This is a genomic window from Amniculibacterium aquaticum (genome assembly GCF_003852705.1).
In the GTDB taxonomy this organism is placed as follows: Bacteria; Bacteroidota; Bacteroidia; order Flavobacteriales; family Weeksellaceae; genus Amniculibacterium; species Amniculibacterium aquaticum.
Window position 1 is genome coordinate 1 of record NZ_REFA01000014.1, and the last position, 57,411, is coordinate 57,411.

A 57,411-nucleotide genomic window follows, 5' to 3' on the forward strand; every position below is an offset into this window, starting at 1 on the left:
GAATGAACGCTTGGATAGATAGCTTTAAAGCGCTATTAATACGATATGAAACTAAAGAAAAACATTGGAGGGATTTTCATCTGCTCGCATTCTGTTGTATTTTGATTAGGAAACATTAAACAAGTTCGATGTTAAAATTAAATTAAAACAAAAATACAATCTGTAATTTTGATGAAAATTTTGTGTGATGGCAGAACGGTTTCGCTGTCCTTGGTGCGAAAAGGACGATTTGTATAGAAGATATCACGATGAAGAATGGGGAAATCCCGTCTTTGATGATAAAATATTTTTTGAATTTATGATCCTTGAAGCCTTTCAAGCGGGACTCAACTGGCATACGATCCTGAAAAAAAGAGACGGGTTTCGAAATGCTTTTGATGGTTTTGATGTGGTAAAAGTGTCTCGGTATAATGAAGATAGGGTGGAAGAATTGATGTCGAATTCTGATGTAATTAGAAATAGATTGAAAATTTTAGCGGCCATAAACAATGCAAAGCGGTTTATAGAGATTCAGGAAGAATACGGATCGTTTTCTAATTTTATATGGTCGTTTGTTGAAGGTGAGCCTGTTGTGAATTTTCCTAAAAGCAGTTCTGATGTTCCTGCAACAACAGAGTTATCGGATACTATTGCTGGGTTTTTAAAAAAGAGAGGTTTCAAATTTATGGGTTCGACGGTGGTGTACGCTTTTTTACAAGCCACGGGTTTGGTCAACGATCACTTGAAAACTTGTTGGCGAAGTCACTAAAAAAATAATCCCTCACAACTTTCGTTATGAGGGATTCCCGTGTACCCAGGACCGGAATCGAACCGGTACTCCTAAGAACTGGTGTTTGAGACCAGCGCGTCTACCAATTCCGCCACCTGGGCCGCTATTGTTTTACGGTTGCAAATATAGGGGTATTTTTTAAAACTCCAAGAGTTTTTTTATTTTTTTTTGAAATTTATAGTTCAATTTCTAATCCATCAAATGCAAGTTTAACATTGTCAGGGAGTTGGTGGTTTTCTTCATGTTTGCCAAAATGGTGGCTAAGATGGGTGATGTATAAAGTTTTTGGTTTCAATTCGGCGTTAAGCTTCAGAATATCGTCTAAAATAAAGTGTGCAGGATGGGGATTTTCTTTTCGAATGCAGTTTAAAATTAAAAAATCAAGATTTTTCAACTTCAATTTTTCATCTTCAGGGATGAGGGATGCGTCCGTAATGTATGCTGTTTTGTTGAATTTGAATCCTAAGATCGGAAGCTGATGGTGCAACAGATGGATGGTTTCTATTTCAACATCAAATAAATGTAAGGTTTCTTGCATTTCGAAAATATCAAACGATGGCGCTCCCGGGTATTTGTTTTCGGAAAAAGCATACGGAAAGCGAAGTTTTATTTCGTTGCCGACTCTTTGGTTGCAGTAGATGGGCATGGAGCTTTTCCCCCTGAACAGTATGGGTCTTACATCGTCCAAACCAATGACATGGTCGTTGTGTTCGTGTGTTATCAGGATGGCATCTATGTTTTTTTCTTTCTGGTTTAACATTTGAGTTCTGAAGTCGGGACCACAATCGATCAGGATTTTGTGCAGATGGTCGGTGGTGATGAGTGCCGAGGTTCTTAGTCGCTGGTCTTTAGGATTTGTAGAGGTGCAAACCTTGCATTCGCAACCGATTACGGGAATTCCTTGTGAAGTTCCTGTGCCTAAAAATTTTAACTTCATATTTTCAAGGTTGGGTTAATTTTGGTAAATTTACAAAAATTTTGAAATGTCCCTGTTAGAACATAAACTTACCCCAAAACAAAAAGCACTTACCATCAATTTAGACTCCTCCGTGTACGGGACTTTTGCCGAAATTGGCGCCGGTCAGGAAACGGTTAGGCAGTTTTTCCGTGTTGGTGGTGCTTCTAACACCATTGCAAAAGCCATGTCGGCTTATGATAAAGATTTTTCCGATGCCATCTACGGTAAGGAACCTAAAAACCGATATGTTACCCAAAATCGTTTGAGAAAAATGCTTCGCTATGAAGTGTCTTTGATTGAAGAACGACTCAATAGAGAGAATTTTCCGGACAGAAGGTTTTTTTCCTATGCCAATACGGTAACCACCATTAACTTTGACAAAACCAACCAAGGTCACGGTTGGGTAGGAATTTGTTTTCAATCCAAATGCGATGAAGGGTACAACGAAATCGTACTTCATGTAAAATTTCACGATAACGATGCCGCTCTGCAACAAGAGACTCTTGGTTTTCTTGGGGTAAATTTGATCTACGGTGCTTTTTACTATTCGGATAATCCCAGAAGATTGATCGAATCTTTGTATGAAGATATCGCTAAGGACAAGTTGGAAATTGATATGATCGATTTCTCCGGTCCTTCTTTCGAATATGTGGACAACCGATTGATGAGTCTGCAGTTGGTCAGAATGGGGATGACCGATGCTGTTATTTTCAATCCTGATGGGCACAACATGTTGCCAGCAGATTTGCTGTACAAAAAAAATATTTTTGCAGTTCGTGGAAGTTTCAGACCCGTAACCCGAGTGAATATCGATATGTTCGACAACGGTTTGGAAATGTTCATGAAAGACAACAATTGCCATAATGATAATTTGGAAGTTTTGTTTGAAATTACCATCTCCAATCTTAGAGCATCCGGAGCCATAGACGAAAGAGATTTCTTGGATAGGGTAGATGTTTTGGGGAAATTGGGTTACAATGTTATCATTTCCAATTTTTCGGAATACTATAAATTGGTTGACTATTTCGCAGGATACACCAAAGAGAATGTTGGAGTTGCGATGGGCGTGAACAACTTGTTGATGGTATTCGAAGAAAAATACTACAACCACTTGTCAGGTGGGATTTTGGAGGCTTTCGGTAAGGTGTTCAAGAAAAATGTAAGAATTTATCTTTACCCGTATTACGATATGGATAATAAAATTTTGCTGAACTCTGACAATCTAAGGGTAGATGAAAATCTGAAAGAATTGTACAAATACTTCAAACACAACAGGAGAATTGTAGATATCGAAAATTACAACATGAAGTATTTGGAAATTTATTCCAGAGAAATTCTTGAAAAAATAGCCCGCAACGAAAAAGGTTGGGAAAGCCAATTGCCAGCCGGAGTTCCGGAAATGATCAAATACCGAGGTATGTTTGGGTATAAAAACGAAATGTTAGCAGACGATACGCATGAATAATACAGAACTTAAAAAAAGACTGTCGATAATAATTGAAAGTCCAAGTACCAATATCAACGACAAATTGTTGAAGATTTGTCAATTTTTAAATCAGGAAATTTCCTATTTTAATTGGACGGGATTTTACTTTAAAAACGGTAACAAAGACGAGTTGATTCTTGGCCCTTATGTAGGAGCATCCACCGATCATACGGTAATTCCGTATGGGAAAGGAATTTGTGGACAGGTTGCCGTATCCAACCAAACTTTTGTGGTTCCGGATGTTATGGCGCAAGACAATTACCTGAGCTGTTCTGTAGAAACCAAAGCCGAAATCGTTGTTCCCATCATGAAAAATGGAGAAAACTTAGGACAAATTGATATCGACTCGCATACCTTAAATCCTTTTACCGATGAAGATAGAGCGTTGTTGGAATGGATTTGCGAAAAAGTTGCCGGATTACTTTAAAACTTCAATTTGCAGGATCAAATCTTGGTAATACCGTTTGCATCTTGCCAAATGGGTTCCGTACCACGAAAAAGCTTCACCATCAACAATGATGATTTTTTTATTGGGTAGTTGCTCCAGAAGCTCAACTTTGTGTTTTTCTTGAAAAGGATACGGTTCTGTTGAAAGCAGTATAAAATCCGAATTTTCCATATCCGAAATTTCTATCATCGGATATCTGGACTGATGAATGTGTGTGTTTTTTAGCCCAAGTCTTTCTAAAATATGATGGATAAAGGTGTCGTGCCCGATCGTCATGTACGGTTTTTTCCAGATGAGATAGCTGTAGGAAAGGTCTTTATTCAAAATTTTTTGGGGAAATGCATCCTTAACTTTTTCAATCCATTTATTGGCAATCTCCGATTTATCAAGTCTTTTACCCAGCTCTTTTAGGAATTGAGTATTGTCTTCTAAAGTATCTATTTCTGTAAGCCAAACCGGGAAATAGGGCATCAATTCCTCTACCTGATCTTTTACATTTTCTTCCTTGTTGGCGATAATAAGATCCGGATTGATCGCTTTTATTTTTTCGACATCAATGTTTTTTGTGCCTCCGATTTGTGCGACTTTTTCTACCTTATTTTTTGGATGAATGCAGAATTTTGTTCGACCAACAATTTCAATGTTCGTTAATCCAAAATCAAACAAAGTTTCGGTAATGGACGGGACTAGTGAGATGATTCTCATAATAATTTTAGGTTAAAGCAGCTTTCCTGAAAGGAAAAGTCCGGCAACGGTGAAGTAGATGATCAGACCGGTTACATCCACCAAAGTGGCCACAAACGGAGCAGATGAGGTTGCAGGATCCAGTTTGAATTTTTTCAATACAAAAGGAATCATGGATCCACTTAGTGTTCCCCAAAGAACGATGGCTACCAAGGACAATGAAACGCTTAATCCAACAAAAACCCAATATTCGCCATAGTCGTAAAGTCCCATTTCCTGCCAAAGCATGATTCTTAAAAATCCGATAGCACCGAGGATTCCGCCTAAAAATAAACCAGAGGTAATTTCTTTTTTTAGGACATACCACCAATCTTTAAGCGTGATTTCTTGCAAAGCCATAGCCCGGATGATGAGTGTGGCGGCTTGTGATCCTGAATTACCACCAGAAGAAATGATCAGTGGGACGAATAGAGCAAGTACCACAGCTTTTTCAATTTCATGGTCAAAGAATCCCATTGCCGAAGCCGTGAGCATTTCGGAAACGAATAAAATGATCAGCCAAGTGGCTCTTTTTCGGATCATTTCCATCCATGAAGTTTGGGTGTAAGGAAGGTCTAATGCCTCCAAACCCCCGAATTTTTGGATGTCTTCCGTGTTTTGTTGTTCAATCTGATCCAAAATGTCATCAATGGTCACGATGCCTACCAAGACTCCGGCTTCTGTGACAATTGGAAGTACGGTTCTGTCGTATTTTTCAAAATAAGAAACGGCATCTTCTTTGGTGGTGGTGGTACTGATGGCAACAAAATGGTTGTCGGTAATGTCAGAAACCAAATCCTCTTCTTCGGCCAACAATAAGGATCCGATGGTTAAATCGTCGATGAGTCTGTTTTTTTCATCAACCACATAGAGGTGGTTCATGGTTTCCACTTTTTTGCCTACTTTTTTTATTTGTTGAAGGCATTTTTTTACGGTCCATTCCTTTCGGATTTGGATGTAGTAGGGGGTCATCAACCTGGCAATGGAATTGGGTTTGTAGCCCAAAAGTTTCAGAGCAATCCTTCTTTCCTGAGGATTAAGGTGGTTGATGGAATATTTGATCAGTTCGTCCGGGAAATCTTCGAACAAAGCGGTTCTGTCATCCGGAGTCATGCCGTTCAAGATTTCAGAAACCTCTTCGCTACCAATGCTTCGGATGGTTTCTTCTTGGAAATCCGGATCTAAGTGGGCAAAAACCTCTGCTTTATATTCTTTTGGAATCCTAAGGAATGCCAGAAGTCTTTCATCTGCGTGCAGTTCACTCAGATTTTCTGCAATATCTGCCGGGTTAAAAATCAATTTCTTAGTATCCATTTTAATCTAAATATTTTGACCGGTTATTAAATTAAAAATTGCATTGAACTCCATGAAGATGTGGGACTGATCAAAAATTCAAAGCGCACAAAAGTACCTTAAATTTTATAAAAAATAAGAGTTTATTTATTTCTTTTTAATTTTTTTAAGTCGAAGAATTTGTTTTTTGTAATTTTAGGCATCTGAGGACTTCTTTCAAAGCTCCTTTTGTTCCCAGTTTTACAAAATTTTCTGCAGAACCCAAAAGCCGTTTATTTTTTTTATAAGTATCGTATTGTGTTTCTGTTAGGAGATCGCCATGCGCATTGTAGAGTTTCATGCCAACGATTACCTGGCTGGAAAATACATATTTGCCTAAACCTACCTTGAAATATTTAATTTTCGAAACCACAGCATAGTCGGCTTGGTTGTTTAGGCAATATTCTTTTATGGTGTCCGGATTAACTTCGTCAAAAGGAATCAATTGATCGGCTCTTAATAGGATGTTTTGATTGTTTTCGCTTAATTTATCCGAAGCAGCTGAGAAAAAAGTAGAGTTACTGGGCTCTTTGATCTCTTCCAAATCGGGTTGGATGTCCGGATTGAAATAGAGGATTTTTTTACTTTTTAATTGTTTAATTTCGTTATTTTGTATTTTATTTTGCACAAGTTGTTGTGCTTTTAGGTAAGCTAAGCCTCCTAAAAGTACGGTAACTGTGGTGTAAATAAGAATTTTATTCCTCTTCATAATTCATACAAAAGTAGTTTTATTTCTAGGGAAATCAAAAGTTTATTCAATAGATTGTTGTATTTTTCACCTATACAGTTGAATAGATTTTTTAAATAATGGTTGGCGATTCAAAAAAAAGTTATACTTTTGCAGCTCGTTACATAATAATCATTAAACAATATTTGCATGTACTTAACATCAGAAAAGAAAGCAGAAATCTTCGCAAAACACGGAAAATCTGCACAAGACACAGGAAGCGCTGAAGGACAAGTTGCGCTTTTTACTTACAGAATTAACCACCTTTCAGGTCACTTGAAAGCGAATCACAAAGATTATAACACAGAAAGATCTTTGGTGAAATTGGTAGGTAAAAGAAAAGCTTTGTTGGATTATCTTAAGAAAACGGATATCGCAAGATATAGAGCAATTATTGCTGAATTAGGATTAAGAAAATAATCTATTCTTTACAAAGAATTCTAAAGCAACTCAAATTTATGAGTTGCTTTTTTTTATTTTTCTCCTTTAAAATCATTAATTTTTAGGAAATTAAGAATTGATAATGACGGCTAGCTGAGTAAAAAATACTACCTTTGCCCAGAAATTTTTTTAAAGATTAATATTAACTGCACTCAATACGGAGTGCCTAAGACGAACAAATTTATGAATGCTCCACAAGCAATTATTGAAAAAATTCAATTAAAAGATGGTAGAGAAATTACCATCGAAACGGGCAAACTAGCCAAACAAGCCAACGGATCTGTTGTTGTAAAATGCGGCGGAACCATGTTGTTAGCCACCGTTGTTGCCAATAAAGACGCTAATCCAGGGGTAGATTTCCTACCATTAACCGTTGATTATAGAGAAAAATTCTATGCCGGTGGTAAAATACCGGGTAACTTTTTCCGTAGAGAGACCAAACCTTCTGATGAAGAAGTCCTAACCATGCGTTTGGTGGACAGAGTTCTGCGTCCGCTTTTCCCAGAAGATTTCCACGCAGAAGTACAGGTGATGATTTCCCTGATTTCTTATGATAAAGAAGTTATGCCAGAATCGTTGGCAGGACTTGCTGCCTCTGCAGCGATTGCCATTACCGACATCCCTTTCAATGGACCTATGTCTGAGGTAAGAGTGGTAAGAATAGACGGTCAATTGTCCATCAATCCAAGCCTTGAAAATTTGGCTAAAGCCGATTTGGATATCATGGTAGGGGCCACCAAAGATTCCATCGTAATGGTGGAAGGTGAGATGAAAGAAATCTCCGAAGCAGAGATGATCGAAGCCATCCAATTTGCACATGAAGAAATTAAAGTACAAATAGAAGCTCAAGAAAGATTGGCTTCAAAAATTGCTTCATCACAAACAAAAAGAGAATATTGCCATGAAGTGCATAACGAAGAAATCCGTGAGAAAGTATGGAAAGAATGTTATGACAAAGTATATCAAGTAGCCAGAGTTCCTTCGGCAAAAGAAGAAAGAGGAGAAAAATTCAAAGCGGTTTTGGAAGAGTTCTTGTCTCAATATTCTGAAGAAGAAAGAGCAGAAGTGGAGTCTTTCGTGAAAGTATATTACCACGATGTTGAAAAAGAAGCCATGAGACAAATGATCCTGAACGAAGGAATCCGTTTGGACGGTAGAAATTCAACAACCATTCGTCCTATTTGGTCGGAAGTAGATTATCTTCCTGGTGCACACGGTTCTGCAATCTTTACAAGAGGTGAGACCCAATCTCTAACAGCGGTAACTTTAGGATCTGTAAAAGATGCCAACATGGTCGATACGGTTGCTATTAACTACGATCAAAGATTTTTCTTGCATTATAATTTCCCACCATTCTCTACCGGCGAAGCCAGACCACTAAGAGGAACTTCCAGAAGAGAGGTAGGACACGGAAACTTGGCTCAAAGAGCTTTAGCAAACATCATTCCTGCTGAAAATCCATACACCATCCGTGTGGTTTCTGATGTTTTAGAATCCAACGGATCGTCTTCAATGGCAACGGTTTGTGCCGGGACATTGGCTCTTATGGATGCAGGGGTACAAATTACAAAACCGGTTTCCGGTATTGCAATGGGATTGATTACCGATCCTAAAACGGGAAAATTTACGGTACTTTCTGACATCTTAGGAGATGAAGACCACTTGGGTGATATGGACTTTAAAGTAACAGGAACTGCAGACGGAATTACAGCTTGCCAAATGGATATTAAAATCCAAGGTTTGTCTATGGATATTATGAAAACAGCCCTGAACCAAGCTAGAGATGGTCGTTTGCATATTTTGGGCGAAATCCTAAAAACCATTGATGCTCCAAGAACCGATGTTAAACCACATGCTCCAAAAATGGAAGTTTTGGAAATATCTAAAGATTTTATCGGTGCAGTTATCGGACCTGGTGGAAAAATCATTCAACAAATGCAAAAAGATTTTGAAACGGTTATTTCTATTGAAGAAATTGGAGAAATCGGTAGAATCGAAATTTCAGGCGTTTCTAGAGAAAATATCAACGCAACCATTGCAGCCATCAACGAGATAACATTCGTACCGGTTGTAGGCGAAGTGTACAAAGGTAAAGTTGTGAAGGTGATGGATTTCGGAGCTTTTGTTGCCATCGCAAAAGGAACTGAAGGTTTGCTTCATATCTCAGAAATCGAATGGAAGAGATTGGACAAAGTTCCGTATGCTGAAGGCGATGAGGTTGAAGTGAAATTTATGGGGTACGACGATAGAAAGAAAATGAAACTTTCTAGAAAAGTGTTGTTGCCAAGACCTCCTAAACCAGAAGCAAAACCAAAAACAGAAAAATCTGAAGAACCACAAGCACCACAAGCTTAATGTTTTTTTAAATAATGGAAAGCCACTTGAAAAAGGTGGCTTTCTTTTTTTTTGAAAAGTTTTCCCAAAAAAAATCCAAGGAAACGGGTTCCTTGGAAAAACAAAAAAAATCAAATTTGAAATTGATCGTATTTTTTTGGGTACTAAAGCTGCTCAAATCGTGCTTGGAAAAAACGAAGATATTTCGGCTCGTAGATCATTTTAAGTCCTTTTATTTCATTTCTTCTCTCATAAACTCTGGCAGTAGATTCGGCAATTACATCCATATGAGCTTGGGTATAGACCCTTCTTGGAATGGTAAAACGAACCAACTCCAGTTTAGGATAATAATTTTCACCATTGGCTTTTCTTCCTGCCGATACGATGCCTCTTTCCATGGTGCGGATGCCGGCATCCAGATAGATTTCTGCAGCCAAAGTCTGCGCTGGGAATTGGTCTTGAGTAAGGTGAGGCAAAAATTGTTTAGCATCAACAAAAATTCCATGTCCACCTACCGGAGTTACAATAGGGATCCCGAATTCTTTCATTTTATCGCCCAGGTATAAAACCTGTCCCACTCTGGCTTTCATATGGGCATCTTGCACCGATTCTCGTATGCCGATGGCAAGTGCTTCCATGTCTCTTCCTGCCAATCCTCCGTAGGTGTGCAATCCTTCGTACACAACCACCATGTTTCGGGCTTCTTCAAATGTCTCCCAATCGTTTAGGGCAAGGAATCCACCGATGTTCACCAAACCATCTTTTTTTCCGCTAAAGGTGGCTCCATCGGTATAACTGCAAATTTCTTTTACAATTTCGGCAATGGTCTTCAGTCGGTATCCTTCTTCTCTTTGTTGGATAAAGTAGGCATTTTCGGCAATTCTGGTCATGTCCAACATAATTTTAATGCCTTTACTTTGGGTATAGGCTCTCAGTTCTTTCAGGTTGGCCATGCTTACCGGTTGTCCACCAGCCATATTAACGGTAGTGGCTACACAGATGTACGGTATTTTGTCGGCTCCATGTTCTTGTACCAATTTTTCCAATTTATTCAAGTCGATATTTCCTTTAAATGGAAATTCATTTTCAGAATCGTGGGCTTCATCAATGATGATGTCATGAAATATACCTCCAGCTAATTCTTGGTGCAGTCGGGTGGTGGTGAAGTACATGTTGCCAGGGACGATGTCTCCTGGTTTGATCATGATTTGGGATAGGATATTTTCAGCACCTCTACCTTGGTGGGTAGGTACCAAATATTGGTAACCGTAAACTTCTTTTACAGTGTCTTCTAGGGTATAGAAATTTTTACTGCCGGCATAGGCTTCATCACCACGCATCATTCCGGCCCATTGTTCGTCGCTCATGGCATTGGTTCCGCTGTCGGTGAGTAGGTCTATATAAACATCTTCAGATTTTAATAAAAAAGTATTAAATCCAGCTTCGTTTAGTGCTTGTTTTCTTTGCTCTGGAGTGGTCATCTTCAAGAGTTCCACCATTTTTATTTTATAAGGCTCGGCCCAGCTGTTTTTTTTAGGGATCATCGTATATTTTTTTTTGTATGATTATTTTTTCGTTTTTCATATTTATTTTTGAGTAGAATACGATGGTCAAGTGGGTTTTCTCAGAAATTTTGAATAGATCAATAGGCTAAACAAATCCAGTAATTTTGATGAAGTGGAATGTGATGTCATACTATTTTGTGATGATTTTTAATCAGGACAAATATATCTTATTTTTGAACATAAACAACGAATCCGATAAATAATGATTTATTTTTTTTTATTTTTTTTATTATGCTGATAAATTCGTAATTTTATTGGTCAATTCGTGCTGTTGATTATGAAGAACTTTGCCAAACTATCATTTTAAACAAGTCTTAATAAAAAGGAGAATTATGAAACATCTATTGACCCTACGATTTCAATTCTATAAAAACCTTGGCGAAAAAGCCATGGAACCCCTGATGGAAGATGAATTGCATTGGCAATACAATGAGGAAAGCAACAGTATCGCAGTTTTGGTAAATCACATTTCTGGAAACATGCAGTCCAGATTTACAAATTTCCTCACCGAAGACGGCGAAAAACCGTGGCGTAATCGCGATGCTGAATTCGAAAATAGTTACCAATCCAAAGAAGAACTCTTGAATATTTGGGAAAAAGGTTGGGATTGTCTTTTTCAGGCTTTGGAACAACTCGATGAAGAAAACCTAAAGAACACCGTAACGATTCGTGGTGAGGCAATGTTGGTGGCAGATGCATTGTTCAGGCAACTTTCTCATTACGCCTATCATGTTGGACAAATGGTATATATCGCAAAAATGATTAAAAACAGTGATTGGAAATCTCTTTCCATACCTAAAAATAAATCCAAAGAATTTAATGCTAAAATGTTGAATAAGAATGAAGATTTGGAACAAGAAAATGCCTCTCCTGTGTGCTTTGCAAAAAGCAACGAAATAAGAGACGAGTACAAATAGAGATCTCTGTATTGGTGATAATAAAAGAGGCATTACTCTTACTTAACATAAAATTCGTACTTTTGCAGTCGATTTTATCATACCACTATGACTCAAAAAAAAGCAGCATATCATACTCTAGGATGCAAATTAAACTTTGCAGAAACCTCTACCATTGCTAGACAATTAACGGCAAATGGTTATGAGAAAGTAAGTTTCGAAGATCCTGCAGATGTATATGTCATCAACACTTGCTCGGTTACCGAAACAGCAGATAAAGAATGCAAACTCCATGTGAAAAGAGCCCTGAAAGCCAATCCCAACGGATTGGTGGTCATCATCGGATGTTATGCCCAACTAAAACCTGAAGAGATTTCTAAAATTGAAGGGGTAGATTTGGTTTTGGGAGCCAAAGAAAAATTTAATATTCCTAGATATCTTAACGAACTCAAAAAATCCGAAAACCAAGGTATCGTACATTCTTGCGAAGTAGAAGAAGCCGATTTTTTCATTGGAAGTTATTCCATTGGAGACAGAACCCGTGCCTTCCTCAAAGTACAAGACGGGTGCGACTATAAATGTACCTATTGTACCATCCCTATGGCGAGAGGAATTTCCAGATCCGACACCATCGAAAATGTGGTGAAAAACGCTAAAGATATTGCAGCCAAAGACATTAAAGAAATTGTACTGACCGGTGTTAATATTGGTGATTACGGTAAAGGCGAATTTGGAAATAAAAAACACGAACATACTTTCTTGGATCTCATTACGGAACTGAATAAAGTTGAAGGTATCGAAAGGATCCGTATTTCTTCCATTGAACCAAATTTGTTGAAAGACGAAAGTATAGAATTGGTGGCCAAGTCTCAACGATTTGTACCGCATTTTCATATTCCCTTGCAAAGCGGTAGCGACGAGTTGTTGAAGAAAATGAAACGCCGATATCTGACCAAATTATATTCGGACAGGATATCAAAAATCCGAGAAATAATGCCGGATTGTGCCGTTGGTGTCGATGTTATTGTTGGTTTCCCAGGAGAAACGGATGAAGAGTTTTTCAAAACTTATAATTACCTGAATGAACTTCCGATTTCTTACCTTCATGTTTTTACCTATTCCGAAAGAGAAAATACAGAAGCCGTTGATATGGACGGCGTAGTTCCTGTGGCAGAGAGAAAGAAAAGAAATAAAATGCTGAGGATACTTTCCGAGAAAAAGAAAGTAGCCTTCTACCAATCTCAATTGGGAAAAACCCATCCCGTTTTGTGGGAGCACGAAAACAAAGACGGCATGATGTTCGGGTTTACCGAAAATTATGTGAGGGTACAAAAACCTTTTGATGCCTCTTCTGTTAATCAAATTGAAGTATTAACCCTGAACCAAATAGAAGCTGACGGGACCGTTTCTGTACTCCCTGTCGAAGTGGAAGCGAACTAATCTTGGGGTTTTAAATAAATTAAAAACGGTCAAATTTCTGGAGAATTTGGCCGTTTTTTATGAAGATTGAAAAGTTTGTAAAAATTATCACAGGCTCTTAGTTGGGCGAATTGATGGCACTCGTAATACTATAGAATGCTCCCCAAGCCAATATACTCAGAATGAGTACCCAAACCCATACCGGAATGGTTCTTGGGTTTTCGCTTCCTTTGATAATAAAATTTTGGTTTTTACCCGTGTCATAAGCATTGAGCATGAGAGGTACTGTCCCGTTGATGGTATCGTTGTTGGAAAGGCCATCAACATGGATTACAGGGCCGTTTTGCACCGTAAAGGGAATAATTTTTATCCCCTCTTTATTTTCAAATTTACTAATGATTTTTAGTTGATGGTCTCCGTCGGTTAGCTTGGTGGTATCCAACTGAAAGACAATGGGCGGATCTAGATTGGCAATGGGGTTGGGTTCGTCATCGATATAGATCAAAACGGTAGTTTTTGGAGTATTCATATTCAAGATGGTTTAAAAATTAAGAATACTATTTTTAATGTGTTGGTCTTTCTTACTTTCTGGTTTTACAATATATTTTACAAAATAAAATACGGTAAGAAAAGAAATCACCACAATAATTCCTACGGCAATCCAGTCCCAAAAACTTTGTGGTCCTGCTCCATGCGTTAGTCCTCTGGTAATTTTGGGTTGTTTTAGATCGCAAGCCTCACACGCTTTATAAAAGGTATGTAAGAAAAGTAGAATTGCAATTAGATATGTTTTTGTTTTCATTTTATTTTATCCATTATGGTTTTAACATCGTCGGCGGTAACGGTTTTTCCGCTGTTGCCCCAACTGGTTCTTTCGTGATTGATGATGGCTGCTACTTCTTCAGGTTTTAAATTGGCTGTTGTACCCACAGGAGGCATAACGCCATAGGCTGGAGCAAGTCCGTTGTAACCTTTCATGATGATGGTGATGTACAATTCCAGATCTTCACCGGTAACGACTTTGTCCCCTTTTAGCGGTGGGAAAGCTCCAGGAACTCCTTCGCCAGAACTTTGGTGGCAAGAAGCACAATGGGTGTTGAAGAGGTTTTCGCCATCCGGAAGGGTAGAGGCACCGCTAGAAGCACTTACTTTCACTTCTTTTTTGTATAAAAATTCTTTCGGAGGCATGGATTGTGGCAGTTCCGTTTGTTTTAAAGATAGCAGATAGGCTACCAGATCTTTTGCATCTTGAGAAGCTACAATTTTTCCAGTGATTCCTGCTCGAAATTTTTCAGGTACTTTTACTTCAACATCGTGTACGCCCAGTTCTGGTTTTACGATAAATAACCATTTGTAAGAGGGCATTACCGATTCTGGGACTACTGCTCTGGGATTGTAAAGGTGGGTGTATTGCCAATCGGTGCTTGCTTGTCGGTTTCCGACATTGGTAAGGTCGGGCCCTGTTCTTTCGGATCCCAAAAGATTGGCGGTATTTTGCCAAACATTCATTCTTTTGTTTCGGGCATAATCGGCTGCAATACTGGGTCTGTTCCCAAAAACCTGATCCATATCTACATTTCTTACCTGTTGGGTATGACAGGCAATACAACCTTCAGAAATATAGATTTCTTTACCTCTTTGTTCGGATTCGGTCAAGGGTTTAGAGTTGGGCAAAGGTTGGTAGTCCCTCATGCTTTGCAAAGAAGGGAAAATGCATATAATAAGTGCTAAGCCTAAAAATAAAGCAAGAGCAGTGGTGAATAATTTTTTTTGATTGTTAAAAAAGTCCATTTCCTTTATATTTGTTTAGCATGAACGATATTTAGAATTTCTTCTGGAGTATCGGGGATTTTTATTTCTTTTTTAGGAACAACCATTCTGTAAAAATTGTAAGCAAATACAAAATGCGAAATCCACATCAAAGTACCTCCAACAGCCCTAAAGACCCAATACGGAACGGATTGTACCACTCCTTTTATAAAAGGCTCTTTGTCCATCCACATCAATCCTTTTTCTGTAGAACCAATCATTAACGAGAATATGTAAATCATTAACCCAACCAAAGCGAGCCAAAAGTGCAAACCTACGGTTAAACTGGGCGGTTCTAACGAAGTGATCCTTGGCACCAAGGTATAGGTAAATGAGAACAGCATGAATGTGATAATTCCGTACATGGTCATGTGAGAGTGAGCCACGGTAAAATCGGTGAAATGCCATACCAAATTGGCCCATCTAAAAGCTTCGGCAGTACCTTGCAGAGATCCTGAAAAATAAAAAATTACAGAAACTACATAAAAAGGCATGATGTAACTCCATCTCAGCCTGTGCCATTTTCCTTTCATGGTCATCATAAAGTTGAAACTGCCCGCAACAACAGGGACTACCATATCCACACTGGCAATTATGGCTACGGTTTGTAACCACCAAGGAATGGGACTGAAAATAAAATGATGGGTACCTATTAAGGTATAAAATAATATTTGAGTCCAAAATGCGAGTACACTCAGGCTGTAGGAATATACCGGTGTATCCAATTCTTGGGGTAGGAAGTAGTACATTAATCCTAGATTGAGAAACATAAACCACATCCCAACCGCTTGGTGCATATAGAAACCTTGAACGATGGTTTCGCCCAATCCGTCTTGCCAAAACGGTAAATAACCCACCAAGACAATAACGGCTATAAACATCATGGCTGCAACAATATACCAGTTCGATACATAGATGTCTTCGGTCTTTCTGGTCTGTATGGTTTTTATGAAATTGTACAAACTAAGTCCAATGCCCATGGCAAATAGTCCCATAACAGGCCAAATATATTCCCTGTATTCGCCACCACTGTTGTTGATGCCTAACATAAGACAGATACTGCCGATCAGTACAGCACTTGCCATTAAAACTAAACTGTAATATCCCAGCTTGATGCTGTGCAATTTGGTATTTCCGACTCTTGGTACTACAAAATAGGATAGACCAACCATTGCGGTGGAAGCCCAACCCCAAAATACCATATTGGTATGCACCGGTCTTAGTCTTCCGAAACTGAGCCAAGAAATGTGATCCGAATCTGGGGCGACAAATTTTATACCCAAATATTCTCCCACACTGGTCCCGATGATGAGCCAAAGAATGCTAATGCCTAGAAACCAAAGGATTAGTTTTTTTTCTTCATCAGGGATGGTTAGCCTTGCTTTTCTTTGCCTTTTGGAAGCCAAGAACCGAATATCATGGATCTCCTTGGATTCTGTAATCAATCCTCTTGGATCCTCTACCGGATTTGGGTTGGCCAATTCGTTTCCGCCGAGTTGAAATTCCAATTCTTTTTGTCTTTTTTCTAAAGCTTGGATTTCATCTTCAGGTAAGGATTCGATTTTTTGAAGGATTTGTTTTAATTCTCTTTTCTTTAGGGTGTCCGAAATCATTCTATTGATTTTGATGATCACCAGGATCAACATGAAAATTACGGGAATTAAGAGAAGAAAAATGGTAATTTGAACACTGCTTTCGCTTAAATTATTATCCATTGTGTCAACTTTTTGATCTAACTGTTTTTATTTGTGCTACAAAGTTATTTTCAAAAAAAAGTGATTAATAATGATTCAAATCAATATTTATTTAAAAAAAATGAACTATTTTATAATTAAATGAATATAAACAGAATTTTATTTGAGTATTAATCAAATGATTGATTCTGTTAAAATTAACGATTTGTAAAATAAATAATTGCAATGGATTTGGATATTGTTGATTTAATAAAATATTTTCATATTTTTGCAAAATTAATAATTTAGACCATGTTGGAACATTTCTCCATTAAAGAAACCCTTACCGCAACCATGATTTTGTTTGCCGTAATCGATATCTTAGGATCTATTCCTATTATAGTTAGTTTAAAACAAAAATTCGGGAAGATCGATTCTGAGAGAGCAACCATCGTTGCAGGACTTCTCATGATTTGCTTCTTATTTGTCGGAAAACAGATGCTAAAATTTATTGGTTTGGATGTCAATTCATTTGCCATTGCAGGAGCTTTTGTAATCTTTATTATTGCCTTGGAAATGATCTTGGGAATAGAAATTAATAAAAGTACCGAGGCCAAATCGGCCTCCATTGTTCCTATTGCTTTTCCTTTGATTTCTGGTGCCGGAACACTGACCACCACACTTTCCTTGAAGGCGCAGTACCATGATGTTAACATCATTGCAGCCATCGTCATCAATACCGTTTTTGTGTATTTTATTTTGAAATCGGCCAACTGGATCGAGCAAAAACTGGGCGATGGAACTTTGCAAGTTTTACAGAAAGTCTTTGGAGTTATTCTTTTGGCGATTTCCATCAAATTGTTTACCACCAATTTTGCAGAATTAATTGCAACTTATGTTAGGTTTTAATCCTCAGTCTTAGTATTTTTGCAGTTCAATTTTTTGATTATGAAAACCATATACAAAGTATTTTTAGTTTTATTCGTCGTGTTTTTGGGAGTTAACCTCTATGTTATCGACTGGAAATTGGGTGTGTTTCACGAAGACAATACCACTTTGCTTATTTCGCTGGTATCGTCCATTCTAGGACTTCTAGCCGTATTTGTCCTGCACACTTGGAGCAAACTTGGAATTAAAAATTAACCGAATACACAAATTTTCTATACAACCGTTTCTATCGAAACGGTTTTTTTTATTTCAAGTGCAGTTGGACTGCACACTTGCTTTTTAGCTTTGTATATATTTATATGTCACGATGGAAGCTATAGGATTTCTTTATCAGATTGTTCTTATTTTTTTCTTTATAATGGTTACACTGATTTTGTTAGCCGTAATGTTGTTTTTTTTAATCTGCATTATGGCTCAAATTTTTAAGATTGGTATTAGAATGTTTCGCTGTTTCTGATAATTCAGTTGTATTTTGTATTTTTGAAATATGAACACTTGTTAGTTCAGCCGTGGACTGTAGTTCCTTGTGTGATGGCTGATGAGTGTTTTTTTACCAAAATAAAGTACATAAATGAGGTTAAATCGACTGGGGCAAACAGCGGGACGGCTAAATCTTTCAACTTGCAATTCTTACCGCATTTTGTCAATGCGATTTAGCTGTAGTGCTTATTCGTAATATTCTATTTCTCTCGTCCATTTGAAAAGATCTTTACCATCAACATTTTTAATAATTTCTATCCAATTGTTTTTTGAGTCAAATTTATAATTAAGGTTTACAATATGTTTTTTTCCTTCCTCAATGTATTCAAATTTTGAAATTTTCCCATCTTTATATTGAAATTTTTCAATTATTGTTGCCTTTTTAATATCTTCATTGCAGCAATATCTTTCAGTAACTTTCCCAAATTTGTTGTATTTAAAATAATTAATAGTTACGATACCATCTTTATATTTTCTACTTATAGATACTAAATTGTCATTTTTATATTTATAATCAAGTTGAAGTCCTAATTGTGGAATTTTTCGATTTTCATCATGCTTATATAAATCATAAGTCTGATACCTTAAAATTCTATTTTTTTCATCATAAATGATTACAAGATCTTTATATACTGTTAAAAGTGTATCTTGAACTCCATAAGACCAAGTTCGTTCTCCCTTTTGTTGCCAAGAGTTTGGATTCTTGTATATTCTATATTTTAATTTTCCACTTTCATTGTAAAAATATTTATACTCATCTATAGTTCCATTTTCATCATATTCTTTTAGCGTTTTTAATTTATCATTTTCGAATTTTTTATAGGTATATCTAAAATAATCATTTTTATTTTTTTGCCTTATTATATTTACATCTCCATAATCCGAATAATAATAATTGGTTGTATAAACTGAATAGTTTGTAGAATCAATTTCTTTAATAATTTTATTTTCTTTGTTATAGATTTTCTTGTACGAGTTATTGAAATTATCTTTTTTACCATACCACAAATCACTCACGATATTTCTATTTTTATCAAAAGTTCTGACATAATTTATGTAATAGCACTGGTTTGAAGTGTACCAAGTTTTCTTAAATCTCGAAAAGGTTGCTTCAGGTCCCATAAAACCAGAATGTCCATAATCATCGTAATATAATAATTGTGGGTTCTCAATTTCAGTTAAAAAAATTACTTTTTCTTTAATTTTTTTTACATTACCATAAATTGTATCTTTAGGTAAATAGTCCTGAGATTTACATTCTGCAATTATGAAGAATGAAAAAATGAAAATAAATATTCTATCAATCATTTAAGTGTAATTATTGTAATATTCTGATGAAATTTAATTATAATATTGAAAATCAAACAATTATGTTTTTTCTGTTTTTAAATTATTTGATTTTCTAAAATAGGAAAAATTTATTTCGTAGACGGCTAAAAATAACTTTGTTTTCGAGTAAGGTATTACTATGCTTTTTCAGATTGTTAAAATTAAACAATAAAAAATAAAATGAACAACAGTAGTGGCTCTATTTCTAATTTGTTTGTTGGAGGTTTGTTGTAGTTCTCTTATTTTAATTTTTTCAATACATTATTTTGAAGTAAGGATTTCATTTGCGTTATAGCTGCTTGGTTTAGTTGGATAAGTCGTTCATTTTGTTTCAAACCTTGTCGGATAAGTAATGCGTTAATACTTTCCATATTACTTAATACCACCAATTGTTCCAATGTCGCATAATCTCTAATGTTTCCATTTTTGTCAGGATTATTGCCTCGCTATTGTTTGGCTGTAATTCCGAAAAGTGCTACATTCAATAAATCCGCTTCGTTTGCATAAACAATACTCACTTGTTGTTTTGTAATATGTTGAGGTATCAGATTTTCTTTGATAGCGTCTGTTTGAATATGATAGTTTACTTTGGCTAATGTCCGTTGTAAGTTCCATTCTAACTTCAATCGGTCATTTTCTTCGTTTTTCAGTCGTTGAAACTCTTTTATTAGGTAAATTTTGAACTGTGGACTAATCCACATACCAAATTCAAAAGCAATGTCGGGGTGTGCATAAGTTCCTCCGTATCGTCCTACAGTTGCTTTTAGTCCAATTGCATTTGTCTTTTCAACCCATTCTTTTACACTTAGTTTATAGCTATTCAACCCTGCCTGACTTTTAATTGTGGCATATTCGCCATAATTAAAATTGGTGTTGTAAATACTTTCCCAAACCCCAAGATATTCAACTGTATTTCTGTTTCGAAGCCAATCGGAAATGAAAAAATCTCCATCTTTTGCTTTCAGCATATCGGTTAATGAAATATACTCTTGTTCTTTGTCAAGAATTATCGTAATTACTTTTCCTTCAACTTCTATTTTCTTATTCTTGCCATATTCTACAATGTATATTGTAAAATTACAAAAAGAAAACTTTAGTATTTGCGATTAGTATTGGACTTACTACTAACTTTTAAAATTTCTACTACTGTAAGGTTGAGGTCATCAACGATTAATGACCAAGTTGTTGATGATGGCCAAGGATTTCAGTTCGGTCTCTTGCCATTCTTTTTCTGGAGAACTGTCTTTGGTAATGCCTCCGCCAACGAATATTTCTGCATGGTCGGTGTAGAATTTTGCACAGCGAAGATTGACAAAAGAATACAGGAAATCTTCCGTTTCTATCCGGCTGTAGCCGGCATAAAATTCTCTGCTGAATCCTTCCAATTCCAAGATTTTTTCTTGACAAATGTCTTTGGGTATCCCACAAACTGCCGGAGTAGGATGCAGGTCTTGTAGAAGATTCTGTACATGTTCTTCTTCAATTTCTATGGAAAAATCGGTCCTCAAATGTTTGATATTTCCTGAAGGATGATCGTAGGTTTGGGATTGTTCTACCGTTTTAGAATACGATTTTAAGACATCCAAAATATAATCGCTCACGGGTTGCTGCTCTTCAATCTCTTTTTGTGACCAATTTTCGGCTATGGGCAGAGTCCCGGCAAGGCTCATGGTTTGGAATTTTTTTGTTTTCTTATCGTAAATGCCCAATGCCTCAGAAAAAGCCCCCATCCAAGCCAAATTATGTTCGGAAAAAGCATAGACAAATGCAGATGGATATTTCTTGCACAGGTTAAGAAATGAATTGGGAAAATCTATTGTGGCGTAATCGACTATTTTTTTTCTCGCAATAACCAGTTTTTTTAATTTGTTTTGCTGGATGATTTCTACCGTTTTCTCAATTTTTTTTAGGTATTCTGCTTGGCTTTCTTCTGCATGATGAAAGTCGTTTTCTGGAAGTTCAAACTCAATGTTTTCAATTTCTTGCTTGGTGATTGCTACCATTTTACCCCTGAAATCAAGCCGTTCATTACCATCAAAAGAATGGAGGTTGTATTGGGTGTCGCCACAAGAACGGTCCAGTTTATACAATTGATCCTGATGGGGAAATTTGAAAATCAACATGTGTAGGATACGGATTTTTTTTGATGAAAGTTCTTTACAAAATTGATGTGGAAGAGATTAAGAGCCCGTTTAAAATTTTCCCGAAATAATAAATCGGCTATTTCTAATCGTTCTCATCAGCCTTTTTGTATTCAAAAATTCTAGATATAAAATTTAAACAGGCTCTAAATTTTCAGCAGGTTGTCTTAGACTTTACCGATCGGGATGATGTTGTTGGTCATGGTGGTATGATTGACCAAGTTTCCTTTTTCATCACGAATTTCAATTTGAGAAACATGCACGGTATTTCCTTTTCTGATAAAGGAAGCTGTACCGGTAACCAGGCCGCTTTTTTTTGCTCTCAAATGGTTAGAGTTGATGTTGGTACCCACAGGGACCACTTTGCTTGTATCTACATGGAGGTAGGAAAGGCAAGAACCCAAAGTTTCGGCCAATACGCAACTAGCACCGCCGTGCAATATGCCATAAGGTTGGTGGGTTTTTTCGCAAACCGGCATGGTTGCCGTTAGGGTATCTTCGGTAACATCGGTGAATTTTATGTCCAGATGTCCAGCCATGGTTTTCCCGGCTCTCCAACCGTTCAGTTCGTTTAACAGTTCTTCTTTTTTTGTATGATCCATGGGGGGTGTTTAATAAATTTTAGGATTCCAGTTTTCAGGAATTTTTGCTTTAATATTGTTTTTGATGTAGTACTCTTGGATTTCTTGCATGATGGTTTCGTAAGGTTCGGAAACCAGTTTTTCATACGGTATTTTGTATCCTAAAATGATAGAATTGGTTCCAAAATCTCCTGCTGCCAGTACCAACGGTACTTTCGCTGCCAAAGCCATGTGATAGAAGCCTTTTCTCCATTTTTCAACTCGGCTTCTTGTTCCCTCAGGAGTGATGACCAGTGAGAAGTCTTCTTTTTCAAAAAGTTTGGCAACAAAATTAACCAAATCGTTTTTCTGACTTCTGTCGATACCAATACCGCCAATGGCTTTTACTACAAAACCGTACCAAGCTTTGGTGTGCGCATCTTTGATGATGACTTTCAGATTCTTACCCAAAGACCAATAGGCAAGGTTACCCAGTAGATATTCCGAATTATGAGTGTGTGGGGCAACCACAAGAATACAACGATCCAAGTTGGATGCATCTCCGTGTAGGACCACCTTCCAACCTATAATTTTGAGTATGAGTTTTGATAGAATTTTTTTCATGATTTAGCTTTTAATTCAATAAAAAAGAGCATAACAAAGGCTGTTATGCTCAACAAAGATATTGATAATAATTTGTTTAAAATAGATTGGTGATGAAATCCATAAATTTTATGGCGATTTCGAAAGCTAACTGTATCATTGTGTGTAATTTATTAATGGTTGTGATTTGATTGAGCTAATGTACTAATTATTGATCAATTGTTTGAAATTTAATTGTTAAAAAAAAGCTAAATTTTTAATACATCATTTTTTTTAGTTTAGTTTGTTTCAATCTTGATGTTGCTTTTATCGTCTTTTATTTGGATGTTGATGTTTTTTAGTTGTTCCAAATCTTTCAGACCTTTTGGCATTTTTTTCTCAAGAATCTTTTCAGCAACATCCTTGTGGTATTTTTTACCATTGACGGTTATGGAGTCCTTGTCCTTATCGTTGATGGATATGTCTAGCTTGTCGCCTGCAATTCGGGTCGAATCGTATTCTACCGTGACATCATCATCTTGGTCATCATCCATGGAAAGGTGCAGATTGTCATTCAGTGCGATCACTTTTTTAGTTCTTGGTACCACCAATTCATAATCGACATCATAATCTCTCAATCGGTATTGGTAGGGATATTTGAAATAGTTGGGCAGTAGGATTTTGTTGTCCACCACTTCCACAGGGATTTCCATTTTCAAAGGTTGGTTGTAGCCGTCGGCAGATTTCTTTACCAAAAGATAAGGTGCAAAGACTCCATCTTTATGGGTAACCTCCAGATACGGACTGTCTTCTTGATAGATGTTTTGCAAATCCGAATAGATTTCGTCTCCATAGGATTTAAAATTCTGAGGGACAGCCACTTTCTTTAGATCGACCAAAATACTGTCCGATGTACTGTTGATGGCGATGCGATCTTCCTCTTCGTTATTTCCTGTGTATATGGTTTTGTATTTCAGGGCTTTGTATCCAAAAAGTCCTAGGAAAATGATCCACAGAAATACCAATCCTCCAATCACATAGCCGGTGTAATTCAGTCTGGTTTTTGGCGAAATTAATCGGATGGAGATGAATAGGAATATCAAAGACGGAATAAAAACCGTAAGAAAAGCAAAGATAATCCCGAAATATTTTAGAAAACCATCTTGCAAATAAAACTGTATATTGCCCGGAAGATCTACAAAATCATTGTCCAAGCTTACACCAAAAACAGCGATGGCAGAAAACAACAATCCCAATCCCATAAGACCAAAAATCCCACCGATGAAAAAACGAAATACATTCCAAATTCCGCTTCCTGTTTTGTTGATGAAAGGCTTACTTTCTTGGTACATCTCTCCAAGTTTATGGGTCGATTCATTGGCGAAATCCAAGATTTTACCGGACTCTTCCTTGATGTTATCAAAATTAACCGGTTTTCCCTTCATCTTCAAAAAATCCGAAGTTGTTTTGGCTTGTGGCAAAACGATCCAAAGTACGCAATAAATTACGATGACCAAGAATGTAGAGATCATGGTGAACAATCCGATAATTGCAATTAATGCCCAAATAACGCGCATCCAATTGATGTCCATACCGAAATAATTGGCCAACCCGGCACACACACCGCCCATTTTTGCATTCTCGGGATCACGGAACAATTGTCTTGGTATGTTGTTACCGTAATTGGTATAACTTTTCTTTTGCTTGTCGTTGGTTTGGTAGGCTTCTTCTTGCTCTTCAATCACTTCAGGGCTACCAATTTGGGTCATGATTTTTTCGACATCGCCATCGTTGATGACTTCTCTTTTACCTAAAGATTCTTTGAAAAGTTCAACCATTCTCAGCTCTATATCGTGCATTACTTCGTCGGACTCTTCCTGATCCAAGGAGTTTCTAAGTGCCGAAAGATAATCGTTCAGTTTTATGTAGGCATGTTCCTCTATGGTGAATGAGAAACCGGCAAGTCCTATAGATAGTGTTTTATTCATCGTTAGTTTTTTTAGTTGTTTTGAGTAATTTTTTGTACAGATTCAGTCAGTTCGTTCCAAGTCAATTGCAATTCTGTTAAAAATAAATTGCCTTTTTCCGTGATTTGATAGTACTTTCTGGGCGGTCCTCCTGTAGATTCTTCCCAACGATAGGAGAGAAATTCTCCATTTTTCAATCGGGTAAGGAGCGGGTAGAGGGTGCCTTCGACAACATCCAATTGGCCTTTCTTCAACTCTTCAATCAGATCAGAAACATACATTTCTTTTCTGTTGATGAGGCTGAGAATGCAAAATTCCAAAATCCCCTTACGCATCTGCGCTTTTGTGTTTTCGGTATTCATTATTTCTATTTTGTTATTTGATTAAACATTTTCATCCTGTTATGAATTTGATATGACAAAGATATATATAAAGTTTGGTATTATGCAATACAAAGTAGTGAAATAATTTTATTTTATTTGTTAAGTAATTGATTATCAAGCGTAAAATTTATTTTAGAAAAAGAATGAAAATCAGACTAAAGATGAAAATTATGGAAATTAAGAAAATCATCCACGAAAAATTGACCAACAGTATTCCGGTTGTGCTCCCCAAAATACTGGCTCCTAAATAATAACAAAGTAGGTAAATGGCAATGCTAACCGATTTCTTACTGTGGTAAAACTCGCCAATGCTCTTGCTGCACACCGTATGTGCTACAAAAAAAGCATAAGTGAACAAGGCAACTCCAAGAACAACCGTGATGGGGTTAGCGAAAAAAATCATAGAAATCCCGAAAACTCCCAAGATGCTCATGGCTTTCAGAATTTTTTTGGATGAATTGAGTTTTCTCTGCCAAAATGAAACCGACATCGAGCCTCCAATCCCCGCAATGTACAAGAAATACACATACGGAATCCATTCTTGCGAAATGTTAAAAGGCGATTTTACCAAGAAAAAAGCCATGTAGTTGTACAAGCTGACAAAGGCGCCCAAAAGCAGAAATCCGGTTAGGTAATAGGAGAATAGTTTTTTGTTGAATATCAGCATCATGTTTGGCTTTATCAACGATAGAAACGATTGTTTCTTGGGAATAAAATGCTTGGACTTGGGGGAAAATAAGAAAAAAAGTACGGCAAAAATAAAACAAACCACTCCGATGATTTCCGAAGCCGTTTTCCAAGAATATTCGTGGGCAAAATGTGAGGCCATCACCCTTCCGACCATACCTCCAATGGCATTTCCGGAGATGTATAATCCTGTAATTTTTAATTTTTTTGATGCCGAAACTTCTTCTGAAATATACGCCAAACAAACCGAAGTTGCACCCGCCAAAAAATAACCTTTCAGAAAATTAAAAAACAAAAGCAAGGTGAAATGGTTGGAAAATGAAGATAACAATGCGAAAACCGCCGAGGACAACAAAGAGTAGCCAATTACTTTTTTCCTGCTGTATCGGTCGGCAACAAACATGGCGGTCAGCAATCCCAAAGCCATCCCAAAGGTGGATGACGAAACGGCCAAACTGCTTTGGGCTTTGTCTATTCTAAAATAATCGACCAATTCCGGGAGCAACGCCTGATAATAATACAACAATCCAAAACAAGACAATCCGGACAAGAAAACCGAAATTCCGATTTGCAAGTCTCTATTGGTGTTGGTTTTTGCAGGATTGTTGGTCATTATTTGGGGTTAAATTCTTTCCAACTCGTCGCTGGAAATTTGGGTTTTGAACGAACCGTAGTTTACCATGACCTTGCCGTTTTTTAGGATTTCATCAATGGTGCCCACAGAGGTACTGCCGGCAATCCGTACGCGTTGTCCAATTTTTATCCAAAGTTTTCGTTCTTCTTTCTTTTGGGTCTCCAGTTTTTCGTTGGTTTCTGCAATTTTTTCAATCACTTCTACCTTTTTCAGTTGCTGGGTTACTTTTCTTTTGATGACCTGCAATTTCTTAGTTTCGTCTTTGTCGGCACCCAATTTTCTAAACTTTTCTTGTTCCAAGATTTTTACAAAATCTTTTACCAATTCTTTTCTGGATTTACCGTTGATGTAGGAAGTGATGAAGGCTTCTATTTTGTTCCCGAACTGCAATTTGCGATGTTCTTCTTCATACAATTTTTGGAAATTGTAGAGTTTTTGCTCCAGTTGATCGTTCATTTTTTTTAGATTCTCCTTTTTGTCCACCACCGATTCTTTTTGTTCGGAAAGGTTGGATTTTAATTTTTCGACTTCAAATTTTTCTTGTTGAAGTTTGACAATGGTTTTATCCAGATTCACCACATCTTTTTCTACTTTTTCCCTTGCGCTCCGGATGATGAATCTTGGAATTTTATTTTTCTCGGCCACTTCAAAAGTAAAAGAACTTCCGGCTTGTCCCACCTCCAATTTATAGAGAGGCTCAAGAGAATGCTCATCAAACAACATGGCGGCATTGGTGGCAGCCGGCAACTGCTCTACAACCAATTTTATGTTGGTGTAATGGGTGGTGATGATGGCAAAAGATTTTTTTTCGTAGAAAAATTCCAAGAAACTCTCGGCCAAAGCGCCTCCCAATTCGGGGTCGGAGCCGGTACCAAATTCGTCGATCAGCAAAAGGGTATTTTCATTGGCTTCACGGATAATTCTGGACATTTTTTTCAACCTGGACGAATAGGTCGAAAGATGATTTTCTATGGATTGGTTGTCGCCGATATCGGTTTTTATATTTTCGAAGAAAAACATTTCCGACTTTGGATGTGCCGAGATCAGGATGCCACTTTGCAACATCAACTGCAACAAGCCTACCGTTTTTAGGGTGATGGATTTTCCACCGGCATTGGGTCCGGAGATGCAAATAATTCGGTTGTGCTCGGTTAATGAAAGGGTTTGCGAGAAGATTTCTTTATTTTCAGCTCGGTTTCTCAACAGCAACAAAGGATGAAAAGCTTCACGAAGTTTTAGCGTTTTGTGGGGGTTAATTTTAGGTAAAATTCCGCCTGTTTTTTCAGCAAACTTGGCCTTGGCACGGGTCAGATCCAGATCGAAGATGTACTGTTGGTAGGCTTCTAATTCTGGAGCGAAAACCGATATTTCGGCTGTGAGAACCCTCAGTAATTTGTCGATTTCTTTCTTTTCTTCTTCTTCGGCTTCCCTAAGTTTGAATTGGTGTTTTACTACAGAATCCGGTTGTATGTAAGTGATAGAACCCGTTTTGGACATTCCCAAAAACCTACCGGGAACTCTTTTTTTGAATACTGATTTTACGGCCAATACCCTTTGGTCGTCGATAATACTCTCGCGAATATCGTCCAAGAAATCTCCGGAAGCAAGGGCCGAAAGTGTACGGTTAAAGTTTTCCTGAATGTGCTTTTTTGCCATTTGCATTTCCGTTCTTATGGTTTTTAAGGTCGGTGTAGCCTCCGATTTTACCTCTCCAAAACGGTTGAAAACTTTGTCTATTTTTTCGATAATTTCTTTTCTGAATTCCAGGGCAGAAACTTCTGAAAGCAAAATAGGAAATGCTGCGGACAGAGTAGGAAAATATTTTTGCAGTCTTCCAATTTGCTCGGTAATGGTTTTTATTTTTATGAATCCGGCATTCTCTAATCGATAATTTTCTATGGGCAGCACTTTCAGTTCTGCAAGGATGTCCTCGTATTCGTCGAATGGGATGGCATTTGCGCTTTCAAAACTCGTCAGATATTCTGCTGTTTTTTTTAGAGCAATTTCTGCGGTTTCTCTATCGATAGGTTTTAGATTAAGAATGGCATTTTGGGTTTTTGCCGAATAAGCAAAAGGTGCAATCTCCGATAACAAGGTCGGAAACTCCAGTTCGTTAAGGTCTGTATCTTGAATATTCACAAGGCAAATTTAAAGAAATTTTGGTGGACAAATTTATCTCAGGCTCTTATTTCTAAAGTTTTAAACATGAATATTTTAATTTATGAATCGCGATGTTTATTTTTGTTGAAATTTCCTCTGAATGACTTGGCAAAAAGTTCTACAACCCATCACCCAAAGCAGCTATTACCATCAATTATTGGATAAAGTTCATCAAGAATATGCCAATTATCATTGTTTTCCACCAGAAAACCAAATATTCCGAGCTTTAGAGTTGACGCCTTTTGATGAGGTGAAGGTTGTTGTTTTGGGCCAAGATCCGTATCACGACGATCATCAAGCCAATGGTTTGGCTTTTTCGGTTTCCAACAAAGTGAAAACACCGCCTTCGCTCAAAAATATTTATAAAGAATTGTACCAAGATTTGGGTATTGTCCGCAACTCCAACGAATTGGATGATTGGGCAAAACAAGGTGTGCTGCTGCTCAATGCAACACTTACCGTTAGGGCTCATCAGGCCAACTCTCACCAGCATTTGGATTGGGAACAATACACGGATTTTATCATTCAATCGGTTTCTGAAAAGCATGAAAAAATAGTGTTTGTACTTTGGGGAAGTTTTGCACAGAAAAAAGTAAAATTAATTGATGAAAAAAAGCATTTCATCATACAATCTGCGCATCCATCGCCGCTCTCAGCCTATCGAGGATTTTTTGGTTCTCAACCTTTTTCCAAAATCAATGCCTTTTTAAGAGATCAACAAAAGGAAATCATCCATTGGGAAGATGCTGTTGCATCGACCTTGTTCTAATCTGTGTTTTTTTTTATAATTTTTAATACGACACTGTATTTTCTGTCTTCGATGGCAATTTTTTTCGATGGATAAGGATTTAGTTCAACCAATGAAACGATAAGATTGTTAAATTCCACCGAATTTTCGTAACCTTTTTTAACATCGTTCAAGGTAGAGAGTTTTAAAATTTTTGGTCGGGTAAAGATGCCTATCACTTCCACTTCCACGGTCCCTACTCCTTGCCAAATGCATTTTACTTCCTTTGGACATCGGCTGTCTTCAACGATAGATTTAAAAGTAAAATTGGTGTCGAATTCTTTCAGAAAGCGGTTTTCACCTTCTTGAAATGTGTAGGTGTTTTTCATGTTTTTTTCTTCGGATACCGTTTGATTTTTTTGTGAACTTTTATTCTTCCCATAGATTTTTTTTTGAGCCTGGCAGTTCTGGAAAAGACATAAAGCAATTGAAAAAAATACTATTTTACCTATGTTACGGATGGTTGTTTTCATTTTAAATTAGGATTTTAATGAATTAAAAAAAAGCATAATAAACAGTAACCAAAAACATCGCCAAACCAATCATAAAGCTAAACCCCGTGGAGATGAAAAAGCCTACAAAAGCACCTTTTACAGAGTTAAGTGCTTTTTGTTTATCCTTAATATCGTGTAACAATTCGCCAAGAAAAACGCCCAAAAGCATCCCGATGAGAAAACCAAACGGAATGGGAATCCAAATGAAACCAATAAGAGTCCCTATAAAAGAGCCAACGGAACCCCATCGTGTGCCGCCGTATTTTTTATTGGTCCTTGCCGGAACCCAATAGTTGAGGATGCCAGAAGTTATTGTAAGCGCACCAAAAAGCCAAACATAAAGCATCGGCATGTCGTTGCTTGTCCCGAATTTGTAAAGTAAAATTCCTAAAAAACTAACAATAAGCCCGGGAAGAACCGGAAGTACCGTCCCCATTAATCCGATGATTAGTAGAATTAGGCTGATGAAAATGACCAATGATGAATCCATTTTGTGTTTTAATTTGAAAGATAAAAATACGGAAATAATCTTTTCTCCTATTAAATTTCTTATTTTTGCTCTTATGAACGACGAACTGAAGAATACCAAAGGCCTTTTTAGGACCGTAAGCGACCAGATACATTATCTTATAAAGGATCATGTGGCCGATAATTTCGTTCTTTTGTTGCAGATCTCTGTTAAATTTTTGTTTCTGCTTGGGGTTCTTATTTTGATGAATTACATCATAAAGTTGACCCTAAACGGTGCTCATTATCTGTTTTCAAAAAAATATGAAAAAGAACCGGTCGTTTTGGCTTTGTATCAAAGTAAAATGCTCAATTCCATTTCTAATTTTTTGGCTTTGCTCTTCACCAAGCAACTTATAGTTTCGGTATTTTACAGACACCCAAAAAGTTATATTTTTTTAGAAAGGCTGTTCTATGTGTTAATGATTATTGCAGGATGGTTTCTTTACAAAAGAATACTCAATTCTATCGAGCGGTATTTTATCTTAAAAGAAGATTACTATCGGATAACTGGACATAGAGCCATCACTCAATCGCTCAAAATTATTGAGGCCATTATTTTTATTTTCCTTATTGTAACCACCATTTTTGGTATTTCTGCAAGTACCATTCTTGGGTCTTTAACCGCCATGACCGCCGTTATTGTTCTCATTTTTAGAGATACCATTTTAGGAATCATCACCGGTATCCATGTCTCGACTTCCAAAAATCTGAAAGTGGGCGATTGGATTGGGATTCCTAAATACAATATTGAAGGTAATGTGCAGGACATCAGTTTGTTGACCACTAAGATTCAGAATTTCGACAAAACCATTTCCACCATTCCAACCTACGATTTGCTTTCTACTGAAATTAGAAATCATCAAATTATGTACGAAGGAAGCAGTCGAAGAATAAAAAGATCCATCTATTTCAACATAAAATCGTTCAAATTTGTCGATCAAACTTTTTATGAAAAAGTAAAAGACATCAACCTGATTTCTGAATATTTGGATAAAAAACTAAAGGAAATTGCCGAGTCTAAAAAAGGCATTAGCAATGCCAATCGATTGATTAATGGACAGCAATTGACCAACATCGGACTCTTCAGAAATTATGTTTATAATTACCTCAAAAACAACCCAAGAGTCGATGCCGATGAGATTGTCTTGGTGCGCCAGTTGGAGATTTCGCCTCAAGGTTTGCCCTTAGAAATCTACTGTTTTGCCAACAAAGCCGAACTGGTGGATTATGAAAAAATCCAAGCCGACATTTTCGATCACATCCTGACTGCGGCTCAAGAATTTGAGTTGGAAGTCATGCAAACCAGTGTAAAATAATTTTTAATTAAGACCCATATCGTTAACCGAATGACCAAACTCTCTGTTAATATCAACAAAATTGCCACCCTGAGAAATGCCCGTGGTGGCGATGTCCCAAGTGTAACCCAAGTAGCTGTAGATGCCGAAAGATTCGGTGCACAAGGCATTACCATACATCCAAGACCGGATGAAAGACACATAACCAGAAAAGATGTCTATGATCTGAAACCTTTGGTGAAAACCGAATTTAACATCGAAGGCAATCCGCACCGTCCCTTTATCGACATGGTATTGGAAGTGAAACCCGAACAGGTCACTTTGGTTCCGGATGCCGATGATGCGATCACCTCCAATGCAGGTTGGGATTGCGAAAAACATAAGGATTTTTTAAAATCCGTGATTGCTGAATTTAAAAATGCAGGCATCAGAACTTCAATTTTCTTAGACCCCAATCCGGAAATGGTAAAATTTGCCGCTGAAACCGGTACGGATAGGATAGAACTTTATACCGAAGCCTACGCAAAAAATTACAGCATCAACAAAGAAGAGGCGATAAAAGCGTATGTAGAAACCGCTTTGGAAGCCGAAAAATATGGTTTGGGCATCAATGCAGGACACGATCTGAGTTTGGAGAATTTAAAATATTTCTCTGACCAAATCCCAAATTTGTTGGAAGTTTCCATCGGTCACGCTCTTATTTCTGAAGCCTTGTACATGGGATTGGAAAACACCATTCAGGCCTATTTGAAGAGATTGGCAAAGTGGTAGTTGGTTGATGGTTGTCAGTTGATGGTTGTCGGTATTTGAAAATGAGACTGTACCTCCATCACTTCATCACTTCATCACTTCATCACTTTATAGCTCCATCACCAAATCTCTTCATCACATTTTAACTTTAATAAATGAACCTATTACATTCAAAAATATACGGAACTGAGCAGACGGGGACACCTCTTTTGGTGTTTCATGGTTTGTTTGGGATGCTCGACAATTGGGGAAGTTTCGGCAAAGAATTTGGAGAACTTTTTCCCACCCATCTTATGGATCTCAGAAATCACGGGAAGTCCTTCCACTCGGAGGAGATGGATCTTGATGCCATGACAGCGGATATCCTGAATTATATGGAGGCCCATGGTTTGGAAAAAATTAATCTTCTGGGGCATTCTTTAGGCGGAAAAGCCGTGATGACATTTGCCATCACTTATCCCGAAAAAGTGGATCACCTTATTGTGGTCGATATGGCTCCAAAGGCCTATCCTCCGCATCATCAGGGGATTATAAAAGCGTTGCAGTCGGTGGATTTTTCTGTGGTGAAATCTAGACAAGAAGCTGAAGAAATTTTAGCTCAATACATCCACGAAAAATCGGTGATTCAGTTTTTGGCCAAAAACCTATATTGGACTGAAGATAAACAATTGGCGTGGAGGTTTAACCTAAAAACATTGGCCGAGAAATACAACGATTTTGTGGCTTCGGCGATAAAATTTGGTCAATTTTCCGGGGAAACTTTGTTTTTGGGTGGTGCAAAATCCAATTACATTTTACCTCAAGACGAATTTCTCATTAAGCAACAATTCCCCAATTCGAAAATCATACACATTGCCAACGCCGGACATTGGGTTCAGGCAGAAAATCCCAAGGATTTTAATCAGGCGGTAAAAGATTTTTTAATTGTGTAAATTTGAAAAATATTAAAAATAAAACTTCTTTATGGTATTAGTGACCGGTGCTACTGGGATTTTGGGTCGAGTGATTGTTTTGGATTTGCTGAAACAAGGTAAAACCGTTCGTGCAACCAAAAGACCCAGCTCAAATGTAGAAGAAGTCAGAAAATCATTTACCTTTTATACCGAACAACCCGATTATTATTTTGATAAAATAGAGTGGGTAGATTGTGATTTTGAAGATATACATTCTCTAGAAGCCGCTGTAAAAGGCATTTCAGAAGTCTATCATTGTGCCGCCAAAGTCAGTTTTCATCCCAAAGACAAAGAGGAAATGTACCAAACCAATATCGAAGGAACCAAGCAATTGTTGTACGCTTGTCAAAATTCATCGGTTACAAAATTTTGCTTTATATCTTCTATCGCTGTTTTGGATGGGGTGAATGATGTGGGCGAAATGGATGAAAATTCAGATTTTAATTCCAAATTAGAACATTCGGCCTATGCCAAATCCAAACATTTTGCAGAAATGGAGGTGTGGCGGGCTTCTGCGGAAGGACTGAAAGTGGTCATCGTTAATCCCGGCGTCATCATCGGTTCCGGAAATTGGAACGCCAGCTCTGGAGCGTTGTTTAAAAAACTTCAGAAAACTCCTTTTTCTTTTAGCGGCTCCACTTCTTATGTCGATGTCAGGGATGTCTCCGCATGTGCCATTCAACTGATGGAAGAGAATGTATTCGACCAAAGATTTATCTTGGTTTCAGAATCTAAGAAAATCTCAGAAGTGGCGAATTTCGTTAGAAAAAATACAGGTTTGACTGCGGTAAATGTCGTTTCCAATTCTATTTTGAAATTCGGCGTTTTTCTGAATGCCATTCTCGGCTGGGCTGTACCTGTTTTTAGATTGATGAACAAAGTCAACATCCAAGCTCTAACTTCCGACCATAAAATTTCCAATAAAAAAATCATCAATCAATTGGACTTTCAATTCATTCCGGTTATGGAAAGTTTGAAGTTTCATTTGAACAATTATACTAAAAAATCCTAATGAATTTTACCTCATTCATCCATAAAAATGCCGATTTGTATCTTAGAAAACCGGCTTTAGGCTTCAAGAAAGACAACGAGTGGAAAGAAATCAATTGGTCGGTTTTCCGTACCATTGTTTGCAAAACGGCCAATGCCCTTAGAGAGCACGGCATCAAAGAAAATGATAGAGTAGCCATTTATTCTGAAAACTGTGCCGAATGGATTTGTTTCGACCTTGCCGTGATGGCTTTGGGCGCCGTAACCGTACCCATCTATGCCACCAATAACCAAGAACAGACCGCATATATACTGAACGATTCCCAAGCCAAAATTATTTTGGTGGGCAACCAAGAGCAGTACGATGCGGCTTTTGAAATTATTCAGAAATCTCAATTTCTAGAGAAAATATTGGTCATCAAAAAATCCGTTTGGATCAAAAAAGAAAATACCGAGTATCTGGAAAATTTCATGAAACCCGGAAAAGAACATTTTGAAATTGTTGAAAAAAAGGATGACGATATCGCCACTTTAATCTATACATCGGGTACCACAGGAGTCCCCAAAGGGGTGATGCTTACCCACGGTAATTTTCAGAAATGTGTAGATTCTCACTTTGAGTTTTTTAAATTTGATAACTTCGTGAACGAGCATTCTTTGGCTTTTCTACCACTAACCCATGTTTTCGAGAGAAGTTGGACTTTGCTTTGCCTTTACGGTGGTGCCAAAGTTTCGTTTTTAGAAAATCCCAAACTTATCGCGCATGCCTTAACCGAGGTTAAGCCGAGTTTGATGTGCTCTGTACCAAGATTTTACCAAAAAATCTACGGCGGTATCCAAGAAATGGTAGCCTCTGGATCCGATTCTAAAAAGAAAGTTTTCCATTGGGCTTTGAAAATTGGGGGTGAAGTGGCAGAGTTGAATAGGAAGAATCAATCCGTTCCTTTTGCTCTGGGCATCAAAAACAAAATAGCCAATGCCATGGTGTTCTCCAAAATTAAAAATAGATTGGGAGGAAATCTTTGGTTTATGCCTTGTGGCGGAGCTTCTATCTCTGCGGAAGTGACAAAGTTTTTCGATGCTATGGGAATACACATCACGGTGGGTTATGGTCTTACCGAGACTACTGCAACCCTGACGGCTTTCCCTTTCAAAAATTACGAACACGGAACCGCCGGAAAACCTCTTGGTAATACTCAAATAAAAATTGGGGAAAACGATGAAATCCTTGCCAAAGGCGATGGCATCATGAAAGGATACTACAACAAACCCGAAGATACTGCAAAAGTCTTTACCGAGGACGGTTGGTTCAAAACGGGTGATGCCGGTAAATTTGATGAGAGTGGAAATCTTATCATCACCGATAGAATAAAGGATCTGATGAAAACATCCAACGGAAAGTACATCGCGCCACAACCGATAGAAAACCTGCTCTCCAACAACAATTACATCCAACAAGTGATGCTGATTGCCGAAGACAAGCCTTTTGTATCGGCACTTATCGTTCCTAATTTTGAATTTTTACAAGAAAAAATTAAAGAACTAAACATCCCTTTTACCCATTGGACCGAGGTGATGGGAAATCCTAAAGTGAAAGACCTCTACAAACAAAAAATAGATGAGGTACAACACGCGCTTTCCGGAGTGGAAAAAGTGAAAAAATTCCACCTGATGCCTGCAGAATTTGAGATTTCTTCAGGCGAAATTACACCAACTTTAAAAATTAAAAGAAACATCGTTTTACAAAAATATCAATCCCTGATTGATGAGATGTATGCCTAATTTTTTTGAATAAGATTTTTTTAAAACCCAACCATGACACAAGAATTCATATCAAATAAAGAATACAAAATTTTTTCCGCAGAAGCTTCGGCTTCTTGTCCCAGCAACATCGCCCTGATAAAATATTGGGGAAAATATGCTAACCAAATACCGGCAAACCCAAGCATTTCCTACACCCTGAACCGTTGCAAAACCATCACCAAAATGGAGTTTGTGGCTGGTGAGGATTTTTCTGTTCAGACTTTTTTGGCAGGAAATGAAGAGAAAAAATTTGCAGAGAAAATAGAAAAATATTTCAAAAATATCGAAGTGTATCTCCCTTGGATTCTCAAAGGAAAGTACATCATCCGAACAGAAAATACCTTCCCACACTCTTCCGGAATTGCCAGTTCGGCATCCGGTTTTGGTGCCATTGCCCAATGCTTGATGACTTTGGATAACATTTTCGCTTCAGAAAACCAACAACCAACAACCGACAACCAACAACCATCAACCAAAAAAGCATCCTTTCTTGCTCGTTTGGGATCCGGTTCGGCGTGCAGAAGTTTGTACAACGGATTGATCGTTTGGGGCGAAACAGAAACGGTGAATGGCAGTTCAGATCTTTTTGCCGTGCCGTATCCTGAAGACGAAATCCACCCAAAATTTAAGAAATTTAACGACTGGGTTTTACTCATCCACGAAGGTCAGAAAACCGTTTCTTCCACCGTGGGACACGGGTTGATGAATACCAATCCTTATGCTGAAAGAAGATTTCAGGAAGCCAAAGAAAATTTTTTCTTGCTGAAAGACATTTTGAAATCCGGAGATATGGAAAAGTTCATCCAACTGGTAGAGCACGAAGCACTCACCCTTCATGCCATGATGATGATGAGCGAGCCGGCTTTTATCCTCATGAAAACCGGAACCATGGAGGTCATCAACAAAATTTGGAATTTCCGTCAGCAAACTTCTTTGCCACTTTTCTTTACCCTAGATGCCGGAGCCAATGTACATGTTTTGTTCCCCGAAAACGAAACGGCAGAAGCCATCAAAGATTTTATCAACACAGAGCTCCTTCCGCATACCCAAAACGGCGGAGTGGTGAAGGATGAGATGAGGTTTTAGTGCTAAAATCAGCATTTTTTTTTAGGAGCTATTTCCTGCTTTCCGTTGCAATCTTTTGTTCGTGCCTCACAAAAGGATTTTCACTGCAATCAGGGCTAGGGTCTAGGCAGTTAACAGAAATCCTTTCCAAACATTCATCATCTATTTTTTTTGTACATGACAAAAAAATAGAATAGCTTAATTATAACCACATAAGTACATAGATAGTGTCGTTATTGCGAAAATAAATACGAGCAGGACACAATAGAAATCCGTCTTTGACGGATACTAAGTGCAACTATGCAATCTTATTGCCAATAATTCTATGTTTCTATGTGGTTTAAATCAGATATCTATATAGCTGTTATAATTTTTGTCATGTACTTAGGAAAAAAAGTAAAATTGTTGTTTTTCGTGAGGACAAAATCGTAAAACTAAATCCATAATCTTGGATATGCTAAAGGACTACTCGTATTCTTTCTTATCTTATATCAATGTTAGGCTTTTCTCTTTGCTGTACATTTGCATAAAAATAAGCGTATGAAAAAGTTTGAATTGGGTGTGGGCATGTTTGGAGATTTGGCTTTAGATGAAGCAACCAACAAATATGCCGATGCCGGACAAAAATTACAAGAAATACTTAGCGAAATACAATTGGCAGACCAACTGGGTTTAGATGTCTTTGCCTTGGGCGAACACCACCGTCCAGATTATGCGGTATCTTCGCCAGAGATGGTGCTTTCGGCTGCTGCTGCTTTAACCCAAAACATCAAACTGATGTCTGCCGTTACCGTGTTGAGTTCTGCAGAACCGGTGAAGGTTTATCAGGATTTTTCAACCTTAGATCTTATTTCTAACGGAAGAGCCGAGATCGGTGTGGGTCGCGGAAGTTTCACCGAGTCTTTTCCGCTTTTTGGCTACGACCTGAACGATTATCACGAACTTTTCGAGGAAAAATTGGGTTTGTTGCTCAAAATCAACAATCAAGAAAATGTAAGCTGGCGTGGGAGGTTAAGAGCTCCTATGATAGACCAAACCGTATATCCAAGAGCGGTGAATAACGGAAAACTACCCATTTGGATTGCTGTAGGCGGTACGCCAGAGTCGGTGCATCGTGCTGCTCGATTGGGGTTGCCTCTGATTGTTGCCATCATCGGGGGTATGCCAAAGCAGTTTCAACCTTTGATGGACTATTACAAAAAAGAATACCTCCGTTTCGGACACGATCCCGAAGCCATGCAAATAGGGATTCATACCCATACTTTTGTGAGTGAAGATCCTGAAGTTGTAGAAGGATATTTCAAAAATTATGCTTCTCAAATGGATAGAATTGGTAGAACTCGCGGTTGGTCGCCTTACACAAAAATGCAATACGACGGAGGCAGAAGCCGAGAGGGTGCTTTGTTTATCGGTAATTCTGAAGAAGTTGCCGAAAAAATAAATGCAGTGAAAGAAATGTTTGGACTTACCCGATTTATCGGTCACATGGATGTAGGTGCGCCCAACCACGATCTGATGATGCAAAGCATTGAACTGTTTGCAACGAAAGTAAGAGAGCGGTTATAAAATATTTTTTCTAAATTACCTCAAAGTACATAATAAAAATAGTAACAGCAAAATAATCAGCTACTTAAACCACATAGAAACATAGAATTATTACAAAAAAAGTTATATAGTTACACTTAGTATCCGTCAAAGACGGATTTCTATTGTGTACTGCTAGTATTTATTTTTGCAAAAACGAAACTTTCTATGTACCTATGTGGTTATAATTAAGCTATTCTATTTTTTATCATGTATTAAAAAATTGCATAAACACTAAACACCAAACACCAAAATGAAACTCCACCACATTGCGATTATTTGTTCGGATTATGAGCGTTCTAAAAAATTTTACACAGAGATTTTAGGACTCAAAATTCTTCGTGAAGTGTATCGAGAAGAGCGAAGATCTTGGAAGCTGGATCTGGGAATAGAAGAGGACTATGTCATCGAGCTTTTCTCATTTCCCAATCCACCACAAAGGCCATCCAGACCAGAAGCTTGCGGTTTGAGGCATCTGGCTTTTGGGGTAGATGATGTTGAGGCGAAGAGGAAGGAACTTCAACAAAAAGGTTTAGCATGTGAAGAAATTAGATTGGATGAATTCACAGAGAAAAAATTCTTTTTCACCCAAGATCCGGACTACTTGCCGATAGAGTTTTATGGGTGAAAATGCTTGAAATTTCTACAACTTTTGTGTGTTTTTTGTCTAAATTCCATCAAACAAACTATTTTAATCAATTGTAAATGTCCATTTGAAAACAATTAAAGCTGCCCGAGTTTGGACAGCTTTAATTTTATTTTGAAATACGGTTTATTTTTCAATAGAAGGATGTTCGTTGTTCTTATTTTCAAATTGTGAGTAATCGGTGTCTTTGGTTTTTCTAGAAACAAAAGCAGCTCTGAAAATTCCTAAGGCCAATCCCAATATGCTGAAAATTTCAAACAAGAAAATACCGGTACTGTTTTGCGAAAAAAAATAGCAAATTCCACCCAAAATAGATCCTATGATCCATGAAATGAGTACTGTTCTAATGAAATTTAAACTCATACTGTTCGGTTTAGTCGAAGGAAACTTTTAACAATTCAATGGTTTTAGCAGGATCTTCTGTTGAAAATACGGCATTTCCGGCAACCAAAACATCGGCACCTGCATCAAAAAGCTTGGAAGCATTGTCCAGATTTACTCCACCATCAACTTGGATCAATGCAGTAGAATTGTTGGACACGATCAAATCTTTGGTTTCCTTGATTTTTTTATAGGTATTTTCAATAAATTTTTGTCCACCAAAGCCCGGATTCACGCTCATTAACAATACCAAATCTACATCTGCAATAATATCTTCCAACATCAAAACAGGAGTCGAAGGATTGAGGACAACGCCAGCTTTTGCTCCTTTGCTCTGTATCAAATTGATGGTGCGGTGCAGGTGTGTACAAGCTTCGTAATGTACGGAAACAAGGTCTGCACCGTAATCGATAAATTCTTCAACATACTTTTCAGGTTCCACGATCATCAAGTGGACATCCACAAATTTCTTGGCATGTTGCTGTATGGTTTTCATCACCGGGAATCCGAAGGAAATATTCGGGACAAATCTCCCGTCCATAACATCCACATGCAACCAATCGGCTTGGGATTGGTTCAGCATTTCTATGTCTCTTTGCAGGTTTCCGAAATCTGCAGACAGAAGGGATGGAGCGATTAATTTAGTTTTCATTTTACTTGATATAAATTTAGATCTTTTTATTAATGGTATTTCAAATTCATTTTTGGATTAATGTTGATCAAAGATTCATAGATTAATTGAATGACATTGGCTACATCTTCCTTGGCCACCATTTCTACTGTGGTGTGCATATAGCGCAAAGGTAGGGAAATTAATGCACTTGGAGTTCCACCATTGGCATGTGCAAAGGCGTCGGTATCTGTACCTGTCGTTCTGCTGGAAGCAGCTCTTTGGTACGGGATGTTTTTGGTTTTTGCGGTTTCAATAATCAATTCACGGATTTTGTGATGTACCGTGGGTGCAAAATAGACCACCGGACCTGCTCCACATTTTTGTTCGCCTTCTTTTTTCTTGTCAATCATTGGGGTTGTGGTGTCGTGGGTAACATCGGTAACGATAGCAATGTTAGGTTTTATGGTATCTGCAATCATATCTGCACCGTACAAGCCAACCTCTTCTTGTACAGAATTGGTAATGTATAGGCCAAAAGGTAGTTTTATGTTGTTTTCCTTTAACAATCGTGCAACTTCGGCAATCATAAATCCTCCGATACGGTTGTCCAAAGCACGACAAACAAAGTATCTGTCGTTCATTTCGAAAAATTCGTCCGGATAGGTTATCATGCAACCTACTTCAATCCCCATATCCAAAACTTCCTGCTTGCTGGTTGCGCCACAATCGATAAAGATGTTTTCGATTTTTGGAGTGGTTTCCTTTTCATTTCCAATTCGGGTATGGATTGCCGGCCAACCGAAAACACCTTTTACGATGCCTTTTTCGCCGTGGATGTGTACAATTTTGGAGGGCGCAATCATTTGGTCGGAGCCACCATTTCGGATGACATAGATCAACCCATCATCGGTAATATAATTGACATACCAAGAGATTTCATCGGCATGAGCTTCTATAACGACTTTGAAAGGAGCCTCCGGATTGATAATTCCGTAGCAAGTTCCGTAATGATCGATTTCAATTTTGTCCACAAAATTTTGTATGTAGTCCATCCAAACTTTTTGTCCTTTGTGTTCGTAACCTGTTGGGGAAGATGTATTTAAATATTCTTCTAGAAAATGAAGTGATTTTTTTTCGAATTTCATAGATAAAAGGAATGATTTTTGCGTTAATTTTTATTGATTTAAAGGGTAAAAATAATGAATTTTAAACAACTCCACTTGATATTTTTTTTGTTTTTGGGTATTTTTATGCATGCTCAAAACGATTCCGCTTTAATATCCAGGCCATTGAGTCAGTATCCTGAAGATTTGTTGAAAGTAGATGAATTCGGGAACAAATATTATTATGATGAACAACAGAAAGCAAAAATCTACGAAATAAATGGCGAAACTGTAGTGGTAATGGATGAAATTGTCCTTTTGAATAAACCAAAGTTTAATAACCAACTGGATCAAAATTACTATTTCTTTCTTAATAAAAAACTCAATCGCGTGTATCCGCTTTTTATAAAAGCCTTGGGGCAATACCGCGATGTACAATTGCAAGCATCTAAGTTGGAGAGTTCGGACAAAAGAAAATACATTAAAACCAAACAGAACGAATTGGCATCGCAATACGAAACTCAACTTAGAGATCTAACCACCACTGAAGGTCGTGTATTTGCAAAATTAATGAACAGAGCAACCGGAAAAACGGTTTACGAAATAATTAAAGAACTGAGAGGAGGTTGGTCGGCTTTTTGGTGGAATGTGAAAGGAAATGTTGCCGATGTGGATATCAAAGAACCTTATGACCCGCATGCCAATAGGAGCGATGCTTTTTTGGAATCCTTACTACGATCCAACTGGAATGTAGGCTATCTGAAACCTTATCCTGGTGCGAGTTCCTACAAAATTTCAAAATAAATTTATCATGAAACCTAAAAAACTATTGACCATTTTTATGCTTTTGTTTCTTTTTACAGATGCATTTGCATGGGGCACAACAGGCCATAGAGTTATTGCCGAAGTTGCCGAAAGAAATTTAACCAAAAGAGCGCAAAGAAAATTGCATAAGATCATTGGCGATCAAAAATTAGCCTATTGGGCCAATTGGCCGGATTTTATAAAATCGGATACCACAGAGGTTTGGAAATCTACAGACACCTGGCATTATGTGAACATTAGCAATGCAAAAGATCTTGCAGAATTTTCTAACTCTTTGCATAATTTGTCTGGATCTAATTTATATACCCAAATCAACACATTGTCTGCACAAATAAAAGACAAGAAAACTCCTTTAAAAGACAAAGAAATAGCATTGCGATTTTTAATCCATATTGTAGGAGATATGGCGCAACCCATGCATGTGGGAAATGCCGAAGACAAAGGTGGAAATTCTATTAAAGTTACTTTCTTTGGTCAGTCGGCCAACCTTCATTCGCTTTGGGATAGCAAATTGGTAGATTATCAAAAATACAGCTATACCGAATATGCCGATGTATTGCTAAGAAAACAGCATGACAAAGATTCCATTCAAGACGGTTCGTTAGAAAGTTGGCTTTACGATAGTCGATTGCAAGCCGAAAAAATCTACGATTATTCTAAGTTGAAAACCAATTATATGTACGAGTACGATTATCGTTTCAACGATTTGCTAGAAAGGCAGTTGTTGTACGGAGGACTTCGTTTGGCAAAAATTCTGAATACCATATTATAAAGCATTCTAAAGAAATAAGGATGAACTCGATACGGGTTCATCCTTTTTTTTGTTAAAATCGTTGTTTTAATTTTTCAAAAACCAAAGCATCGATTGGCAGTGTAAATGGATTTTCTTGATCCAAGGAAATCCACTCAACTTTTTCAATACAAGGATCACGAATGATGAGCTCGTCCTCATCCACCAAATCTGCCGTGTAATATACGGTTAGCAATTGTTCATTTTCACGAAATCTGGACTCTAGAAAGTCTTCTTGAGTATAAAAATGCTGAATATTTTTTATTTTTAAATTCAATTCTTCATCAAATTCACGATGCAAACACTCGATTACGCTTTCTCCAAATTCCAAACCTCCACCAGGAAGCTTTAGTAAGGCTTCGCCGGCATATTCTTCATACAAAGCCAAAACTTTTCGGTCTTTTATACAACAAGCATAGATTCGGATGTTTATTTTGTCGATCATATATATAAGGTGTTATTGATTTTTGTAAAGTTAGTGGTTTTTAAGATTTCCATGCATTCAGCATTTCTCTTTTTCCGGGTGGCCCTTGTAGCTTTTCAACCGTCATGCCCAATTCTTTTAGAATTCTTTTTACACTTCCTTTGGAGGAGTAGGTGGTTAGTAAGCTGTTGATATTCATTTTGTTAAATACCATTTCGAACAGTGGTTTTTCCCAAAGATCGGGTTGTACTCGTGCCCCAAAGCAATCGAAATAGACCAAATCTACAGGAGGCATTTCTTTATTTTGAAGTTCAAAAAAGTCACACTCTATTTTTTTGAGATTAAAATTAGGAACAATCTCCACCAATTTTTCCCACTCCACAGCATGAATTTTTTGCTCTATTTCTGTTAAATTTTGTTCACAAAAAAGTGAAGAGTAGTTCAGATTCGATCTCTCGGTCTCATTTATGGGATATTTTTCCAGAGAAAAATAATTGATAACATGATTTTTGTTAGTTTTTAAAAATTCATTAATTGTAACCAAAACATTCAAACCTGTTCCAAAACCAAGTTCTAAAATGTTAATTTCATTTTTATTCAAACGATTGAGTCCATTTTTAATAAATACATGCTCCGCTTCTTGTAGCGCTCCATGATGAGAATGATAGCATTCGTCTAAATCTTTAATATACAGTGTTTTACTACCGTCGTTGGTGGTTTTTATCTCTCTTTCCAAGGCTTTTTTTTTCAAATTTAAACGAAAATTTTGACAATTAAAAAATTATGTTAAATTTGTTCAATACCAATTAAAATTTACAAAATGATAATTCAAAAAACGACCAACCCTCGAATTTCTACATTTGATCCAAAGAATTTTACTTTCGGAAGTGCATTCATCGACCACATGATTATTTGTGAATATGAAGACGGAAAATGGGGGGAAGCGAAATTGATGCCTTATGGTCCACTGCCTTTTACTCCTGCAATGATGGGGGTAAACTATGGACAAGCTTGTTTTGAAGGGATGAAAGCCTACAAAGACGAAGCTGGAGATGTATTTTTATTCAGAGCTCAGAAAAATTTCGAGAGATTTAATAAGTCTGCTAAAAGATTGGCCATCCCAGAAATACCAGAAGAGGTTTTCATTGGTGGACTAAAAGCTTTGGTGGACATGGATAGAGAGTGGGTTCCTGCAGGAATTGGAAACTCTTTGTACATCCGTCCTTTGGTTTTTGCTACCGAAGAGGCTCTAAAAGCTAGAATTTCATCCAAGTACATGTTTGCCATCGTTGCAACACCGGCAAAAAGCTACTATGCAGAACCGGTTTCTGTAAAAATTTCCGATCACTATTCTAGAGCTGCAAGCGGAGGGGTAGGATCTGCAAAAGCTGCAGGTAACTATGCTGCTTCTTTCTATCCAACTCAGTTGGCAAACGAGGAAGGGTATGAGCAAATTATCTGGACTGATGATGCAACGCATGAATATTTTGAAGAAAGTGGAACCATGAATGTTTTTGTTAGAATCAACAACACCATTTACACACCACCAACATCCGAAAAAATCTTGGACGGAGTTACCAGAGATAGCTTTATCGCTTTGGCAAAACACAAAGGAATTGAAGTGAAGGTAGAGCCTGTTGCCGTTGAAATGGTGATTAATGCATACAAAGATGGAAGCTTAAAAGAAGTTTGGGGAGTAGGAACTGCCGTTGTTACTAGCGCTTTCAAAGCTTTAGGCTACAAAGGTGAACGATTAGAATTGCCCATGTTACCAAAAGAAGAAAGTTATGCATTAACCCTTCAAGATGAATTGGTGAACATCCAAAATAACAAAGCCGAAGATCCATTTGGTTGGAGAATTCTTGTTGAAAAGAAATTTTAATACCAAATATCAACAATATTTGAAAGAGCAAGTCCGAAATTATTCGGGCTTGTTCCATTTTACGGATAACCTATTTTTCCGTATTATTGCATTTCTAAATCCAAGATTAATAAATGAAAATTTCAGGAAAAATAATATTAACCCTAGCGAGTATCTCGCTTTTTAGTTGTACCTCAATATATAAGAAAATGAACATAGACAAAGAAATTTACGAAGGTCTTCAGGATGGACTTTATGCCAATTTACAAACTTCCAAAGGAAACATGGTTGTAAAATTCGAAGATAAAAAATCTCCAGTAACCGTAGCCAATTTCATCGGTTTGGCCGAAGGAAAAATTGAAAATACTTCTAAGCCAAAAGGAACTCCTTTTTATGACGGAACCATTTTTCACCGTATTATCAAAAACTTTATGATCCAAGGTGGCGATCCAAAAGGAACAGGAATGGGCGATCCGGGGTATAAATTTGATGACGAGAAAAACAACCTTCAGCACACAGGAAAAGGAATTTTGTCGATGGCAAATTCCGGACCGAATACCAACGGCTCTCAGTTCTTCATCACCGAAGTGGCAACCCCTTGGTTGGATGGAAAACACACCATTTTCGGAGAAATTGTTGTAGGAAAAGATCTTGTTGATGTTATCGCCAATGTAGAAACCGGTGCGCAAGACAAACCAAAAACCGATGTGGTGCTAGAGAAAGTTTCTGTTTTCTCAAAAGGCGATCAATACAAAGATTACGATGCCGCAAAAGTTTTTAACGAAGGTAAAAGTAAAATTAAAGAAGCCAATCAAGAATATTTGGCTAAAGAAGCAGAAGAAAAAAAGAAAAGAGAAGTAGAATTTGCAGCCAATCAATTGAAATTGGTGAACGATTTGAAATCCGATATGCAAGAAACAGAATCTGGACTTTTCTATAAAATTACCAAAAATACAGAAGGTAAAGCACCTAAAAAAGGAGATACCGTTTCTGTACATTATGCCGGGAAATTGGTAGATGGAAGCGAGTTTGATAACTCTTTTAAAAGAGGCGAACCTATCCAAATTCCTATCGGATTGGGACATGTGATCAAAGGTTGGGACGAAGGCATTATGTTGTTGAAAGAAGGAGAAACAGCAACCTTGCTTATCCCTGCCGAATTGGGATACGGTGCTAGAGGTGCTGGTGGCGTGATCCCACCAAATGCTTGGCTGATTTTCGATGTCGAATTGGTAAAAGTAAAATAAATTTTAATCCGGGTTTACCCGGATTTTTTATTCTTTTTCATCTTCTAAATTTGTATTTTTACCCCATGATTACTCAAACAACGATAGACAAAATATTTTCGACCATTCGGGTCGAAGAAATTATTGGCGAGTATGTTCAACTGAAAAGGGCAGGAGCAAACCTAAAAGGACTGAGCCCATTTCGAGACGAAAAATCTCCCAGCTTTGTTGTTTCTCCAAGTAAGCAAATTTGGAAAGATTTTTCCACAGGAAAAGGAGGCAATGCCATATCCTTTCTTATGGAAATTGAAGGATTTACCTATCCCGAAGCCTTGCGTCATGCTGCTAAAAAATACAGCATCGAGATCGAAGAAGACAAAAGAGAACTTACAGAAGAAGAAAAAAAATCCCAAACCGATCGTGAGTTGTTGTACAAAATTCATGAAGTGGCCAACGATTTTTTTCAAAATATTCTTTGGAACGACGACGAGGGCAAAGCCATAGGTCTATCGTATTTCAAAGAAAGGCAACTCTCGGAAGCCATCATCAAAAAATTTCATTTGGGATATTCACCGGAGCTTAAAAATGCCTTCACCCAATTTTCCCTGGACAAAGGTTATACTCAAGATATTTTAGTGAAATCGGGTTTGTCCATTTTTCCTGAAAATGCCCCCAACGGGATCGATCGTTTTAGGGAAAGAGTCATTTTTCCCATTCATAATTATTCGGGAAGGGTTGTAGGTTTTGGAGCCAGGATTTTGAAATCCAATGTGAAAACGGCCAAATATCTCAACTCTCCGGAAACCGAAATTTATCACAAGTCCAATATTCTCTACGGTTTGCACCAAAGCAAACAAGCCATTTCCAAAGAAAATCTATGTCTTTTGGTAGAAGGGTATATGGATGTGGTTTCCTTGCATCAAGCCGGGATTGAGCATGCGGTGGCCAGTTCCGGAACGGCATTAACTACGGAACAAATTAAGTTGATAAAAAGACTTACTGAAAATGTAACGATTTTATTTGACGGAGATACGGCAGGCATCAAGGCGAGTTTTAGAAGTATCGATTTGCTCCTTCAACAAGGGATGAATATTCGGGTTTTGTTGTTTCCTGACGGACACGATCCCGACTCATTCTCAAAAGCCCATCCACAAGAGTTTGTAGAAAATTTTATTAAAAATGAAGCCAAGGATTTCATCGATTTCAAAGCCGAAATTTTATTAAAAGAAGCCGATAACGATCCCATAAAAAAGGCCGAAGCCATACGCGATATCGTGAAATCTGTAGCTTTTGTGACCAATTCCTTGAAGCAGGAAGTCTATTTGCAAGAGGTTTCTGCCAAGTTTGGGATTAGCCAACAAAGTCTTTTCAACGAGTTGGGAATTCAGAATCAAGTAGCTCATAGCCAGCCACAACACAGGGTTCAGAACCAGGTTCAGCCCAAACTAGAAGTGGTTTCTGAGCAGAATTTTACCATAGAACCTCTCTTGCTTTTAGAAGAAAAACTGGTAGAATTGATGCTGAGATACGGAGATCGAGTGATCACAAGAACCGATCAGGACAACCAAACCTACAAAATTTCGGTGATCGAAGAAATCATACATCATTTTTCTGAAGACGATTACGAACTACAAACTCCACTGAATAAAAAAATTGTGGGCGAAATACAGGATGGACTAAAATCGAACACACTAAGATCAGGTGATTTTTTTGCCACTTTGATGGACGAAGAACTCTCGTCCAAAGCGGCTGATGTCTTGATTGAACAGTACCAAACCAGCGATTGGTCCAAACACAACATCTACTTCAGTAAAGAAGAAGAATTGGTACCCAAAATTATTTCGGATATCATGATTAGGCATAAAAGAGAATATATTGTAAAGTTGATTGATCAAATGAAAAATCAATTGGAAACAACTGAAGACAAGAACGAGATTTATATGAAAATTATTGCACTGTCGCAGTTGAAAAATACTATAGATCATCAAATGTATCGGGTTTTATGACAATTTGGCGCTCACTTTTTCAGGAATGATTTTTGTGGAATAAAAAAATATTTTAACTTTAAAAATAAATTATAATACAATGGATATAAAAAAGGAATTTAGAGATTTTTCTGTGAAACATCTCGGTAATAGTGGTTTGGTAACCGATCAATATATGGGAATTTTTAACCCAACCAATCTTACGCCCTACATCATGGAAGAAAGAAGATTGAATGTAGCACAAATGGATGTTTTTTCTCGTTTGATGATGGACAGAATTATCTTTTTGGGTACAGGGATTGATGACCAAGTTGCCAATATTGTAACGGCTCAGTTGCTGTTTTTGGAGAGTTCGGACTCTAGCAAAGACATTCAAATTTACATCAATTCTCCAGGAGGCAGTGTCTATGCCGGTTTGGGAATTTACGACACCATGCAGATCATTAAGCCCGATGTAGCGACCATTTGTACAGGTATGGCAGCATCTATGGGAGCTGTTCTTTTGGTTGCCGGAGAAAAAGGGAAAAGATCGGCTTTGAAACATTCTAGAGTGATGATCCATCAGCCTTCCGGTGGTGCACAAGGTGTTGCCAGCGACATGGAAATAAACCTAAGAGAAATGCTGAAGTTGAAAAAAGAATTGTACGACATCATCTCTCACCACTCGGGTCAAGATTATGAATGGGTTGAAAAATCTTCGGACAGAGATTATTGGATGACTTCTGAAGAGGCCAAAACCTACGGCATGGTCGATGAAGTTTTGCAAAGATCAACAGAAAAATAATTATTTCTGAACGATACAAAAAATGGTGTTCCTTTTTCGGGACACCATTTTTTATGTTTGAAGTGGATGAATTTCTAAGCGTTAAATCCTTCGATAATTTTAGAGAAATCTTCGATTTTTAGAGCAGCTCCACCGATCAAACCACCATCTACATCGGGTTTAGAAAAAATTTCTTTGGCGTTGTCCGGTTTTACAGAGCCTCCGTACAAAATGGAAACCTCCTCAGCCGTTTCTTTACCGTATTTTTCAGCGATTAAATTTCTGATGAAGGCATGCATTTCCTGTGCCTGATCTGGTGTAGCGGTTTCTCCCGTACCGATGGCCCAAACCGGTTCGTAAGCAATCACCACTTTTTTTATTTCTTCTGCAGAAAGGGTAAACAAAGCCACTTGAGTTTGGTTTTTGATGACTTCAAAATGTTCACCTTTTTTTCTTTGTTCCAAAGTTTCGCCGTTGCAATAGATTGGTGTCAATCCTGCATCCAAAAGGGCTTTTACTTTTCTGTTGGCATGGGAGTCGGTTTCGCCATGGTACAATCTTCTTTCAGAATGGGCAACCAAGGCACCGGTAGCTTCTATGGATTCGAGCATATCTACAGACAGTTCGCCGGTATAGGCACCACTTTTGTGTTCGCTAACATCTTGCGAAAATACACCAATTTCATCCTGCTCGTACAAGTCTTTCGCCATCATAAGATACAAAGATGGCGGAGCAATCCACACTTCGCATTGGGTTGAATTTTCTTTTTTATATTCTAATAATTGAGCCATCAATTGTTGTGCATCAATTACATTTTTATTCATTTTCCAGTTTCCGGCAACGATATTTTTTCTCATTTTTCAGATTTATTTTTGGGGTAAATATTTTTTATTAAAACATGACAGCATACAAAATAACAAAATGCAAAACAGAGTCACATAGGAGGTATCGTTTTTGGTAAAAAGAAAGAAATAGTAGTAACACAATAAATCTCCGTCCTTGACGGGCTCTATATGTAACTGTGCGATCTTATTCCTACAGGTCTTATGCTCCTAAGTGGTTTTATTTGCGGATTATTTATTTGTTACAATTTTTTCATGTACCTAGAGTTTTTTTTTATTGAATTTTCCAAATGTTTTTCAAGAGTTTGTAGTACAGGTGTTCTCGTTCGCTAACGATTTGATCTGCTTTTATTAAAGCTTTAGCAAAGTGGATGAAGGATTTTCTTTCATCGGCTGTCGAATCGTCTAAAAAACAATGGGCATGAAATTCGAAATGATCTTTCCAATCCTCTTGTTGCAGTGTGGCAATCACTTCCAATTCATTGTCCAAGTTGATCTGAAAAGGAAATTCCTCGCTTAGATATTGGTGTATTTTTTTTCCTTCTTCTGGCGAAAAATGACCGTCAACAGAAGATAGAATCATTAGCAAATGGTATCCTGCGATGGATTTGTTGGATTTTTGTAACATGATATTTGGGATGTAAGTGAAGTAAATGTACGATTATTTGGACAAATAGTCAGCGGCAGGAAGCTTGTCCACAATGGTTCCGTTTTTCAAAATCAAAACAAAAGGATTGCTTCTGGCGATGGTTTTGGTTGCTGTTGCGTCCATAATTGCTTTGTTGATGGTTTTAAAGATATTCGGATCTGTAGATATGCCCATTACAAAAGCCTCTTTTTCGGCTTTAGCTTTGGCCTCTAATTTTGCAATCATTTTAGGATCTACTTTTTCCGGAGCATACGAAAAGATCAGTACAGCCTTTGGCGCTTGGATGATTTGGTCGGTAAAGTTCTGTCCAGAAGCGTCTTCAATATTAAATTTGCTGATTTCAGATTTGTATCCTTCGTGCGTAAGTTTAGAAATGTCTTTTCCTTCCACAATTTCCCAAGGAGTCCCTTCTTTCCAATATTCTTCCAGATTGACATAGTCGTCTTGGTTTACGATCTTTTCTTCTTTCGTTTTGTTGTTTTTAAGGGTGTAAAAAGTTTTGTATTCGGATGGATTTTTTGCTATTTTTTCCTTTTCAACTTTCAGATTGGTACCGATTTTATAATCTCTAAAATCGATCATTGGCTCGTTACAAATTCCATAACCCATGATGGATGCAGAAGCAAATGTGGATAATAACAATGCTATTTTTTGAAATTTATTAACCTGAATTTTCTGACTGAACGATTTTTTATAGCCCAACCAAAGCAAGATGAGTCCAAGTAAAAGGAAAATGTCTTTGTAAAAACTTTGCCAAGGTGTAAATTTTATGGCATCACCAAAGCATCCACAATCCGTAACTTTGTTGAAATAAGCCGAGTAAAATGTCAAAAATGCAAAGAAAATACAAAGTGCAATCAGTAAAGCCAGACTTTCTTTAATCTTAATTTTCAACAACAACATCAATCCTAATAGCAGCTCGAAAGCCACTACAAAAATAGCAATGGGCAAGGCTTGTTTTTCAAAAAAAGGCAGGTTGAATACGCTTGCAGAAAAATATTCTTCTAGTTTAAACGAAAAGCCTACAACATCTACAGCTTTTACAAAACCAGAGGCAATAAAAATAAGGGCAACAACAATTCTCAGGAGGTTTACAAAAATCATTTTATACAAGTTTGTGTTTTACAGTTTTTAGGATTGGTTTTCTTCAACAATTTTTATCAGGCAGAAAACCGCATAGTTCAACATGTCATAGTAGTTGGCATCCAAGCCTTCGGAGACCAAAGTTTTACCTTGGTTATCTTCTATCTGTTTGGTTCTCAGTACTTTTTGGTAGATAAGGTCGGTGATGGATGTGGTTCTCATTTCTCTCCAAGCTTCGCCGTAGTCGTGGTTTTTTCTTTCCATCAGGGCTTTTGCTTCTTGGGCAAAGAAATCATAATTTTTTAAGGTTTCCTCTTTGTTTTCGTACAAACTTTCAGAGGTTCCTTTTTCCAATTGTATCAGTCCAATGATGGCATAATTGACAATGGCAATAAAGCAATCTTTTTCATTTTCGTCTTCAATTTTTTGTTCAGATTTGGTTTGCAAGGTCACCAATCGCTTTATTTTTATGTAGATTTGGTCGGTAACAGAACTGCTTCTAAGGATTCTGAATGCAGATCCGTAGTCTTCGTATTTTTTAGAGAAAAGATTTCTACATTCGGAAATCGCTTTGTCGTACTGTATGTTGGTTTTAATCATGATAATTTTCTAAAAAGCTCAAAGATAATGAATTTGATGAGAATTTTGTTTGAATTATTTCAGAAGTTAATCGTGATTTTTTTTAGATAAATTTTGATTTTCCTTGAGATCTCAATCTCTAGAATCTGTATAAATCTTATTTTTGTTCCATGAAATCACAAGAAACCATCTTTACACTGAATACTCAAGGGACAATACAACTTTTGGAACGCCCCAAAATAATGGGAATACTGAATGTTACACCAGATTCCTTTTCGGATGGTGGTCAATTTTTCAGCATTAAAAATGCAATTTTGCATGTAGAGAAATTGATTTCTGAAGGTGCCGATATCATCGATATTGGTGCTCAATCGACCCGACCAAACGCCGAGTTTATTTCAGCCAAACAAGAAATCGATAGACTTGGGAAAATCATTATGCATATTAAAAAAGAATTTCCCAAAACTGTAATTTCTTTGGATACTTTTTATGCAGATGTTGTTCGTTTTGCAGCTGCTGAAGGGGTGGATGTGGTCAATGATATTTCTGGTGGACAGTACGATGCAGAAATGTTGAAAACCGTTGCTGATTTGGGTTTGCCCTATGTTTTGATGCATGTGAACGAACGGTATTCTGAAATGCACGATAAAAAAATAGACGGCGATGTTATACCAGAACTCAATCGTTATTTTTCAAAAAAAATAAACCAATTGTATGATTTAGGGATAAAAGATATAGTCTTGGATCCGGGAATAGGCTTTGGGAAAACCATTTCCCAAAATCATCAAATCTTGGACGAGCTCCATTTGATAAATTTTGGAAAATCCCCAGTGTTGGTGGGGATTTCCAGAAAATCGTTTATCTACAAACCTTTGGGTAAGTTGCCAACTGAAATTGTTGAAGAAACCCAAAAACTGCATTTGAAAGCCTTAGAGAATGGGGCAAATATCCTCAGGGTCCATGATGTGGCAGCTACGAAACAGACCGTTGATGCTTATCTGAAATTTAGTTAAGTTGCGCCATTTTGTCGGCATATTCTTTGGCAAAAAGTTTACGATCTTCTTCCAATTTTTCAATGTTGGTGGGTAGGGTATAACCAAAAAGAACTTTGTTTTCTTCGTCTAAAAAAAGTAGTTCTTTCTCCTTTCCATCAATCATTTGAGAGAAAATTTCCCACATCGAGGCATCTTTTAATTTCAACAATTCAAAAAAATCTTTGGCTTTTATTTCTATGGTTTGCATCTTAAAATCCGAGTAATTTAAATTTAATTTGGATGGCAAAGTTATGCTTAAAATCCGAACTGGCATAATGACCCACACGGTAGAAAAAGCCGATGTTGTATTGTGTTGCTAGAAAATTATTCCATTCCAGACCCACTTCCTGGTACAGATGATCCAGCTTTTCAAAGTCGAATTGATGGATTTTCGTGTCCTTCATATCGCCAATAATCCCTCTGTAAACCAAATCAAAGCTGGAAATGTTTTTCCCAAATGTTCGGAAATACCATGGTATTCTGTGGGTAATGTAGGTGCCCACAAATTTGTCATTAAAATATTTTCCGCCTTCCATGGTGGCAAAACCAAGATAAGATGTCAAGTTGTAGTTCAGTTGGTTGTTTCCATTTCCCAATCCGTTCATCATAAATTTGTGCCAAATAGGAGCATTTCCCGTTGTGAAACCGCCGTATAAACGAATGCCCGATGTGCCGATTTTGGTTTTGAATTGGTGCACCAATAAGGCATCCCAACGGCTGTAGTTCAGTTCACCACCAAATAAGTTTAGACCTTGCTCATAATTCAGGTAGAAATCGGGATAATTTTCCTCAAAGGTGAATTTTCCTGATGGGGTCATGATGTTTTTGGATTTTGGAGCATATTTTAAAGTGACCATGGTGGAAAAATTCTGAAAATTCTGTCCCAAATTATTGAAGTTATAGGCAAATAAAGCCTCTTCATTTTGTTTTTTTGAAGAAACATTTAAAGTAATTCCGTTGGTAATGTCGTGTTCATAAGCCATTTTGAAGCCTTTGTATCGGAAAAAACGATTGTTGTTCAGATCTACTTCAGAGTTCATAAGGCCCATTTTCATGTTCCAAAGATTTTCGTTAAACCTCCCTGCTGCAATGACATCATCAAAATATTCGGCACGGAAAAAAGCATTTCTTTTCAGTGAAGTTTTCACATCAACACCCATTCCGTATTTCCATTGAGAATCTCGGAAACCATAGCCGACATAGGCATCGGGTGAAATGTAAGGATGGAATTTTTCGTTTAGTTTTACAGCCAAAGTGGTTCTAAATCCTTCATGCAGATTGAATTTTAATATTTTTGGAAGGTCAAAATCAAACATGCCCAATCGTAATTTTCCTTTGACAAAACCAGAAAGTAAGCCTATTTTCTGATCGATTTTGTACTTTTTTCCAACGCTGTCAATTTTTTCATAAGTGGTCAGTTCTCTTTGGCTTAGACTATCGGTTCTGTATTGGTCCAACAATTTACCGTTGGCATTTCTTACCTCCAAACTGTAGCCTTCAAAATCCTTTTCTCTATTGGTTAAAGGGGTGGTAAAGTCGAAATAATCGGACTTCATGTAGGCATAATTTCCAAATGATTTGGGCTTTCGCTTGGGTGAGTTTTCAGTTTTTTCTTCGGCTTTCTTATTTGAGTCATTGAAAACGGTATTTCCCAGTCGAATCTTTAAATTCTCCGATTGCAAAAACCATTTTCCGTTGTGCAAAGTCCAAGTACTGGAAATGTACCCTTCGTTTTTGATTTTGGAGTTGTGTTCAATTTTTTTGATGCCGTAGGTTGCAGCATCAATGTACAGGAAGCCTGTAAATTTTCGTCTGCTGTTTTTATCTTTGTAACTTGCCGGCCTGAATTTGATTACATAAGTCTTTCTTCCATCAATATCCAGCGAATCGGTAAGGAAAAAACGGTACAATTTTCTGTTTTCTTCTTTGATCTCTCTTGGGACTCTGTTTCGGTTGCTTCGCAGCGTCATCATCTCGTACAAAGGTTGGTTAAGGCCGGAAACGCGATTGTCCAATACCAAAGTTTTTTCCCCTTTTTTCTTAGACCAAAGAAATTCCATGGCTCTTTCCCAAATAAAAAGTTTGCTGTCTTGTAACAAATGCATGAACTGAATGCCCTCCAACGAGTCTTTTTTCTTATTTTTATTTTGGTTGATGTTGGGTTTCAAGGATTTTAGAGAGTCCAATCGGTTGTTGGTAAACTGTTTGAAGCTTGCAATACTGTCCTGATCAAAATCCATCGAGATTTTTTCATACGCTTTGAAGGAATAAGAGTCCAAAGACTTGGGTGAATTTTCATCGTAGTGATTGTTTACTTTTTTTAGCAAAGCAATGGCACGAGGATCGTTTTTGTCGGCAATGGTAACCGTTTCTATCGCCTTTTGTTTGGGATCATCCACGGTAAGTTGTACTTTCATGTTTTTTTCGACAAAGCTTTCTTCATCATAAAATCCAAGTGCTTTTATTTGAATTTTTTTGCATTTGGTACTGAACTTTAATTCGCCCTTGTCATCGGTTTTTCCTAAAAATTTATCCACACAATAGATGGAAGCACCTTTTATGGGCTTGTTATCCAAGCGACTGACCGAAATGGTGTTTTGAGCGAAAAAAAGAGAAGGAATAAAAATAAAGATCAATAAAGCAGCAAATTTTCTCATGGTTTTTGTATAATCAGTCAAAAATAACAATAAAATTGAAACTTTTTTATGAATGTTGAAAATAAAACACAATCATTCGGTTTATCTTTGGTACTATTTGAATCTATAAATGATTATAAAGGCTAAACTTGCAATTTTTTTGTTAATTTTAAATAAAAATATTATTATTGTGTTGAATGGTCTTATATCCATACAAAACAACAGAATTATGAAAGCTAAAAACCTTTATATTGTACTTTTGTCGTGTGTCTTTTCTACTTGGAATGGTCAAGGCAAAGCCTCTTTTGATTCTTCAATTAATGAGAGATCCCAAGCGGTAAATTCAACAGAAATTGAAGCGACTTTGCCCGAAATAAACAGAGAGTTTAGAGGTGTTTGGATATCTACGGTAGCCAATATCAATTGGCCGTCTAAAAACAATCTGTCGGTTGCACAACAAAAAGAAGAAGCCATAAAAATGTTGGATCTTGTACAAAATGCCAACTTTAATGTGGTGATTTTGCAAGCCAGACCTTCTGCAGATGCCTTGTATAAAAGTAGCTTAGAGCCTTGGTCTTATTTCTTAACAGGCGAAACCGGCAAAGTACCTTTTCCTTTTTATGACCCTTTAGAATTTTGGATTTCCGAAGCCCATAAAAGAGGACTGGAACTCCATGTTTGGATGAATCCTTTCCGTGCAAGTCATTCTACAGGAGGACCGGTAACCGCGCAATCCATGGTGAAGAAAATGCCCAACCAAGTGGTGAGATTAAAAAATGGAATGTATTGGTTTGACCCGGCCGATATCGAAACTCAAAACCATGTATCGAATGTGGTGAAGGAAATTCTGAAAAATTATGATGTCGATGGCATCCACTTCGATGATTATTTCTATCCTTACAAAGAATACAACGGTGGTGCCGATTTTCCGGATTACAAATCGTGGTCGGCGTATCAAAAATCGGGCGGACAACTTTCTAGACCCGATTGGAGAAGAGACCAGGTCAATCGCTTTGTAAAGCGAATTTATACCGAAATAAAAACCGATAAAAACAATGTGAAATTTGGAATTTCTCCGTTCGGAATTTGGAAACCCGGCTTCCCAGAAGGCATCACGGGAAGTTCGCAATACGATGAACTTTTTGCCGATGCCAAACTTTGGCTGAATGAAGGTTGGGTCGATTATTTTGCACCACAATTGTACTGGAAAATTGGAGGCCTCCAAGATTTTGAAGCTTTATTAAAATGGTGGCAACAAGAAAATAAAAAAAACAGACACCTTTTTCCCG

General features: G+C 37.4%; 57 protein-coding genes and 1 tRNA gene (1 of these 58 only partly in view). 26 read left to right on the forward strand and 32 right to left on the reverse strand.

What is annotated here, in order from left to right; all coding sequences use genetic code 11:
- Positions 1-187: 187 nt before the first annotated feature.
- Complete coding sequence (locus EIY84_RS07380; RefSeq protein ID WP_124641767.1) at positions 188-748, forward strand: DNA-3-methyladenine glycosylase I; 561 nt, start codon at positions 188-190, stop codon at positions 746-748.
- A 42-nt stretch (positions 749-790) separates the two neighbouring features.
- Here EIY84_RS07380 and EIY84_RS07385 read toward each other — a convergent pair.
- Both EIY84_RS07385 and EIY84_RS07390 read right to left on the reverse strand, forming a co-directional pair.
- Positions 791-870 (reverse strand) — tRNA-Leu (locus EIY84_RS07385).
- A gap of 74 nt (positions 871-944) precedes the next feature.
- On the reverse strand, positions 945-1,706 hold the full coding sequence (locus tag EIY84_RS07390; RefSeq protein WP_124641769.1) for an MBL fold metallo-hydrolase: 762 nt from the start codon (positions 1,704-1,706) through the stop codon (positions 945-947).
- Positions 1,707-1,752: 46 nt separating this feature from the next.
- Here EIY84_RS07390 and EIY84_RS07395 point away from each other — a divergent pair, with 46 nt between their 5' ends.
- A complete protein-coding gene (locus EIY84_RS07395; protein WP_124641771.1) occupies positions 1,753-3,192 on the forward strand; it encodes a TonB-dependent receptor in 1,440 nt (479 codons plus the stop codon).
- The gene (locus EIY84_RS07400; RefSeq protein WP_124641773.1) at positions 3,185-3,640 is read left to right on the forward strand and encodes a GAF domain-containing protein; all 456 of its coding nucleotides are present in this window, start codon (positions 3,185-3,187) and stop codon (positions 3,638-3,640) included. The genes EIY84_RS07395 and EIY84_RS07400 overlap by 8 nt, the downstream gene beginning before the upstream one ends.
- On the opposite strand, the gene EIY84_RS07405 is transcribed toward EIY84_RS07400, so the two are convergent.
- The 3 genes from EIY84_RS07405 to EIY84_RS07415 form a co-directional block, all read right to left on the reverse strand.
- The gene (locus EIY84_RS07405) at positions 3,632-4,366 is read right to left on the reverse strand and encodes an ABC transporter substrate-binding protein (RefSeq protein WP_124641775.1); all 735 of its coding nucleotides are present in this window, start codon (positions 4,364-4,366) and stop codon (positions 3,632-3,634) included. The genes EIY84_RS07400 and EIY84_RS07405 overlap by 9 nt on opposite strands.
- Positions 4,367-4,378: 12 nt before the next feature.
- The gene (mgtE, locus tag EIY84_RS07410; RefSeq protein ID WP_124641777.1) at positions 4,379-5,698 is read right to left on the reverse strand and encodes a magnesium transporter; all 1,320 of its coding nucleotides are present in this window, start codon (positions 5,696-5,698) and stop codon (positions 4,379-4,381) included.
- 145 nt (positions 5,699-5,843) lie between these two features.
- The gene (locus EIY84_RS07415) at positions 5,844-6,425 is read right to left on the reverse strand and encodes a pyruvate decarboxylase (protein WP_124641779.1); all 582 of its coding nucleotides are present in this window, start codon (positions 6,423-6,425) and stop codon (positions 5,844-5,846) included.
- Between the two features lie 168 nt (positions 6,426-6,593).
- Between EIY84_RS07415 and rpsO the strand changes: the two genes are divergently transcribed.
- Both rpsO and EIY84_RS07425 read left to right on the forward strand, forming a co-directional pair.
- Positions 6,594-6,863 (forward strand): 30S ribosomal protein S15, encoded by a 270-nt coding sequence (rpsO, locus tag EIY84_RS07420; RefSeq protein ID WP_124641781.1) that lies wholly within the window; start codon positions 6,594-6,596, stop codon positions 6,861-6,863.
- A 204-nt stretch (positions 6,864-7,067) separates the two neighbouring features.
- Positions 7,068-9,239 carry a polyribonucleotide nucleotidyltransferase gene (locus tag EIY84_RS07425; RefSeq protein WP_124641783.1) on the forward strand — a complete coding sequence of 724 codons (2,172 nt, stop codon included), beginning with the start codon at positions 7,068-7,070 and terminating at the stop codon, positions 9,237-9,239.
- A 143-nt stretch (positions 9,240-9,382) separates the two neighbouring features.
- Here EIY84_RS07425 and EIY84_RS07430 read toward each other — a convergent pair whose 3' ends face one another.
- Entirely contained in the window at positions 9,383-10,762 is a 1,380-nt protein-coding gene (locus EIY84_RS07430; protein WP_124641785.1) for a tyrosine phenol-lyase, read from the reverse strand.
- Positions 10,763-11,115: 353 nt separating this feature from the next.
- Here EIY84_RS07430 and EIY84_RS07435 point away from each other — a divergent pair, with 353 nt between their 5' ends.
- Both EIY84_RS07435 and mtaB read left to right on the forward strand, forming a co-directional pair.
- The gene (locus EIY84_RS07435; protein WP_124641787.1) at positions 11,116-11,700 is read left to right on the forward strand and encodes a DUF1572 family protein; all 585 of its coding nucleotides are present in this window, start codon (positions 11,116-11,118) and stop codon (positions 11,698-11,700) included.
- A gap of 87 nt (positions 11,701-11,787) precedes the next feature.
- On the forward strand, positions 11,788-13,119 hold the full coding sequence (mtaB, locus tag EIY84_RS07440) for a tRNA (N(6)-L-threonylcarbamoyladenosine(37)-C(2))-methylthiotransferase MtaB (RefSeq protein ID WP_124641789.1): 1,332 nt from the start codon (positions 11,788-11,790) through the stop codon (positions 13,117-13,119).
- Between the two features lie 97 nt (positions 13,120-13,216).
- Here mtaB and EIY84_RS07445 read toward each other — a convergent pair whose 3' ends face one another.
- From EIY84_RS07445 to EIY84_RS07460, 4 genes are read right to left on the reverse strand one after another with little or no spacing between them, the layout of a single operon-like run.
- Positions 13,217-13,627 carry a cytochrome C gene (locus tag EIY84_RS07445; RefSeq protein WP_124641791.1) on the reverse strand — a complete coding sequence of 137 codons (411 nt, stop codon included), beginning with the start codon at positions 13,625-13,627 and terminating at the stop codon, positions 13,217-13,219.
- 12 nt (positions 13,628-13,639) lie between these two features.
- Positions 13,640-13,900 carry a hypothetical protein gene (locus tag EIY84_RS07450; protein WP_124641793.1) on the reverse strand — a complete coding sequence of 87 codons (261 nt, stop codon included), beginning with the start codon at positions 13,898-13,900 and terminating at the stop codon, positions 13,640-13,642.
- Positions 13,897-14,889, reverse strand: coding sequence for a cbb3-type cytochrome c oxidase subunit II (locus tag EIY84_RS07455; protein WP_124641795.1), 993 nt, complete (start codon positions 14,887-14,889; stop codon positions 13,897-13,899). Before EIY84_RS07455 ends, EIY84_RS07450 begins: the two co-directional genes overlap by 4 nt.
- A gap of 5 nt (positions 14,890-14,894) precedes the next feature.
- Positions 14,895-16,622, reverse strand: coding sequence for a cbb3-type cytochrome c oxidase subunit I (locus tag EIY84_RS07460; protein WP_124641797.1), 1,728 nt, complete (start codon positions 16,620-16,622; stop codon positions 14,895-14,897).
- Positions 16,623-16,892: 270 nt separating this feature from the next.
- Between EIY84_RS07460 and EIY84_RS07465 the strand changes: the two genes are divergently transcribed.
- Together EIY84_RS07465 and EIY84_RS07470 are read left to right on the forward strand one after the other, a co-directional pair.
- The gene (locus tag EIY84_RS07465) at positions 16,893-17,489 is read left to right on the forward strand and encodes a MarC family protein (protein ID WP_124641799.1); all 597 of its coding nucleotides are present in this window, start codon (positions 16,893-16,895) and stop codon (positions 17,487-17,489) included.
- A 39-nt stretch (positions 17,490-17,528) separates the two neighbouring features.
- Positions 17,529-17,723: a hypothetical protein gene (locus tag EIY84_RS07470; RefSeq protein ID WP_124641801.1), complete on the forward strand. Its 195-nt coding sequence runs from the start codon at positions 17,529-17,531 to the stop codon at positions 17,721-17,723.
- 471 nt (positions 17,724-18,194) lie between these two features.
- Here EIY84_RS07470 and EIY84_RS07475 read toward each other — a convergent pair whose 3' ends face one another.
- From EIY84_RS07475 to EIY84_RS07515, 9 genes are all read right to left on the reverse strand, one after another.
- Positions 18,195-19,316 (reverse strand): hypothetical protein, encoded by a 1,122-nt coding sequence (locus EIY84_RS07475; RefSeq protein ID WP_124641803.1) that lies wholly within the window; start codon positions 19,314-19,316, stop codon positions 18,195-18,197.
- 467 nt (positions 19,317-19,783) lie between these two features.
- The gene (locus EIY84_RS07480; protein ID WP_449371676.1) at positions 19,784-20,437 is read right to left on the reverse strand and encodes a KilA-N domain-containing protein; all 654 of its coding nucleotides are present in this window, start codon (positions 20,435-20,437) and stop codon (positions 19,784-19,786) included.
- Between the two features lie 63 nt (positions 20,438-20,500).
- Positions 20,501-21,460 (reverse strand): chorismate-binding protein, encoded by a 960-nt coding sequence (locus EIY84_RS07485; protein WP_124641805.1) that lies wholly within the window; start codon positions 21,458-21,460, stop codon positions 20,501-20,503.
- 185 nt (positions 21,461-21,645) lie between these two features.
- Positions 21,646-22,080, reverse strand: a complete 435-nt coding sequence (locus tag EIY84_RS07490) for a PaaI family thioesterase (protein ID WP_124641807.1) — start codon at positions 22,078-22,080, stop codon at positions 21,646-21,648.
- 9 nt (positions 22,081-22,089) lie between these two features.
- On the reverse strand, positions 22,090-22,662 hold the full coding sequence (locus EIY84_RS07495) for a 1-acyl-sn-glycerol-3-phosphate acyltransferase (protein ID WP_124641809.1): 573 nt from the start codon (positions 22,660-22,662) through the stop codon (positions 22,090-22,092).
- A gap of 257 nt (positions 22,663-22,919) precedes the next feature.
- A complete protein-coding gene (locus EIY84_RS07500) occupies positions 22,920-24,608 on the reverse strand; it encodes a PspC domain-containing protein (protein WP_124641811.1) in 1,689 nt (562 codons plus the stop codon).
- Between the two features lie 11 nt (positions 24,609-24,619).
- On the reverse strand, positions 24,620-24,949 hold the full coding sequence (locus EIY84_RS07505) for a PadR family transcriptional regulator (protein ID WP_124641813.1): 330 nt from the start codon (positions 24,947-24,949) through the stop codon (positions 24,620-24,622).
- A gap of 148 nt (positions 24,950-25,097) precedes the next feature.
- Complete coding sequence (locus EIY84_RS07510; RefSeq protein WP_124641815.1) at positions 25,098-26,270, reverse strand: MFS transporter; 1,173 nt, start codon at positions 26,268-26,270, stop codon at positions 25,098-25,100.
- A gap of 9 nt (positions 26,271-26,279) precedes the next feature.
- Positions 26,280-28,430, reverse strand: a complete 2,151-nt coding sequence (locus EIY84_RS07515; RefSeq protein ID WP_124641817.1) for an endonuclease MutS2 — start codon at positions 28,428-28,430, stop codon at positions 26,280-26,282.
- 121 nt (positions 28,431-28,551) lie between these two features.
- Here EIY84_RS07515 and EIY84_RS07520 point away from each other — a divergent pair, with 121 nt between their 5' ends.
- The gene (locus EIY84_RS07520) at positions 28,552-29,220 is read left to right on the forward strand and encodes a uracil-DNA glycosylase (protein ID WP_124641819.1); all 669 of its coding nucleotides are present in this window, start codon (positions 28,552-28,554) and stop codon (positions 29,218-29,220) included.
- Here the strand turns inward: EIY84_RS07520 and EIY84_RS07525 are convergent.
- Positions 29,217-29,567, reverse strand: coding sequence for a hypothetical protein (locus tag EIY84_RS07525; protein WP_124641822.1), 351 nt, complete (start codon positions 29,565-29,567; stop codon positions 29,217-29,219). The two genes, EIY84_RS07520 and EIY84_RS07525, sit on opposite strands and share 4 nt — an antisense overlap.
- Positions 29,568-29,733: 166 nt before the next feature.
- On the reverse strand, positions 29,734-30,222 hold the full coding sequence (locus EIY84_RS07530; protein ID WP_124641824.1) for a DUF456 domain-containing protein: 489 nt from the start codon (positions 30,220-30,222) through the stop codon (positions 29,734-29,736).
- A 73-nt stretch (positions 30,223-30,295) separates the two neighbouring features.
- Here EIY84_RS07530 and EIY84_RS07535 point away from each other — a divergent pair, with 73 nt between their 5' ends.
- The 8 genes from EIY84_RS07535 (at position 30,296) to gloA2 (ending at position 39,310) form a co-directional block, all read left to right on the forward strand.
- Complete coding sequence (locus EIY84_RS07535; protein ID WP_124641826.1) at positions 30,296-31,558, forward strand: mechanosensitive ion channel family protein; 1,263 nt, start codon at positions 30,296-30,298, stop codon at positions 31,556-31,558.
- Between the two features lie 30 nt (positions 31,559-31,588).
- The gene (locus EIY84_RS07540) at positions 31,589-32,308 is read left to right on the forward strand and encodes a pyridoxine 5'-phosphate synthase (RefSeq protein ID WP_124641828.1); all 720 of its coding nucleotides are present in this window, start codon (positions 31,589-31,591) and stop codon (positions 32,306-32,308) included.
- A gap of 134 nt (positions 32,309-32,442) precedes the next feature.
- Positions 32,443-33,219: an alpha/beta fold hydrolase gene (locus tag EIY84_RS07545; RefSeq protein WP_124641830.1), complete on the forward strand. Its 777-nt coding sequence runs from the start codon at positions 32,443-32,445 to the stop codon at positions 33,217-33,219.
- 31 nt (positions 33,220-33,250) lie between these two features.
- Positions 33,251-34,252, forward strand: a complete 1,002-nt coding sequence (locus EIY84_RS07550) for an NAD-dependent epimerase/dehydratase family protein (protein WP_124641832.1) — start codon at positions 33,251-33,253, stop codon at positions 34,250-34,252.
- A complete protein-coding gene (locus tag EIY84_RS07555) occupies positions 34,252-36,012 on the forward strand; it encodes an AMP-dependent synthetase/ligase (RefSeq protein WP_124641834.1) in 1,761 nt (586 codons plus the stop codon). The genes EIY84_RS07550 and EIY84_RS07555 overlap by 1 nt, the downstream gene beginning before the upstream one ends.
- 33 nt (positions 36,013-36,045) lie before the next feature.
- On the forward strand, positions 36,046-37,119 hold the full coding sequence (locus EIY84_RS07560) for a diphosphomevalonate/mevalonate 3,5-bisphosphate decarboxylase family protein (protein ID WP_124641836.1): 1,074 nt from the start codon (positions 36,046-36,048) through the stop codon (positions 37,117-37,119).
- 519 nt (positions 37,120-37,638) lie between these two features.
- Complete coding sequence (locus tag EIY84_RS07565; RefSeq protein WP_124641838.1) at positions 37,639-38,664, forward strand: LLM class flavin-dependent oxidoreductase; 1,026 nt, start codon at positions 37,639-37,641, stop codon at positions 38,662-38,664.
- A gap of 271 nt (positions 38,665-38,935) precedes the next feature.
- Complete coding sequence (gene gloA2, locus EIY84_RS07570) at positions 38,936-39,310, forward strand: SMU1112c/YaeR family gloxylase I-like metalloprotein (RefSeq protein WP_124641840.1); 375 nt, start codon at positions 38,936-38,938, stop codon at positions 39,308-39,310.
- A 144-nt stretch (positions 39,311-39,454) separates the two neighbouring features.
- Here gloA2 and EIY84_RS07575 read toward each other — a convergent pair whose 3' ends face one another.
- From EIY84_RS07575 to EIY84_RS07585, 3 genes are read right to left on the reverse strand one after another with little or no spacing between them, the layout of a single operon-like run.
- Positions 39,455-39,691: a hypothetical protein gene (locus EIY84_RS07575; protein ID WP_124641842.1), complete on the reverse strand. Its 237-nt coding sequence runs from the start codon at positions 39,689-39,691 to the stop codon at positions 39,455-39,457.
- 10 nt (positions 39,692-39,701) lie between these two features.
- On the reverse strand, positions 39,702-40,361 hold the full coding sequence (gene rpe, locus EIY84_RS07580; protein WP_124641844.1) for a ribulose-phosphate 3-epimerase: 660 nt from the start codon (positions 40,359-40,361) through the stop codon (positions 39,702-39,704).
- Between the two features lie 29 nt (positions 40,362-40,390).
- On the reverse strand, positions 40,391-41,467 hold the full coding sequence (locus EIY84_RS07585) for a zinc-binding metallopeptidase family protein (protein WP_124641846.1): 1,077 nt from the start codon (positions 41,465-41,467) through the stop codon (positions 40,391-40,393).
- Positions 41,468-41,521: 54 nt separating this feature from the next.
- On the opposite strand from EIY84_RS07585, the gene EIY84_RS07590 reads away from it, so the two are divergent.
- Both EIY84_RS07590 and EIY84_RS07595 read left to right on the forward strand, forming a co-directional pair.
- Entirely contained in the window at positions 41,522-42,229 is a 708-nt protein-coding gene (locus tag EIY84_RS07590) for a DUF4294 domain-containing protein (protein WP_124641848.1), read from the forward strand.
- A gap of 7 nt (positions 42,230-42,236) precedes the next feature.
- Complete coding sequence (locus EIY84_RS07595) at positions 42,237-43,022, forward strand: S1/P1 nuclease (protein ID WP_124641850.1); 786 nt, start codon at positions 42,237-42,239, stop codon at positions 43,020-43,022.
- Positions 43,023-43,074: 52 nt separating this feature from the next.
- Here the strand turns inward: EIY84_RS07595 and EIY84_RS07600 are convergent, their stop codons facing one another.
- Both EIY84_RS07600 and mnmD read right to left on the reverse strand, forming a co-directional pair.
- Complete coding sequence (locus EIY84_RS07600) at positions 43,075-43,485, reverse strand: NUDIX domain-containing protein (protein WP_124641852.1); 411 nt, start codon at positions 43,483-43,485, stop codon at positions 43,075-43,077.
- Between the two features lie 40 nt (positions 43,486-43,525).
- A complete protein-coding gene (gene mnmD / locus EIY84_RS07605) occupies positions 43,526-44,200 on the reverse strand; it encodes a tRNA (5-methylaminomethyl-2-thiouridine)(34)-methyltransferase MnmD (RefSeq protein ID WP_124641898.1) in 675 nt (224 codons plus the stop codon).
- An 84-nt stretch (positions 44,201-44,284) separates the two neighbouring features.
- On the opposite strand from mnmD, the gene EIY84_RS07610 reads away from it, so the two are divergent.
- The 4 genes from EIY84_RS07610 to clpP all read left to right on the forward strand — a co-directional run bounded on the left by EIY84_RS07610 (position 44,285) and on the right by clpP (position 49,320).
- Positions 44,285-45,346: a branched-chain amino acid aminotransferase gene (locus EIY84_RS07610; RefSeq protein WP_124641854.1), complete on the forward strand. Its 1,062-nt coding sequence runs from the start codon at positions 44,285-44,287 to the stop codon at positions 45,344-45,346.
- 188 nt (positions 45,347-45,534) lie between these two features.
- Positions 45,535-46,572: a peptidylprolyl isomerase gene (locus EIY84_RS07615; RefSeq protein WP_124641856.1), complete on the forward strand. Its 1,038-nt coding sequence runs from the start codon at positions 45,535-45,537 to the stop codon at positions 46,570-46,572.
- Positions 46,573-46,637: 65 nt separating this feature from the next.
- Entirely contained in the window at positions 46,638-48,557 is a 1,920-nt protein-coding gene (gene dnaG, locus EIY84_RS07620) for a DNA primase (protein ID WP_124641858.1), read from the forward strand.
- A gap of 79 nt (positions 48,558-48,636) precedes the next feature.
- Positions 48,637-49,320, forward strand: coding sequence for an ATP-dependent Clp endopeptidase proteolytic subunit ClpP (clpP, locus tag EIY84_RS07625; RefSeq protein ID WP_124641860.1), 684 nt, complete (start codon positions 48,637-48,639; stop codon positions 49,318-49,320).
- Between the two features lie 74 nt (positions 49,321-49,394).
- Here clpP and tpiA read toward each other — a convergent pair whose 3' ends face one another.
- From tpiA to EIY84_RS07645, 4 genes are all read right to left on the reverse strand, one after another.
- Positions 49,395-50,156, reverse strand: coding sequence for a triose-phosphate isomerase (gene tpiA, locus EIY84_RS07630; protein ID WP_124641862.1), 762 nt, complete (start codon positions 50,154-50,156; stop codon positions 49,395-49,397).
- Positions 50,157-50,415: 259 nt separating this feature from the next.
- On the reverse strand, positions 50,416-50,769 hold the full coding sequence (locus tag EIY84_RS07635; RefSeq protein WP_124641864.1) for a TerB family tellurite resistance protein: 354 nt from the start codon (positions 50,767-50,769) through the stop codon (positions 50,416-50,418).
- A 33-nt stretch (positions 50,770-50,802) separates the two neighbouring features.
- Positions 50,803-51,891: a BT_3928 family protein gene (locus EIY84_RS07640; protein ID WP_124641900.1), complete on the reverse strand. Its 1,089-nt coding sequence runs from the start codon at positions 51,889-51,891 to the stop codon at positions 50,803-50,805.
- A gap of 30 nt (positions 51,892-51,921) precedes the next feature.
- A complete protein-coding gene (locus EIY84_RS07645; RefSeq protein WP_124641866.1) occupies positions 51,922-52,473 on the reverse strand; it encodes a DUF1599 domain-containing protein in 552 nt (183 codons plus the stop codon).
- A gap of 149 nt (positions 52,474-52,622) precedes the next feature.
- Between EIY84_RS07645 and folP the strand changes: the two genes are divergently transcribed.
- Positions 52,623-53,465, forward strand: coding sequence for a dihydropteroate synthase (folP, locus tag EIY84_RS07650; RefSeq protein WP_124641868.1), 843 nt, complete (start codon positions 52,623-52,625; stop codon positions 53,463-53,465).
- On the opposite strand, the gene EIY84_RS07655 is transcribed toward folP, so the two are convergent.
- Together EIY84_RS07655 and EIY84_RS07660 are read right to left on the reverse strand one after the other, a co-directional pair.
- A complete protein-coding gene (locus EIY84_RS07655) occupies positions 53,458-53,694 on the reverse strand; it encodes a hypothetical protein (protein WP_124641870.1) in 237 nt (78 codons plus the stop codon). The genes folP and EIY84_RS07655 overlap by 8 nt on opposite strands.
- Position 53,695: 1 nt before the next feature.
- Positions 53,696-56,143, reverse strand: coding sequence for a DUF5686 family protein (locus tag EIY84_RS07660; protein WP_124641872.1), 2,448 nt, complete (start codon positions 56,141-56,143; stop codon positions 53,696-53,698).
- Between the two features lie 208 nt (positions 56,144-56,351).
- Here EIY84_RS07660 and EIY84_RS07665 point away from each other — a divergent pair, with 208 nt between their 5' ends.
- Positions 56,352-57,411, forward strand: partial view of a glycoside hydrolase family 10 protein gene (locus tag EIY84_RS07665; protein WP_124641874.1) — the 5' portion only. It continues 476 nt past the right edge of the window; 1,060 of the gene's 1,536 nt are visible here — the first part of the coding sequence; it begins with the start codon at positions 56,352-56,354; the stop codon falls past the right edge of the window.

Excerpts from the sequence above, each read along its gene's own strand:
- EIY84_RS07415 (WP_124641779.1), bottom strand. The coding sequence starts at position 6,425 with ATGAAGAGGAATAAAATTCTTATTTACACCACAGTTACCGTACTTTTA.
- EIY84_RS07610 (WP_124641854.1), top strand. The coding sequence starts at position 44,285 with ATGATAATTCAAAAAACGACCAACCCTCGAATTTCTACATTTGATCCA.
- EIY84_RS07545 (WP_124641830.1), top strand. The coding sequence starts at position 32,443 with ATGAACCTATTACATTCAAAAATATACGGAACTGAGCAGACGGGGACA.
- tpiA (WP_124641862.1), bottom strand. The coding sequence starts at position 50,156 with ATGAGAAAAAATATCGTTGCCGGAAACTGGAAAATGAATAAAAATGTA.
- EIY84_RS07510 (WP_124641815.1), bottom strand. The coding sequence starts at position 26,270 with ATGACCAACAATCCTGCAAAAACCAACACCAATAGAGACTTGCAAATC.
- EIY84_RS07390 (WP_124641769.1), bottom strand. The coding sequence starts at position 1,706 with ATGAAGTTAAAATTTTTAGGCACAGGAACTTCACAAGGAATTCCCGTA.
- rpe (WP_124641844.1), bottom strand. The coding sequence starts at position 40,361 with ATGAAAACTAAATTAATCGCTCCATCCCTTCTGTCTGCAGATTTCGGA.
- gloA2 (WP_124641840.1), top strand. The coding sequence starts at position 38,936 with ATGAAACTCCACCACATTGCGATTATTTGTTCGGATTATGAGCGTTCT.
- EIY84_RS07395 (WP_124641771.1), top strand. The coding sequence starts at position 1,753 with ATGTCCCTGTTAGAACATAAACTTACCCCAAAACAAAAAGCACTTACC.
- EIY84_RS07475 (WP_124641803.1), bottom strand. The coding sequence starts at position 19,316 with ATGATTGATAGAATATTTATTTTCATTTTTTCATTCTTCATAATTGCA.
- EIY84_RS07435 (WP_124641787.1), top strand. The coding sequence starts at position 11,116 with ATGAAACATCTATTGACCCTACGATTTCAATTCTATAAAAACCTTGGC.
- EIY84_RS07380 (WP_124641767.1), top strand. The coding sequence starts at position 188 with ATGGCAGAACGGTTTCGCTGTCCTTGGTGCGAAAAGGACGATTTGTAT.
- EIY84_RS07590 (WP_124641848.1), top strand. The coding sequence starts at position 41,522 with ATGAATTTTAAACAACTCCACTTGATATTTTTTTTGTTTTTGGGTATT.
- EIY84_RS07425 (WP_124641783.1), top strand. The coding sequence starts at position 7,068 with ATGAATGCTCCACAAGCAATTATTGAAAAAATTCAATTAAAAGATGGT.
- EIY84_RS07560 (WP_124641836.1), top strand. The coding sequence starts at position 36,046 with ATGACACAAGAATTCATATCAAATAAAGAATACAAAATTTTTTCCGCA.
- EIY84_RS07500 (WP_124641811.1), bottom strand. The coding sequence starts at position 24,608 with ATGAATAAAACACTATCTATAGGACTTGCCGGTTTCTCATTCACCATA.
- EIY84_RS07455 (WP_124641795.1), bottom strand. The coding sequence starts at position 14,889 with ATGGACTTTTTTAACAATCAAAAAAAATTATTCACCACTGCTCTTGCT.
- EIY84_RS07600 (WP_124641852.1), bottom strand. The coding sequence starts at position 43,485 with ATGATCGACAAAATAAACATCCGAATCTATGCTTGTTGTATAAAAGAC.
- dnaG (WP_124641858.1), top strand. The coding sequence starts at position 46,638 with ATGATTACTCAAACAACGATAGACAAAATATTTTCGACCATTCGGGTC.
- EIY84_RS07400 (WP_124641773.1), top strand. The coding sequence starts at position 3,185 with ATGAATAATACAGAACTTAAAAAAAGACTGTCGATAATAATTGAAAGT.
- EIY84_RS07430 (WP_124641785.1), bottom strand. The coding sequence starts at position 10,762 with ATGATCCCTAAAAAAAACAGCTGGGCCGAGCCTTATAAAATAAAAATG.
- mgtE (WP_124641777.1), bottom strand. The coding sequence starts at position 5,698 with ATGGATACTAAGAAATTGATTTTTAACCCGGCAGATATTGCAGAAAAT.
- EIY84_RS07595 (WP_124641850.1), top strand. The coding sequence starts at position 42,237 with ATGAAACCTAAAAAACTATTGACCATTTTTATGCTTTTGTTTCTTTTT.
- EIY84_RS07405 (WP_124641775.1), bottom strand. The coding sequence starts at position 4,366 with ATGAGAATCATCTCACTAGTCCCGTCCATTACCGAAACTTTGTTTGAT.
- clpP (WP_124641860.1), top strand. The coding sequence starts at position 48,637 with ATGGATATAAAAAAGGAATTTAGAGATTTTTCTGTGAAACATCTCGGT.
- EIY84_RS07470 (WP_124641801.1), top strand. The coding sequence starts at position 17,529 with ATGAAAACCATATACAAAGTATTTTTAGTTTTATTCGTCGTGTTTTTG.
- EIY84_RS07465 (WP_124641799.1), top strand. The coding sequence starts at position 16,893 with ATGTTGGAACATTTCTCCATTAAAGAAACCCTTACCGCAACCATGATT.
- EIY84_RS07525 (WP_124641822.1), bottom strand. The coding sequence starts at position 29,567 with ATGAAAAACACCTACACATTTCAAGAAGGTGAAAACCGCTTTCTGAAA.
- EIY84_RS07535 (WP_124641826.1), top strand. The coding sequence starts at position 30,296 with ATGAACGACGAACTGAAGAATACCAAAGGCCTTTTTAGGACCGTAAGC.
- EIY84_RS07530 (WP_124641824.1), bottom strand. The coding sequence starts at position 30,222 with ATGGATTCATCATTGGTCATTTTCATCAGCCTAATTCTACTAATCATC.
- EIY84_RS07565 (WP_124641838.1), top strand. The coding sequence starts at position 37,639 with ATGAAAAAGTTTGAATTGGGTGTGGGCATGTTTGGAGATTTGGCTTTA.
- EIY84_RS07490 (WP_124641807.1), bottom strand. The coding sequence starts at position 22,080 with ATGGATCATACAAAAAAAGAAGAACTGTTAAACGAACTGAACGGTTGG.
- EIY84_RS07495 (WP_124641809.1), bottom strand. The coding sequence starts at position 22,662 with ATGAAAAAAATTCTATCAAAACTCATACTCAAAATTATAGGTTGGAAG.
- EIY84_RS07550 (WP_124641832.1), top strand. The coding sequence starts at position 33,251 with ATGGTATTAGTGACCGGTGCTACTGGGATTTTGGGTCGAGTGATTGTT.
- EIY84_RS07615 (WP_124641856.1), top strand. The coding sequence starts at position 45,535 with ATGAACATAGACAAAGAAATTTACGAAGGTCTTCAGGATGGACTTTAT.
- EIY84_RS07645 (WP_124641866.1), bottom strand. The coding sequence starts at position 52,473 with ATGATTAAAACCAACATACAGTACGACAAAGCGATTTCCGAATGTAGA.
- folP (WP_124641868.1), top strand. The coding sequence starts at position 52,623 with ATGAAATCACAAGAAACCATCTTTACACTGAATACTCAAGGGACAATA.
- EIY84_RS07505 (WP_124641813.1), bottom strand. The coding sequence starts at position 24,949 with ATGAATACCGAAAACACAAAAGCGCAGATGCGTAAGGGGATTTTGGAA.
- EIY84_RS07635 (WP_124641864.1), bottom strand. The coding sequence starts at position 50,769 with ATGTTACAAAAATCCAACAAATCCATCGCAGGATACCATTTGCTAATG.
- EIY84_RS07540 (WP_124641828.1), top strand. The coding sequence starts at position 31,589 with ATGACCAAACTCTCTGTTAATATCAACAAAATTGCCACCCTGAGAAAT.
- rpsO (WP_124641781.1), top strand. The coding sequence starts at position 6,594 with ATGTACTTAACATCAGAAAAGAAAGCAGAAATCTTCGCAAAACACGGA.
- EIY84_RS07660 (WP_124641872.1), bottom strand. The coding sequence starts at position 56,143 with ATGAGAAAATTTGCTGCTTTATTGATCTTTATTTTTATTCCTTCTCTT.
- EIY84_RS07460 (WP_124641797.1), bottom strand. The coding sequence starts at position 16,622 with ATGGATAATAATTTAAGCGAAAGCAGTGTTCAAATTACCATTTTTCTT.
- EIY84_RS07575 (WP_124641842.1), bottom strand. The coding sequence starts at position 39,691 with ATGAGTTTAAATTTCATTAGAACAGTACTCATTTCATGGATCATAGGA.
- mtaB (WP_124641789.1), top strand. The coding sequence starts at position 11,788 with ATGACTCAAAAAAAAGCAGCATATCATACTCTAGGATGCAAATTAAAC.
- EIY84_RS07450 (WP_124641793.1), bottom strand. The coding sequence starts at position 13,900 with ATGAAAACAAAAACATATCTAATTGCAATTCTACTTTTCTTACATACC.
- EIY84_RS07520 (WP_124641819.1), top strand. The coding sequence starts at position 28,552 with ATGACTTGGCAAAAAGTTCTACAACCCATCACCCAAAGCAGCTATTAC.
- EIY84_RS07655 (WP_124641870.1), bottom strand. The coding sequence starts at position 53,694 with ATGCAAACCATAGAAATAAAAGCCAAAGATTTTTTTGAATTGTTGAAA.
- EIY84_RS07585 (WP_124641846.1), bottom strand. The coding sequence starts at position 41,467 with ATGAAATTCGAAAAAAAATCACTTCATTTTCTAGAAGAATATTTAAAT.
- EIY84_RS07485 (WP_124641805.1), bottom strand. The coding sequence starts at position 21,460 with ATGTTGATTTTCAAATTTCCCCATCAGGATCAATTGTATAAACTGGAC.
- EIY84_RS07445 (WP_124641791.1), bottom strand. The coding sequence starts at position 13,627 with ATGAATACTCCAAAAACTACCGTTTTGATCTATATCGATGACGAACCC.
- EIY84_RS07555 (WP_124641834.1), top strand. The coding sequence starts at position 34,252 with ATGAATTTTACCTCATTCATCCATAAAAATGCCGATTTGTATCTTAGA.